This window comes from Serratia sp. 4542 (assembly GCF_016805595.1).
GTDB lineage: Bacteria > Pseudomonadota > Gammaproteobacteria > Enterobacterales > Enterobacteriaceae > Serratia > Serratia nevei.
The window spans coordinates 227,635-284,944 of record NZ_RXKV01000016.1 but is presented as its reverse complement, the minus strand read 5'-3'; the positions used below and the strand labels follow the sequence as shown (position 1 = coordinate 284,944).

The 57,310-nt window shown below is 59.2% G+C and carries 56 protein-coding genes (2 of these 56 running past the window's edge); 35 read left to right on the top strand and 21 right to left on the bottom strand.

The genetic code is table 11. The features are described from left to right. Both EKL15_RS22665 and mdtD read left to right on the top strand, forming a co-directional pair. Positions 1-9, top strand: partial view of a FadR/GntR family transcriptional regulator gene (locus tag EKL15_RS22665; RefSeq protein WP_033636503.1) — the final stretch only. It extends 681 nt beyond the left edge of the window; the window shows 9 of its 690 coding nt (coding positions 682-690); its start codon lies off the left edge, out of view; its stop codon occupies positions 7-9. Positions 10-76: 67 nt separating this feature from the next. Next, positions 77-1,492: a multidrug transporter subunit MdtD gene (gene mdtD / locus EKL15_RS22660; protein WP_015379462.1), complete on the top strand. Its 1,416-nt coding sequence runs from the start codon at positions 77-79 to the stop codon at positions 1,490-1,492. Here mdtD and rbsR read toward each other — a convergent pair. The 7 genes from rbsR to kup all read right to left on the bottom strand — a co-directional run bounded on the left by rbsR (position 1,489) and on the right by kup (position 9,342). Further along, complete coding sequence (rbsR, locus tag EKL15_RS22655) at positions 1,489-2,490, bottom strand: ribose operon transcriptional repressor RbsR (protein ID WP_016929629.1); 1,002 nt, start codon at positions 2,488-2,490, stop codon at positions 1,489-1,491. The two genes, mdtD and rbsR, sit on opposite strands and share 4 nt — an antisense overlap. A gap of 4 nt (positions 2,491-2,494) precedes the next feature. Beyond that, positions 2,495-3,421 carry a ribokinase gene (gene rbsK, locus EKL15_RS22650; protein WP_049200548.1) on the bottom strand — a complete coding sequence of 309 codons (927 nt, stop codon included), beginning with the start codon at positions 3,419-3,421 and terminating at the stop codon, positions 2,495-2,497. 61 nt (positions 3,422-3,482) lie between these two features. Further along, positions 3,483-4,370: a ribose ABC transporter substrate-binding protein RbsB gene (gene rbsB / locus EKL15_RS22645; protein WP_025160300.1), complete on the bottom strand. Its 888-nt coding sequence runs from the start codon at positions 4,368-4,370 to the stop codon at positions 3,483-3,485. 24 nt (positions 4,371-4,394) lie between these two features. Then, on the bottom strand, positions 4,395-5,363 hold the full coding sequence (gene rbsC / locus EKL15_RS22640; protein WP_019455467.1) for a ribose ABC transporter permease: 969 nt from the start codon (positions 5,361-5,363) through the stop codon (positions 4,395-4,397). A gap of 6 nt (positions 5,364-5,369) precedes the next feature. Continuing rightward, on the bottom strand, positions 5,370-6,875 hold the full coding sequence (rbsA, locus tag EKL15_RS22635) for a ribose ABC transporter ATP-binding protein RbsA (protein WP_060424387.1): 1,506 nt from the start codon (positions 6,873-6,875) through the stop codon (positions 5,370-5,372). A gap of 7 nt (positions 6,876-6,882) precedes the next feature. Next, positions 6,883-7,302: a D-ribose pyranase gene (gene rbsD / locus EKL15_RS22630; protein ID WP_060441271.1), complete on the bottom strand. Its 420-nt coding sequence runs from the start codon at positions 7,300-7,302 to the stop codon at positions 6,883-6,885. Between the two features lie 171 nt (positions 7,303-7,473). Next, on the bottom strand, positions 7,474-9,342 hold the full coding sequence (gene kup / locus EKL15_RS22625; RefSeq protein ID WP_049200553.1) for a low affinity potassium transporter Kup: 1,869 nt from the start codon (positions 9,340-9,342) through the stop codon (positions 7,474-7,476). A 283-nt stretch (positions 9,343-9,625) separates the two neighbouring features. Here kup and ravA point away from each other — a divergent pair, with 283 nt between their 5' ends. After that, positions 9,626-11,134 (top strand): ATPase RavA, encoded by a 1,509-nt coding sequence (gene ravA, locus EKL15_RS22620; protein ID WP_087762477.1) that lies wholly within the window; start codon positions 9,626-9,628, stop codon positions 11,132-11,134. A gap of 2 nt (positions 11,135-11,136) precedes the next feature. Further along, positions 11,137-12,600 (top strand): ATPase RavA stimulator ViaA, encoded by a 1,464-nt coding sequence (gene viaA / locus EKL15_RS22615; RefSeq protein WP_049200559.1) that lies wholly within the window; start codon positions 11,137-11,139, stop codon positions 12,598-12,600. Between the two features lie 6 nt (positions 12,601-12,606). Here the strand turns inward: viaA and asnA are convergent, their stop codons facing one another. After that, positions 12,607-13,599: an aspartate--ammonia ligase gene (gene asnA / locus EKL15_RS22610; RefSeq protein ID WP_041037361.1), complete on the bottom strand. Its 993-nt coding sequence runs from the start codon at positions 13,597-13,599 to the stop codon at positions 12,607-12,609. Positions 13,600-13,754: 155 nt separating this feature from the next. Here asnA and asnC point away from each other — a divergent pair, with 155 nt between their 5' ends. From asnC to EKL15_RS22495, 23 genes are all read left to right on the top strand, one after another. Further along, positions 13,755-14,216 (top strand): transcriptional regulator AsnC, encoded by a 462-nt coding sequence (gene asnC / locus EKL15_RS22605; protein ID WP_004933786.1) that lies wholly within the window; start codon positions 13,755-13,757, stop codon positions 14,214-14,216. A 100-nt stretch (positions 14,217-14,316) separates the two neighbouring features. Next, positions 14,317-14,757: an FMN-binding protein MioC gene (gene mioC, locus EKL15_RS22600; protein WP_016929621.1), complete on the top strand. Its 441-nt coding sequence runs from the start codon at positions 14,317-14,319 to the stop codon at positions 14,755-14,757. 381 nt (positions 14,758-15,138) lie between these two features. After that, entirely contained in the window at positions 15,139-17,028 is a 1,890-nt protein-coding gene (gene mnmG / locus EKL15_RS22595) for a tRNA uridine-5-carboxymethylaminomethyl(34) synthesis enzyme MnmG (protein ID WP_060424381.1), read from the top strand. 138 nt (positions 17,029-17,166) lie between these two features. Continuing rightward, positions 17,167-17,787: a 16S rRNA (guanine(527)-N(7))-methyltransferase RsmG gene (rsmG, locus tag EKL15_RS22590; RefSeq protein WP_047729585.1), complete on the top strand. Its 621-nt coding sequence runs from the start codon at positions 17,167-17,169 to the stop codon at positions 17,785-17,787. A gap of 639 nt (positions 17,788-18,426) precedes the next feature. Continuing rightward, positions 18,427-18,810, top strand: a complete 384-nt coding sequence (gene atpI, locus EKL15_RS22585; protein ID WP_004933796.1) for a F0F1 ATP synthase subunit I — start codon at positions 18,427-18,429, stop codon at positions 18,808-18,810. 22 nt (positions 18,811-18,832) lie between these two features. Further along, positions 18,833-19,612 (top strand): F0F1 ATP synthase subunit A, encoded by a 780-nt coding sequence (gene atpB, locus EKL15_RS22580; RefSeq protein ID WP_025160299.1) that lies wholly within the window; start codon positions 18,833-18,835, stop codon positions 19,610-19,612. 49 nt (positions 19,613-19,661) lie between these two features. Next, the gene (atpE, locus tag EKL15_RS22575; protein WP_004093904.1) at positions 19,662-19,901 is read left to right on the top strand and encodes a F0F1 ATP synthase subunit C; all 240 of its coding nucleotides are present in this window, start codon (positions 19,662-19,664) and stop codon (positions 19,899-19,901) included. Between the two features lie 57 nt (positions 19,902-19,958). Beyond that, positions 19,959-20,429, top strand: coding sequence for a F0F1 ATP synthase subunit B (gene atpF, locus EKL15_RS22570; RefSeq protein WP_004933804.1), 471 nt, complete (start codon positions 19,959-19,961; stop codon positions 20,427-20,429). A 14-nt stretch (positions 20,430-20,443) separates the two neighbouring features. After that, positions 20,444-20,977 carry a F0F1 ATP synthase subunit delta gene (gene atpH, locus EKL15_RS22565; RefSeq protein WP_025160298.1) on the top strand — a complete coding sequence of 178 codons (534 nt, stop codon included), beginning with the start codon at positions 20,444-20,446 and terminating at the stop codon, positions 20,975-20,977. Between the two features lie 12 nt (positions 20,978-20,989). Further along, positions 20,990-22,531, top strand: a complete 1,542-nt coding sequence (atpA, locus tag EKL15_RS22560; protein WP_004933808.1) for a F0F1 ATP synthase subunit alpha — start codon at positions 20,990-20,992, stop codon at positions 22,529-22,531. Between the two features lie 59 nt (positions 22,532-22,590). Continuing rightward, positions 22,591-23,454, top strand: a complete 864-nt coding sequence (gene atpG / locus EKL15_RS22555; RefSeq protein ID WP_004933811.1) for a F0F1 ATP synthase subunit gamma — start codon at positions 22,591-22,593, stop codon at positions 23,452-23,454. 32 nt (positions 23,455-23,486) lie between these two features. After that, positions 23,487-24,869 (top strand): F0F1 ATP synthase subunit beta, encoded by a 1,383-nt coding sequence (gene atpD / locus EKL15_RS22550; protein ID WP_004933813.1) that lies wholly within the window; start codon positions 23,487-23,489, stop codon positions 24,867-24,869. 20 nt (positions 24,870-24,889) lie between these two features. Next, positions 24,890-25,309 (top strand): F0F1 ATP synthase subunit epsilon, encoded by a 420-nt coding sequence (locus EKL15_RS22545; RefSeq protein ID WP_004933814.1) that lies wholly within the window; start codon positions 24,890-24,892, stop codon positions 25,307-25,309. Positions 25,310-25,599: 290 nt separating this feature from the next. Beyond that, positions 25,600-26,973 carry a bifunctional UDP-N-acetylglucosamine diphosphorylase/glucosamine-1-phosphate N-acetyltransferase GlmU gene (glmU, locus tag EKL15_RS22540; RefSeq protein ID WP_060441268.1) on the top strand — a complete coding sequence of 458 codons (1,374 nt, stop codon included), beginning with the start codon at positions 25,600-25,602 and terminating at the stop codon, positions 26,971-26,973. Between the two features lie 152 nt (positions 26,974-27,125). Further along, on the top strand, positions 27,126-28,955 hold the full coding sequence (gene glmS / locus EKL15_RS22535) for a glutamine--fructose-6-phosphate transaminase (isomerizing) (protein WP_049200563.1): 1,830 nt from the start codon (positions 27,126-27,128) through the stop codon (positions 28,953-28,955). A 336-nt stretch (positions 28,956-29,291) separates the two neighbouring features. Next, positions 29,292-30,332 carry a phosphate ABC transporter substrate-binding protein PstS gene (gene pstS, locus EKL15_RS22530; RefSeq protein WP_038876034.1) on the top strand — a complete coding sequence of 347 codons (1,041 nt, stop codon included), beginning with the start codon at positions 29,292-29,294 and terminating at the stop codon, positions 30,330-30,332. Positions 30,333-30,423: 91 nt separating this feature from the next. Beyond that, positions 30,424-31,380, top strand: a complete 957-nt coding sequence (gene pstC, locus EKL15_RS22525; protein ID WP_004933822.1) for a phosphate ABC transporter permease PstC — start codon at positions 30,424-30,426, stop codon at positions 31,378-31,380. A 1-nt stretch (position 31,381) separates the two neighbouring features. Beyond that, the gene (gene pstA / locus EKL15_RS22520; RefSeq protein ID WP_019455481.1) at positions 31,382-32,272 is read left to right on the top strand and encodes a phosphate ABC transporter permease PstA; all 891 of its coding nucleotides are present in this window, start codon (positions 31,382-31,384) and stop codon (positions 32,270-32,272) included. 54 nt (positions 32,273-32,326) lie between these two features. Then, entirely contained in the window at positions 32,327-33,097 is a 771-nt protein-coding gene (gene pstB / locus EKL15_RS22515; RefSeq protein ID WP_016929614.1) for a phosphate ABC transporter ATP-binding protein PstB, read from the top strand. Positions 33,098-33,108: 11 nt separating this feature from the next. Beyond that, on the top strand, positions 33,109-33,843 hold the full coding sequence (gene phoU / locus EKL15_RS22510) for a phosphate signaling complex protein PhoU (RefSeq protein WP_016929613.1): 735 nt from the start codon (positions 33,109-33,111) through the stop codon (positions 33,841-33,843). Between the two features lie 168 nt (positions 33,844-34,011). After that, positions 34,012-34,851: an ABC transporter substrate-binding protein gene (locus EKL15_RS22505; RefSeq protein WP_019455482.1), complete on the top strand. Its 840-nt coding sequence runs from the start codon at positions 34,012-34,014 to the stop codon at positions 34,849-34,851. 81 nt (positions 34,852-34,932) lie between these two features. Beyond that, entirely contained in the window at positions 34,933-35,646 is a 714-nt protein-coding gene (locus EKL15_RS22500) for an amino acid ABC transporter permease (RefSeq protein ID WP_025304748.1), read from the top strand. 1 nt (position 35,647) lies between these two features. Further along, positions 35,648-36,388 carry an amino acid ABC transporter permease gene (locus tag EKL15_RS22495; protein ID WP_197848338.1) on the top strand — a complete coding sequence of 247 codons (741 nt, stop codon included), beginning with the start codon at positions 35,648-35,650 and terminating at the stop codon, positions 36,386-36,388. Here EKL15_RS22495 and yieH read toward each other — a convergent pair. Together yieH and EKL15_RS22485 are read right to left on the bottom strand one after the other, a co-directional pair. Further along, entirely contained in the window at positions 36,385-37,053 is a 669-nt protein-coding gene (gene yieH / locus EKL15_RS22490) for a 6-phosphogluconate phosphatase (RefSeq protein WP_060424370.1), read from the bottom strand. The two genes, EKL15_RS22495 and yieH, sit on opposite strands and share 4 nt — an antisense overlap. Positions 37,054-37,099: 46 nt before the next feature. Continuing rightward, a complete protein-coding gene (locus EKL15_RS22485; protein WP_060424368.1) occupies positions 37,100-37,504 on the bottom strand; it encodes an NUDIX domain-containing protein in 405 nt (134 codons plus the stop codon). A 235-nt stretch (positions 37,505-37,739) separates the two neighbouring features. Here EKL15_RS22485 and EKL15_RS22480 point away from each other — a divergent pair, with 235 nt between their 5' ends. Further along, positions 37,740-39,077, top strand: a complete 1,338-nt coding sequence (locus EKL15_RS22480; RefSeq protein WP_028128066.1) for an NCS2 family permease — start codon at positions 37,740-37,742, stop codon at positions 39,075-39,077. Positions 39,078-39,112: 35 nt separating this feature from the next. On the opposite strand, the gene EKL15_RS22475 is transcribed toward EKL15_RS22480, so the two are convergent. The 9 genes from EKL15_RS22475 to rpmH all read right to left on the bottom strand — a co-directional run bounded on the left by EKL15_RS22475 (position 39,113) and on the right by rpmH (position 46,617). Beyond that, entirely contained in the window at positions 39,113-40,165 is a 1,053-nt protein-coding gene (locus tag EKL15_RS22475) for a hypothetical protein (protein WP_038876022.1), read from the bottom strand. 77 nt (positions 40,166-40,242) lie between these two features. Then, positions 40,243-40,809: an NADPH-dependent FMN reductase gene (locus tag EKL15_RS22470; protein ID WP_025304752.1), complete on the bottom strand. Its 567-nt coding sequence runs from the start codon at positions 40,807-40,809 to the stop codon at positions 40,243-40,245. 161 nt (positions 40,810-40,970) lie between these two features. Further along, entirely contained in the window at positions 40,971-41,696 is a 726-nt protein-coding gene (locus EKL15_RS22465) for a 4'-phosphopantetheinyl transferase superfamily protein (protein WP_100396619.1), read from the bottom strand. A gap of 133 nt (positions 41,697-41,829) precedes the next feature. Continuing rightward, positions 41,830-42,630, bottom strand: coding sequence for an MBL fold metallo-hydrolase (locus EKL15_RS22460; protein ID WP_100396618.1), 801 nt, complete (start codon positions 42,628-42,630; stop codon positions 41,830-41,832). A 147-nt stretch (positions 42,631-42,777) separates the two neighbouring features. Next, a complete protein-coding gene (gene mnmE, locus EKL15_RS22455; protein WP_038876016.1) occupies positions 42,778-44,142 on the bottom strand; it encodes a tRNA uridine-5-carboxymethylaminomethyl(34) synthesis GTPase MnmE in 1,365 nt (454 codons plus the stop codon). A 96-nt stretch (positions 44,143-44,238) separates the two neighbouring features. Further along, positions 44,239-45,876, bottom strand: a complete 1,638-nt coding sequence (yidC, locus tag EKL15_RS22450; RefSeq protein WP_049200579.1) for a membrane protein insertase YidC — start codon at positions 45,874-45,876, stop codon at positions 44,239-44,241. Between the two features lie 2 nt (positions 45,877-45,878). Then, complete coding sequence (gene yidD / locus EKL15_RS22445) at positions 45,879-46,136, bottom strand: membrane protein insertion efficiency factor YidD (protein WP_004933881.1); 258 nt, start codon at positions 46,134-46,136, stop codon at positions 45,879-45,881. Beyond that, positions 46,100-46,459: a ribonuclease P protein component gene (gene rnpA / locus EKL15_RS22440; RefSeq protein WP_004933883.1), complete on the bottom strand. Its 360-nt coding sequence runs from the start codon at positions 46,457-46,459 to the stop codon at positions 46,100-46,102. Before rnpA ends, yidD begins: the two co-directional genes overlap by 37 nt. A 17-nt stretch (positions 46,460-46,476) precedes the next feature. Further along, complete coding sequence (gene rpmH / locus EKL15_RS22435; protein WP_000831330.1) at positions 46,477-46,617, bottom strand: 50S ribosomal protein L34; 141 nt, start codon at positions 46,615-46,617, stop codon at positions 46,477-46,479. Positions 46,618-47,299: 682 nt separating this feature from the next. Here rpmH and dnaA point away from each other — a divergent pair. The 5 genes from dnaA to yidA all read left to right on the top strand — a co-directional run bounded on the left by dnaA (position 47,300) and on the right by yidA (position 54,303). After that, positions 47,300-48,694 (top strand): chromosomal replication initiator protein DnaA, encoded by a 1,395-nt coding sequence (dnaA, locus tag EKL15_RS22430; protein WP_004933889.1) that lies wholly within the window; start codon positions 47,300-47,302, stop codon positions 48,692-48,694. Between the two features lie 4 nt (positions 48,695-48,698). Further along, positions 48,699-49,799, top strand: a complete 1,101-nt coding sequence (gene dnaN, locus EKL15_RS22425; RefSeq protein WP_064290625.1) for a DNA polymerase III subunit beta — start codon at positions 48,699-48,701, stop codon at positions 49,797-49,799. Positions 49,800-49,844: 45 nt separating this feature from the next. Continuing rightward, positions 49,845-50,930: a DNA replication/repair protein RecF gene (gene recF / locus EKL15_RS22420; RefSeq protein WP_033636531.1), complete on the top strand. Its 1,086-nt coding sequence runs from the start codon at positions 49,845-49,847 to the stop codon at positions 50,928-50,930. Between the two features lie 18 nt (positions 50,931-50,948). Beyond that, positions 50,949-53,363 carry a DNA topoisomerase (ATP-hydrolyzing) subunit B gene (gene gyrB / locus EKL15_RS22415; RefSeq protein ID WP_060424357.1) on the top strand — a complete coding sequence of 805 codons (2,415 nt, stop codon included), beginning with the start codon at positions 50,949-50,951 and terminating at the stop codon, positions 53,361-53,363. Between the two features lie 124 nt (positions 53,364-53,487). Continuing rightward, entirely contained in the window at positions 53,488-54,303 is an 816-nt protein-coding gene (yidA, locus tag EKL15_RS22410; protein WP_100396616.1) for a sugar-phosphatase, read from the top strand. 25 nt (positions 54,304-54,328) lie between these two features. On the opposite strand, the gene EKL15_RS22405 is transcribed toward yidA, so the two are convergent. Together EKL15_RS22405 and EKL15_RS22400 are read right to left on the bottom strand one after the other, a co-directional pair. Then, positions 54,329-55,270 (bottom strand): ornithine cyclodeaminase family protein, encoded by a 942-nt coding sequence (locus EKL15_RS22405; RefSeq protein ID WP_100396615.1) that lies wholly within the window; start codon positions 55,268-55,270, stop codon positions 54,329-54,331. Next, the gene (locus tag EKL15_RS22400) at positions 55,257-56,225 is read right to left on the bottom strand and encodes a threonine/serine dehydratase (RefSeq protein WP_100396614.1); all 969 of its coding nucleotides are present in this window, start codon (positions 56,223-56,225) and stop codon (positions 55,257-55,259) included. The genes EKL15_RS22405 and EKL15_RS22400 overlap by 14 nt, the downstream gene beginning before the upstream one ends. A gap of 36 nt (positions 56,226-56,261) precedes the next feature. On the opposite strand from EKL15_RS22400, the gene EKL15_RS22395 reads away from it, so the two are divergent. Both EKL15_RS22395 and EKL15_RS22390 read left to right on the top strand, forming a co-directional pair. Next, positions 56,262-56,582, top strand: a complete 321-nt coding sequence (locus EKL15_RS22395; protein ID WP_060424348.1) for a hypothetical protein — start codon at positions 56,262-56,264, stop codon at positions 56,580-56,582. A gap of 132 nt (positions 56,583-56,714) precedes the next feature. Continuing rightward, on the top strand, positions 56,715-57,310 hold the beginning of the coding sequence (locus tag EKL15_RS22390; RefSeq protein ID WP_060441258.1) for a DUF3748 domain-containing protein. The gene runs 685 nt beyond the window's last position; only the first 596 of its 1,281 coding nucleotides appear in the window; it begins with the start codon at positions 56,715-56,717; its stop codon lies beyond the right edge, outside the window.

The following is a 57,310-nucleotide window of genomic DNA, read 5'->3' as shown; positions in this document are numbered from 1 at the left end:
AAAGACTAGACACGCTCCCCGCTTATATATAGAAGAAAGAGACGAGGGACAGACGACCATTTAACCAGGACCGACCATGACCCAATCCGCGCGCAGTATGGCAGGACTACCGTGGATCGCCGCAATGGCGTTCTTTATGCAGGCGCTGGACGCCACCATCCTTAACACCGCGCTGCCGGCGATCGCCCAAAGCCTAGGGCGTTCACCGCTGGCGATGCAATCAGCCGTCATCAGCTACACGCTGACGGTGGCGATGCTGATCCCGGTCAGCGGCTGGCTGGCGGACCGCTTCGGCACCCGCCGCGTGTTCATCTTCGCCGTGACGTTATTCACCCTCGGCTCGCTGCTGTGCGCCCTGTCCCCTACGTTAAGCGTGCTGGTCGCCTCTCGCGTGCTGCAAGGCATCGGCGGCGCGATGATGATGCCGGTCGCGCGGTTGGCGCTGCTGCGCGCCTATCCGCGCAGCGAACTGCTGCCGGTGCTGAACTTCGTCACCATGCCCGGCCTGGTCGGGCCGATTCTCGGGCCGCTGCTGGGCGGCTGGCTGGTCACCTACGCCACCTGGCACTGGATTTTCCTGATCAATATCCCTATCGGCCTGCTCGGCATCTTCTATGCGCGCAAGTACATGCCGGACTTCACCACGCCCAAGCGCCGCTTCGATTTCCTTGGCTTCATGCTGTTCGGCCTGAGCCTGGTGCTGATCTCTACCGGACTGGAGCTGTTTGGCGAGCGGGTGCTGGCGAGCTACGTTTCGCTGGGCATTCTGCTCAGCGGTTTCGTGATGCTGTTCGGCTATATCGCGCACGCACGCCGCCATCCTCAGCCGCTGATCGGTCTCGACCTGTTCAAAACCCGCACCTTCTCGGTCGGTATCGCCGGCAACGTCGCCTCCAGGCTGGGAACCGGCTGCGTGCCGTTTTTAATGCCGCTCATGCTGCAGGTGGGATTCGGTTATACGGCGATCGTCGCCGGCTGCATGATGGCGCCGACCGCCATCGGTTCGCTGATGGCGAAATCCACCGTCACTCAGGTGCTGCGCTGGTTCGGCTACCGTAAAACGCTGGTCGGCATCACCGTTATCATCGGGGTGCTGATCGCCCAGTTCGCCCTGCAAAGCCCGGGCATGCCGCTGTGGCTGATGATCCTGCCGCTGTTCGTGCTGGGCATGGCGATGTCCACCCAGTTCACCGCCATGAACACCATCAGCCTGGCGGATTTGAACGACGCCAACGCCAGCGCCGGCAACAGCGTCCTGGCGGTCACCCAGCAGCTGTCCATCAGCTTCGGTGTGGCAATCAGCGCGGCGGTGCTGCGTTTTTACGAATCCCTGTCGTTAGGCACCATGATCGACCACTTCCATTACACCTTTATCACCATGGGGATCGTCACCGTGGCGTCGGCGCTGGTGTTTATGTTGCTGAGAAGGAAGGATGGCCGCAATTTGATCAGCGGCCAGGAAAGCAAGAAAGAAGCGAAGGCGGCCAGTTAACGGCGGCCCACCGAGGCGCGTTCCACCAGCTCGGGCGTCAGCACCAGCACCTGGGGCGCACGCTCCGGGTTTTGCAGGCGATTGATCAGCGCATCGATCGCCAGTTCGCCCAACGAATCCTTCGGCTGATGAATGGTGCTCAGCGGCGGCGCCAGATAACGCGCCAACTCAATGTCATCGTAGCCCATCACCGCCATATCCTGCGGCACGGAAAGCCCGGCCTGATATAGCGCCTGATAAACGCCCACCGCCACCGCGTCGTTACCGGCGAACACCGCATGCGGCGGCTCGTCCAGCGCCAGCAGTTGGCGCATGGCGTTCACGCCGCCCTCAAACTCAAAGTCGCAATGCACTTCATACCCTGGCGGAACCGGCAATCCGGCGCGCCGCATCGCGTTGCGATAGCCTTCCAGTCGGTGACGGGCGGTGGTTTTATCCTGCGGGCCGGCGATGCAGGCGATCTTGCGGTAACCGCAGGCGATCAGATGATCGGTCGCCATCTCGCCGCCCAGCAGCGAGTTATCCTGAATAATGTCGTTGGCGCCCTCGAACGGCGCCCAGTCCATCATGACGATCGGCAGTGACGGGTAGCGGCTCAGGGCATCTTGCGATGGCCGGTGGTTTTCGGTGCACATCAGCAGCAAACCGTCGACGCGCTTTTGCAGCAGCGTCTCCATACTGCGGTTCATGCGCGCGGCGTCTTCTTCGGTGTTGCACAGGATCAGGCTGTAGCCGCGTTCATAGCAGCTGCGCTCCACGCCACGCACCACTTCGGCATAAAACGGGTTGTTACTGGCAGTCACCAGCATGCCGATGGTGCGCGTCTGATTGAGCTTCAGGCTGCGCGCCAGCGCGGAAGGCGCATAGTTCAGCTGTTCCACGGCCGCCATGACCTTGTCGCGCACGCTGTCGCTGACAAAGCGATTGTTGTTGACCACATGCGAAACGGTAGAGGTTGAAACGCCCGCCAGGCGGGCGACATCTTTCATGGTGGCCAAAGGATCACCCCTGCTGCTGCAAGAAGGCGTCGATCTCTTCACGCCACGGCACCGAAGGCTGCGCGCCAGGGCGGGTCACGGCGATCGCCGCCGCCGCATGGGCGAAACGCACCGCGTCGGCCATGATCTTGCCTTCCAACAGAGCTGTGACCAGCGCACCGTTAAAGGTATCGCCGGCGGCGATGGTATCCACCGCTTGCACCTTGAAGCCGGGCACCAGTTTGCCGTTGCCGTTTTCGCTCAGCCACACGCCGCGGCTGCCAAGGGTGATGATCACCGTCGCGATGCCCTTGTCGTGCAGTGCCTGCGCCGCGCGCGCCGCATCGGCGTCGTTGTCCACGGCGATGCCGGTCAGGCGCTGGGCTTCGGTTTCATTCGGAGTGATCATATCGATCATGCCCAGCAGCTCGTCCGGCAGCTCACGCGCAGGGGCCGGGTTGAGGATCACTTGCGTGTGATGCTGCTTCGCCAGGCGGGCGGCGGCGATCACCGTCTCCAGCGGCGACTCCAACTGCATCAGCAAAGCGTCGGCATCGATCACTTTTTGTTGGTAGCGCGCCAGGTAATCCGGCGTCACCGCGGCGTTGGCGCCGGCATCGATGCCGATCACGTTCTCGCCTTCGGCGTTGACGAAGATCAGCGCCACGCCGGTGGTGCTGTCGGCGATGGCTTCAATCGGTTGGGTATCAATGCGATCGCTCGCCAGCTGCCGGCGGACACGTTCGCCGATGTCGTCAGCGCCCACGCAGGCGATAAAGGCGATCTCCGCCCCGCTGCGCCCGGCCGCCACCGCCTGATTCGCGCCCTTGCCGCCAAACGCCACCTTATACTGTTTCCCGATCACCGTTTCGCCCGGGTGGGGGAACTGTTCAATATTGAGGATATGGTCGGCATTGATGCTGCCAAGAACCACCAGCTTACCTGTTTCCATCGCATTGATTCCTGAATTGCGCGCCATCGTAAACGCCCCGTTCCGATGGCGCTGGTATGACTTACTGAGTGACCAGTTTCAAATCGACCGGGATGGTCGCCGGCACTTTTTCGCCTTTCAGCACTTTATCGGCGGTTTCCACACCGATCACGCCGATCTGATCGGGACGCTGCGCCACGGTCGCCGCCAGCTTACCGCCTTCGACCGCTTTCACGCCGTCAGCGGTGCCGTCGAAGCCTACCACGATCACGTCGGTTTTACCGGCGGTTTGCAACGCGCGCAGCGCACCCAGCGCCATTTCATCGTTCTGAGCGAACACCGCCTGCACGTCCGGGTGCGCAGTCAGCAGGTTCTGCATCACGTTCAGGCCCTTGGTGCGATCGAAATCGGCCGGCTGGCTGGCCAACAGTTTGAATTTATTCTGATCCAGCGACTGTTTGAAGCCTTCACCGCGTTCACGCGCGGCGGAAGTGCCGGCGATGCCTTCCAGCTGAATCACCTTGGCATCGGCACCCACTTTCTTGGCGATGAAGTCGCCGGCCATTTTGCCGCCCACGCGGTTATCCGAAGCGATGTGGCTCACCACGTCACCCTTGCTCGCCACGCGGTCCAGCGTAATGACCGGGATCTTAGCCTGGTTGGCCATCTTGATGGCGTTGCCTACCGCGTCGGAGTCGGTCGGGTTGATCAGCAGCAGCTTGGGCGCGCGCACCATCAGATCCTGCACGTTGGCCAGCTCTTTCGCCGGGTTGTTCTGGGAATCCAGCACCACCAGGTTGTAGCCCAGCTTGTTGGCCTCTTGCTGCGCACCGTCCTTCATCGAGACGAAGAACGGGTTGTTGAGGGTGGACACCACCAGCGCGATGGTGTCTTTGGCCATGGCATTGGCGCTCAGGGTGGCGCTCAGCGCGATGGCGGAAGCTAAGGTTGCCAGTTTTTTCATTTTCATCATCGTGATTCCTGTAGGGGGAGGTTACTTGTTGCTTTTGTTATCTACCAGAACCGCCAGCAGTATCACCACTGCCTTCACGATCATTTGGTAGTAGGAAGAAACACCCAGTAAATTCAGGCCGTTGTTCAGGAAGCCGAGGATCAGCGCCCCGATCAGCGTGCCGACGATGCGGCCCTTGCCGCCGGCCAGGCTGGTGCCGCCCAGCACCACGGCGGCGATGGCGTCCAGCTCATAGCCGGTGCCGGCGGTCGGCTGCGCCGACGACAGGCGCGCCACTTCGATCACCCCGGCCAGCGCCGCCAGCAGGCCGCACAGCGAGTAGACGATAATCTTCACTTTATCGACGCTGATGCCGGAGAGGCGGGTCGCCGCTTCGTTGCCGCCCAGGGCATAAATATAGCGGCCCAGGCGCGTATGATGCAGCATATACCAGGCGGCGATGAACACGATCGCCATGATCCAGATCGGCGTAGGCACGCCCAGCGGGCGGCCGATGCCGAACCAGCCGAAGGTGTCGGCCACGTCGGTGAAACCGGTGTTGACCGGGCTGCCATTGGTGTACACCATGGTGACGCCGCGCAGCAGCAGCATCATCACCAGCGTGGCGATAAAGGCCTGCACTTTGCCTTTGGCGACGATCACCCCGGTGCAGGCGCCAACCGCGGCGCCCAGCGCCAGTGCCGCCGCCACCGCCACCAGCGCGTTGACCTCAAAGCCGACGATCGACGCCGCCACCGCGCCGGTCAGCGCCAGCAGCGATCCTACCGACAGATCGATGCCGGAGGTGAGGATCACCAGCGTCATCCCCACCGCCATGATGGCGTTCACCGAGGTCTGCTGCAGAATATTGAACAGGTTGTTCAGGGTGAAGAAGTTCGGGCTCATGGAAGAGACCACGGCGATCAGCACCAGCAGCGCAATCAACGACTTCTGCTCTAACAGCCACTCTTTACTGAACCAGCGCTTAGCTGCGATAGTCTGGGAACTCATATCTGATTACTCCTGCTTTACGCCGTATTGCTTGCCGACGGCTGCCGCCATCAACGCTTCCTGGGTGGCCTGTTCAATCGGGAACTCGCCGCTGAGATGCCCTTCGTGCATCACCAGAATGCGATCGCTCATGCCCATCACCTCCGGCATTTCCGAAGACACCAGAATGATGCTCAGCCCTTCCTGCTTGAACTGGTTGATTAACTGATAGATCTCTTTTTTGGCGCCAACGTCGACGCCGCGCGTCGGCTCATCGAGGATCAGTACCTTCGGCCGGGTCATCAGGCCGCGGGCGATCGCCACTTTTTGCTGATTGCCGCCGGAAAGCAGACCGATCGGCTGCTCCATCGACGGCGTTTTGATATTGAACAGCCGGATGAAATCCCCCACCGCCTGCCGCTCGTCGGCCTGTTTCAGGCTGCCGTCGGCGCGGCTGAAATAGCGCAGCGCGGTCAGCGACATGTTTTCCTTCACCGACATGCCCAGCACCAGGCCGTCGCGTTTGCGGTCTTCCGAGATATAGACGATGCCGTTCGCCAACCCGTCCTGCGGCGAATGGGTGACCACGTCGCGACCGTCCAGGCTGACGGAGCCGGCCTTGCGCGGGGCGGCGCCGTACAGGATTTTCATCAATTCGGTGCGCCCGGCGCCCATCAGCCCGGCCACGCCGAGGATCTCGCCGCGGTACAGCGTAAAGCTGACGTCTTCAACGCCGGGGCCGGAAAGGTGGCTGACGTCCAGCCGTTTTTCCCCGCGCGGCAAATCCAGGCGCGGGTACTGCTCTTCCAGCTTGCGGCCGACCATCATCTCAATCAGCGAATCTTCCTGCAGCTCGCTCACCGGCCGCTCGGTGATAAACTGCCCGTCGCGGAATACGGTCACGTCGTCGCAGATTTCAAAAATCTCTTTCAGGCGGTGCGAGATATACACGATGCCGCGCCCTTCGGCCTTCAGCTCGTTGATCACCTTGAACAGCGAGGCAGTTTCGGTGTCGGTCAGCGCATCGGTCGGTTCATCCATGATGATCACTTTCGATTCGAAGCTCAGCACCTTGGCGATCTCTACCATCTGCTGATCGCCGATCGACAGTTCGCCCACCAGTCGGTGGCTGCTGTAGCGCAGATTGAGACGCGCCAACAAGCGATCGGCCTCGGCGTACATGCGCTTCCAGTCAATGCGGCCGAAACGGTTGACGAACTCGCGGCCGAGGAAGATGTTTTCCGCAATCGTCAGCTGCGGGATCAGGTTCAGCTCCTGATGGATAATGCCGATGCCCGCTTCCTGCGAATCCTTAGGCCCGTTGAACGCCACCTCTTTACCGAGAAAATACTGGCTGCCGGCGTCTTTCTGGTAGATGCCGGTCAGCACTTTCATCATGGTGGACTTCCCGGCGCCGTTTTCTCCCACCAGCGCCATCACCTTGCCGGGATAGACGCTGAGGGCAGCGCCGGAAAGCGCCTTCACGCCGGGAAAGGCTTTATCAATCCCTTTCAGTTGCAGTAAAGGTTGCATACGCGCCTCAGAAAGTTACGCCGGCGCACAGGATCACGTTCGCATAAGGCGAACACTCCCCGCTGCGGATCACCGCCCGGCTGTGCCCGGTTTGCGCTTTAAACGCCTGATGGCTGATATAGCGCACGCTGATGGTATTGCCCTGGCGTTGACCCAATGCGGTCAGTTCAGCCAACAGTGCCTCGTGGAGCGACGGATTCTGTTTCACGATCTCTTCCGCCAGGATGGCGCTTTCTACCTGCATCTCTTGCGTGACCGCCGCGAACACCTGCATGAAGGTCGGCACGCCCTGCGTCAGCGCCAGATCGATGCGCTGCGTTTCCGTCGGTATCGGCAGGCCCGCATCGCACAGGGTGAGCTGGTCGGTATGCCCCAGCCGGGCAATCACGGCAGACACGTCGGAATTCAGTAATACGCCTTTTTTCATCTTCTCACTCCGCTAGCGAAACGTTTCGCTCTCTGGGGGAGTTTAAAAAAACGGCAGGGGAAGGCAACCGGGACAATGCAGAAGTGTGATCGCTATCGAAACGTTTCGTTCACGCACGGACAAAGCACAAACAAAAGGGGCTCAGCCATGCTGAGCCCCTTATCAGGCGGGTTAAATCTCGACCTGCGTGCCGAGCTCGATGACCCGGTTCGGCGGGATCTCAAACTGATCCGGCGCGCGCAGCGCGTTGCGGCTCAGGGCGACGAACAGTTTACCGCGCAAATAGAGGTACCACGGCCGCTTGGTGAGGATCAGCGACTCATGGGACATGAAGAACGAGGTCTCCGACATGCGGCACGGCAACCCTTCCAACCCGCAGCGGTGGAACACCTCCTCGACGTTCGGCGTTTCGCGCCAGCCGTAGCTGGCGACCACCCGCCAGAAGGTTGGCGACAGCTGTTCAATGGTCACCCGGCGCACGTTGTGCACGTAAGGCGCATCCTCGGTGCGCAGCGTCAGCAGCACCACGCGCTCATGCAGCACCTTGTTGTGCTTCAGGTTGTGCAGCAGCGCAAAAGGAATGACGTTGGTGGCGCGCGACATGAACACCGCGGTACCCGGCACCCGCACCGGCGGCGATTTCTCCAGCGAGGCAATCATCGCCTCCAGCGAGTTGCCGTGTTCATGCAGGCGGCGCAGCAGGCGGAAACGCTCGCTCTTCCAGGTGGTCATAATGAGGAACATCACCAGCGCCAAGGTCAGCGGCAACCAGCCGCCGGAGAACAGCTTCAGGGCGTTGGCGGAGAACATCGGCACGTCGATGATCAGCAAGATGGTCACGATGCCGATCGCCAGGAAGCGATTCCAGTGCCAGTTGTTGATCGCCACCGAGGTGACCAGAATGCTGGTCAGCACCATGGTGCCGGTGACGGCGATGCCGTACGCCGCCGCCAGATTGCTGGAGTGTTCGAAGCCGATGATCACCAGCACCACCGAGATGTACAGCGTCCAGTTGATCACCGGAATATAGATCTGGCCGGATTCCATTTCCGAGGTGTGAATGATACGCATCGGCGACAGATAGCCCAGACGCACCGCCTGGCGAGTCAGCGAGAAGACGCCGGAAATCACCGCCTGCGAGGCGATAACCGTTGCCAGGGTCGCCAGAATCAGCAGCGGGATCAGCGCCCAGTCGGGTGCCAGCAGGAAGAACGGGTTTTTGATCGCCTCCGGGTTTTTCAGCAGCAGCGCGCCCTGGCCGAAGTAGTTGAGCACCAGCGATGGCAACACCACGGTGAACCAGGCCAGGCGAATCGGGAACTTGCCGAAGTGCCCCATATCGGCATACAGCGCCTCGACGCCGGTGATCGACAGCACCACCGCCCCCAGCGCGAAGAACGATACCTTCTTATATTCCATGAAGAAGTTGAGCGCCCATTTGGGGTTCAGCGCCTGCAGCACTTCCGGGTTCGAAATGATGCTGCGCGCGCCCAGCACCGCCAACACGATGAACCACAGCAGCATCACCGGAGCGAACAGCTTGCCAACGCTGCCGGTGCCGTGCTTTTGAATGGCGAACAGCAGCGTCAGTACCAGAATGGAGAGCGGCACTATATAGGCGTCAAGCGCAGGCGCGGCGATTTCCAGCCCCTCGATCGCCGACATCACCGAGATAGCCGGGGTGATCACCACCTCGCCATAGAAGAAGCTGCCGCCGATCAGGCCCAGTATCACCAGCACCGCGGTAGTGCGCGCCGAGGTGTTGCGCCCGGCCAGCGACATCAGCGTCAGGATACCGCCCTCGCCGGCGTTGTCCGCGCGCATCACGTAGGTGAGATATTTGAGGGAAACGATCACGATCAGCATCCAGAAAATCAGCGACAGGAAGCCGAAAACCACGTCTGGACGAACATCGAAGCCGTAATGGCCGGAGAAACACTCTCTCAGCGTATAGAGAGGGCTGGTGCCGATATCACCGTAGACCACGCCGATAGCCGCCAGGGTTACCGCCGATAAGGACTGCTTATGCTCTGCGCTCATAATTCGTTTCTTTATCAGAACATCCGTTAGCGATGCATCCGCATCAGGCAAAATACGGGCTCAAAGATCCGTCACGCCCACCAGAAAGCCGCACAGTATGCACCATTTATACGCCTTGCCTACCCTTATATCAGAGCCGAAAAATAAACAAAATGTGAATCGGATATCCGGCACAACTTAGAAAAATATTACTAATCAATAAGCTATACCACTAAAAATAATGGTGGTTTATCATCGGATTATCGACCAAGATTGGCTAACTCTCGGACAATGCGACAATTATATGACGCCATCATCCCTTCTGGCAGAACGAATTTCCCGCCTCAGCAGCGCGCTGGAGAGCGGTCTTTATGAGCGGCAAGAAGCGATCCGCCTGTGCCTGCTCGCGGCGCTGAGCGGCGAAAGCGTATTCCTGCTCGGCCCGCCCGGCATCGCCAAGAGCCTGATCGCGCGCCGGCTGAAGTTTGCCTTCCGCAACGCCCGTTCCTTTGAATACCTGATGACGCGCTTTTCCACGCCGGAAGAGGTCTTCGGCCCGCTCTCTATTCAGGCGCTGAAAGATGAAGGGCGCTATCAGCGCCTGACAACCGGCTACCTGCCCGAAGCAGAGATCGTGTTTCTGGACGAAATCTGGAAGGCCGGCCCGGCGATCCTCAACACCCTGCTGACGGCGATCAACGAACGGCGCTTTCGCAACGGCAACAGCGAAGAACCGATCCCGCTGCGCCTGCTGGTCACCGCCTCCAACGAACTGCCCGAAGCAGACAACAGCCTCGAAGCCCTGTATGACCGCATGCTGATCCGCCTGTGGCTGGACAAGGTGCAGGATAAACAGAATTTCCGCTCGCTGCTGGTCAACCGCCAGAACGAGAGCCAAAACCCGGTGCCGGCGGCGCTGAGCGTCAGCGATGAAGAGTTTCTGCAGTGGCAACCGCAGATCGACAAGGTGGCGCTGCCGGAAGCCTGCTTTGAGCTGATTTTCCAGCTGCGCCAGCGGCTGGACGCGCTGGAACAGGCGCCGTACGTCTCCGACCGACGCTGGAAAAAGGCCCTGCGCCTGCTGCAGGCCTGCGCCTTCTTCAGCGGGCGCGACGCCATCGCCCCGCTCGACCTGATGCTGCTGAAAGACTGCCTGTGGCACGATCTCACCTCGCTGAAGCTGCTGCAACAGCAGATCGATCAGCTGCTGACCGAATCGGCCTATCAGCAGCAGTCGATGCTGATCCAGCTGCAACAAATCCACACCCGCTGGCTGCAGGATCAGCAACAACAAAGCGACCGGCAGGCCATCAGCCTGGTGAAAAAGGGCGGCATGTTCAGCCGCAAACCCCAATACGCGCCGGCCACGCCGTTCGCCGGCGGCACTCTCACTCTGCTGCTGCAAAAACCGCTGCAGCTGCATGACATTCAGGTCAACCATCTGAGCATCGAGAGCAGCGTGCTGGATAACTGGCTGCAAAAAGGCGGCGACGTGCGCGCCAAGCTGAACGGCATCGGCTTCGCGCAGCCGATCGATTTGGAGGTCGACGACCAACTGCACCTGACGGTGCTGGACGTCAGCCGCCAGCCTTCGCTGCTGGCGCTGCCGGGCAAACAGGCCACCGCCACGCCGCAGGCGCTGCTGGATGAAATGGACGCGTTGGCCCAGCGCCTGGCGGAGCAGCGCCGCGCCTTCAGCCAGCATCAGCCCTGTCTGTTCACCCCCGCCGCCGGCCTGGCCAAGATCGAAGCCAGTCTGCTGCAGGTGGCAGAGCAGGTTAAACAGCAACTGCAGCAAATGCGCGGCCAGTAACCATGCTCAGTCTGGAGACGCTCGATCTGCTGCTGGCGATCACCGAAGGCGAGATGATCGAGGAGATGATCGTCGGCATGCTGGCGGCGCCGCAGCTGTCGGTGTTCTTTAAAAAGTTTCCGGCCATTCGCCGGGCGCTGGATCGCGATCTGCCACGCTGGAAACTGCAGCTCAAGGAGCGTCTGCAGGAGGCCATGGTGCCGCCGGCGCTGGCGCAGGAATTTTACCGCTACCAACAGTGCCAACTGGAGAATAACACCCAGTTCTATCACAACCTCAACGACACGATGGAGCTGCTGCGCCAGCTGGTCTCGCCGTTTTATGAACAGGCGCGCGCGCTGGTGGACGCCGCCGATCTGCCCAATCATCCGCTGGACGACAGCTTCCAAACCCTATTCTTGCAGCGCTGGCGCATCAGCCTGACGCTGCAGGCCACCATGCTGCACCACCAGCTGCTGGAACAAGAGCGCGAGCAGCTGATGGCGGAACTGCAGGAGCGCCTGGCGCTGAGCGGCGCGCTGGAGCCGCTGCTGTCGGAGAACGACACCGCCGCCGGCAGGCTGTGGGACATGAGCAAAGGCCAGCTGCAGCGCGGTGATTACCAACGGCTGGTGGAGTACGGCAACTTTTTGCAGCAGCAGCCAGAGCTGAAAAAGTTGGCGCAGCAGCTGGGCCGCAGCTATCAGGCCAAGGCAGTGCAGCAACAGGACGCGCAGCCCGAACCGTTCAGGGTCATGGTACAGGTGCCGGCCACGCTGCCGGAAGAAGTGAGCGGCATTCATCAAAGCGATGACATCCTGCGCCTGCTGCCGCCGGAGCTGGCGACGTTGGGGATTGAAGAGCTGGAGTTCGAGTTTTATCGCCGCCTGCTGGAAAAGCGGCTGCTGAGCTACCGCCTGCAGGGCGACGTCTGGCAGGAACAGATCCTTATTCGCCAGGTCACCCACCAGCAGCAGGATCAACAGCCGCGCGGGCCGTTTATCGTCTGCGTGGACACCTCAGGATCGATGGGCGGCTTCAACGAACAGTGCGCCAAGGCGTTCTGCCTGGCGCTGCTGCGCATTGCGCTGGCGGACAACCGCCGCTGCTACATCATGCTGTTCGCCAACCAGATCGTGCATTACGAACTCACCGCCGCCAGCGGCATCGAACAGGCGGTGCGCTTTCTCGGCCAGCAGTTTCGCGGCGGCACCGATCTGGCGGCCTGCCTGAACGCCACCGTCACCAAAATGGCGGAAAGCGGCTGGTTCGACGCCGATGCGGTGATCATTTCCGATTTTATCGCCCAGCGATTGCCGGAGGAGGTAATAAAGAAGGTAAAACAGCAGCAGCAAAGCCACCAGCAGCGTTTCCATGCGGTGGCGATGTCCGCCTACGGCAAACCCGGCATCATGCGCATCTTCGATCATATCTGGCGCTTTGATACCGGGCTGAAAAGCCGTTTGATGCGCCGCTGGCGGCGCTAGGCAGGATCAGAGCAGGCCTTCGACCGCCCCGCGCACTTCCGGCGACCACACGCCGCACTGCACCTGGCCGATATGCGACAGTTGCAACAGCAGCATCACCAAACGCGACTGGCCGATACCGCCGCCGATGGTCTGTGGCATATCGCCGCGCAACAACGACTGGTGCCACTCCAGCTTCATGCGCTCTTCGTCACCGGTCAGCGCCAGCTGATGTTTCAGCGCGGCGGCGTCGACGCGGATGCCCATAGAGGACAGCTCGAAAGCGTCCTGCAGCACCGGGTTCCACACCACGATGTCGCCGTTCAGGCCCGCCAGGCCATCCGCCGCCGGCGTGGTCCAGTCATCATAATCCGGCGCCCGCACATCGTGCGATTTGCCGTGCGACAGCTTGCCGCCGATGCCGATCAGGAATACCGCGCCCAGCTCTTTGGCGATCGCCCGCTCGCGCCCTTTGGCGTCCAGATCCGGGTAGCGCTGCAGCAGGGTTTCGCTGTGCACAAAGTGGATCTGTTCCGGCAGGAACGGAGTCAGACCATGCTCGCGGCTGACTTCCGCCTCCGTCGCCTTGATGGCGGCGTAAATGCTGCGCACGGTGCTTTTCAGGTAGTCCAGGCTGCGCTCACCATCGCCCATTACCCGCTCCCAATCCCACTGATCGACGTACACCGAGTGGATAGGCGTCAGGCGATCTTCATCCGGGCGCAGCGCCTTCATATGGGTGTACAGGCCTTCGCCAGCGCCGAAATCGTAACTACCCAGGGTTTTGCGTTTCCATTTCGCCAGTGAATGCACCACTTCGAAGGTGGCGTCCGGCAGGGTTTTGACCTTAACCTGCACCGCTTTCTCGCTGCCGGAGAGGTTATCCTGCGTGCCATCGCCCAAACGGCTGAGGATCGGGGCCTGCACTTCGATCAGACCGAGCTGTTGCTCCAGCTGGCGGGAGAAGAAGGATTTGACCTGGCTGATTTGTTGTTGTTTTTGGATAAACTGTTTTTTCATTGCCGTATCTCTTGTAAACCTGTCTCTGTTGCCATCGATTAAGCAACAAAATGATACGCCAATTCAATATCCACTAATCAATATTGCCTTTTCACTTTTAATCGTTCATTTTTACCCGGACAGAATTCAACAATCGTTAATTAATGGGGGATTAAATGGCGGAAATTTATCAGATCGATAATCTCGATCGCGGCATCCTCAACGCACTGATGGACAACGCGCGCACACCGTACGCCGAACTGGCGAAAAACTTCGCCGTCAGCCCCGGCACCATTCATGTGCGGGTAGAGAAGATGAAACAGGCCGGGATCATCACCGGCGCGCGCATCGACGTCAGCCCCAAACAGCTGGGCTATGACGTGTGCTGCTTTATCGGCATCATATTAAAGAGCGCCAAAGACTATCCTTCGGCGCTGAAGAAGCTGGAAAGCCTGGAAGAAGTGGTGGAAGCCTATTACACCACCGGCCACTACAGCGTCTTTATCAAGGTGATGTGCCGATCGATCGACGCGCTGCAACAGGTACTTATCAACAAGATCCAGACCATCGACGAGATCCAGTCTACCGAAACGCTGATCTCGCTGCAGAACCCCATTATGCGCACCATTGTGCCGTAACCCGCCAAATTGCATACCCACATTATCCACAGGTAGATCCCAGCCGATTCACAGCGTACAATGCAGCCACTTTGAGTGAGAAGGTTGGGATCGTTGGTTCATGGCAGACATTACTCTGATCAGTGGCAGTACGCTTGGCAGCGCCGAATACGTGGCTGAACATTTGGCTGAAAAGCTGGAAGACGCGGGTTTCTCTACCGAGATGTTGCACGGCCCTGAACTGGATGAGCTGCCGTTGACCGGTCGCTGGCTGGTGGTCTCTTCCACGCACGGCGCCGGCGAACTGCCGGATAACCTTCAGCCGTTGCTGGAGCAGATCGCCGAACAACAGCCGGATCTTTCCGAGGTGCAGTTCGGCGCCGTCGGTTTGGGCAGTTCGGAATACGACACCTTCTGCGGTGCGATCAAACAGATCGACGATCTGTTGATCGCCAGAGGCGCGAAAAGGATCGGCGATCGTCTCGAGATCGACGTGACCGAACATGAAATTCCCGAGGATCCGGCCGAGGAATGGGTAAAAAACTGGATTAATTTACTCTAATTCGCCTAAAGATCGTGCGAACGATTGTGGATAACTATACTTAAAAGCAGGGTAAAAGCCGTAGTTATCCCAATAACAACCGTAGTGCGCTTTTTGTCCTGTGCATAACAAGCCTTTTAGATCCCAGCTTATCTGCGTCGGGATCACCGATCATTCACAGCAAACGATCCTCCTTAATCTGCTGATCTTCATCGTGAATAGTCACTTATCCACAGAGGATCGCGATCCTAATAAGAGATCTAATAAAGAGATCTTTAAATAAAAAAGATCTTCTTTTAATTACCGACGATCCTGACCACTTGGTCGATCGTCTAAACTTGAGTAGAATCCCCCACCCCAGGGCAAATAACGATCGTTCGCAATACGGCGAGGTGCAGTTCCATGTTTTATCCAGATCAATTTGACGTCATCATCATCGGTGGTGGCCATGCAGGGACCGAGGCCGCCATGGCCGCGGCACGCATGGGACGTCAGACTTTATTATTGACACACAATATCGATACGCTGGGACAGATGTCCTGCAACCCGGCGATTGGCGGTATTGGTAAAGGGCATCTGGTTAAGGAAATTGATGCACTCGGCGGCCTGATGGCCACGGCGATCGACCATGCCGGCATCCAGTTTAGGATACTAAACGCCAGCAAAGGCCCAGCCGTTCGCGCCACGCGCGCTCAGGCGGATCGCGTACTGTATCGCCAGGCGATCCGTACCGCGTTGGAGAACCAACCCAACCTGATGATCTTCCAACAACCCGTTGAGGATCTGATCGTCGAAAACGATCGCGTAGTGGGCGCCGTCACCCAAATGGGCCTGAAATTCCGCGCCAAGGCGGTGGTATTGACCGTCGGCACTTTCCTGGACGGTAAGATCCATATTGGCCTGGAGAATTACAGCGGCGGCCGCGCCGGGGATCCTCCTTCAATCTCGCTGTCGCAGCGCCTGCGAGAACTGCCGCTGCGCGTTAACCGCTTGAAAACCGGTACGCCGCCGCGCATCGACGCTCGCACTATCGATTTCAGCGTACTGGCGCCACAACACGGCGATACGCCGGTGCCGGTATTCTCGTTCTTGGGCGATGCTAGCCAGCACCCAGAACAAATGGCGTGCTACATCACCCATACCAATGAAAAAACCCATGACGTGATCCGCAATAACCTCGATCGCAGCCCGATGTATGCCGGGATCATCGAAGGGATCGGCCCACGTTACTGCCCGTCGATCGAAGACAAGGTCATGCGCTTTGCCGATCGCAACGCGCACCAGATCTTCCTCGAACCGGAAGGCCTGACCAGCAACGAGATTTACCCTAACGGGATCTCCACCAGCCTGCCGTTCGACGTGCAGATGCAGATCGTCCGTTCGATGGAAGGCATGCAGAACGCGCGTATTATTCGCCCTGGTTACGCCATCGAGTACGATTTCTTCGATCCGCGCGATTTGAAGCCGACGCTGGAAAGCAAATTCATTCAGGGGCTGTTCTTCGCCGGCCAGATCAACGGCACTACCGGGTATGAAGAAGCCGCTGCGCAGGGCCTGCTGGCCGGTTTGAACGCCGGGCGCTTCGCCGACGAACAGGAAGGCTGGGCGCCACGTCGCGATCAGGCTTATCTGGGCGTGCTGGTGGACGATCTCAGCACCCTCGGCACCAAAGAACCGTACCGGATGTTTACCTCACGCGCCGAGTATCGTCTGATGCTGCGCGAAGACAACGCCGATCTCCGCCTGACGGAAAAAGGCCGTGAACTGGGCCTGGTGGACGATGTGCGTTGGGCGCGTTACAGCGAGAAGCTGGAGCGAATCGAACGCGAACGTCAGCGCCTGCGCGACATCTGGATGCACCCGCACGCCGAGAACGTCGAACAGGTCAATGCGCTGCTGAAAGCGCCGTTGTCGCGCGAAGCGAACGGCGAAGAGCTGCTGCGCCGCCCTGAGATGGATTACGCGCAGTTGACCGGCACCGACGTCTTCGCGCCGCCGCTGGACGACGTACAAGCTGCCGAACAGGTCGAGATCCAGGTCAAATACGAAGGCTACATCGCTCGCCAGCAGGAAGAGATCGAAAAACAGCAGCGCAACGAGAATACCGTGCTGCCGTTGGATCTCGATTACCGTCAGGTTTCGGGGCTGTCGAACGAGGTGATCGCCAAGCTGAACGATCACAAACCGAACTCCATCGGCCAGGCTTCGCGTATCTCCGGCATTACGCCGGCGGCGATCTCGATTTTGCTGATCTGGCTGAAAAAGCAGGGACTGCTGCGCCGCAGCGCATAAATCTCGCATCCAGGCGGCCGTTTGTTCATCCCGTAGCCAAACGGCCGCTGACATCACTTGCGCCCTGAATTATCATAGTCGCCTCATTGCGCCAGCTAACCATCCGCTGGTCGTTCAGCGCCTGCCAGAGGATCCGTTGTGCAAAAAAAATTAGACTCGCTGCTTGCGGCAGCAGGCATTGAGCTGCCCGATCAGCAGAAACAGCAGCTGCTGGGCTATGTCGGCATGCTGGATAAATGGAACAAGGCTTATAACCTCACGTCGGTGCGCGATCCGCAGCAAATGCTGGTGCGCCACATCCTCGACAGCATCGTGGTCAACCCGCATCTGCAGGGCTCGCGTTTTATCGATGTCGGCACTGGCCCCGGGTTGCCGGGCATTCCGCTGGCGATCGTGCGCCCGGACGCGCATTTCACGCTGCTCGACAGCCTGGGCAAGCGCGTGCGTTTCCTGCGTCAGGTGCAGCATGAGCTGGGCCTGAACAATATCGAGCCGGTGCAGAGCCGCGTTGAGGAGTTTCCGGCCGAGCCACCGTTCGACGGCGTGATCAGCCGCGCGTTCGCTTCGCTGCAGGATATGCTGTCCTGGTGCCATCATCTGCCGGCGAAAGGGCAGGGGCGTTTTTACGCGTTGAAAGGCGTGCGCCCGGATGAAGAGCTGACGCAGCTGCCTGCAGGCGTTAGCCTGGAGTCTATCGTGCGGCTGCAGGTGCCTGAACTGGAAGGCGAACGCCATCTGGTGATTCTTAAGGCAAACTGAGTTTGCTTTTGATCAAACAAGCGTGAATTAAAGGCAGTACCAGGTAGAAAGATAAGCAGGCTAATTAGTTGGCCGCTTTTTTTAGTTAATTTACTTCCTATTAACACAAAAAACGCGGCTAATTAGCGACAATAGAGTAATTGCATTTGGAAATAGTCACGTTAGCAATCATGTGCGAAAGATTGGCGTTTGCTGCTAATGTTAATTGGCTGTTGGAATATTGCCCCGCTGCTTGTCAATAAAAGGTTTTCATCGGGTATACGGATTGTTTTTGAACAGTTAACTGATAATGTTTTGATTTATATAATCTTTTGATCGCTCAAATTGCTAAAGACGGTTTGGTTGACCATCGGCTATAAATCAGGAAGGGACATTACTGTGATCGGCTTCGCGTTTCTAAACGCAACGCTGGAATAATCAGACAATTAAATGCGCCCTATTATTCCGACCGTTTTCTTGTGAAAATAGGCTGGAATAGGGAAATTTAAATAATTGTTCACCTTTTCGCTACTTATCGATTGAATTCGTTGGTATGCCCCGTATAATTTGCTCGTTTTTTGCTGCTTGACTCAGGACAGCAAAAACAGTTGTATACGTCACTCAGCATACCCCCTCTGGGGTACGGAGAGAACAAACGTCATGTCTGTGTCCCTTTACAGCGGGAAAGTCGCACGCAAACTGCTGTTTTTGCAGTTAATGACTTTTGTTCTGATCAGCGTTGCTTTCTGGCTGAAAAGCCCGGAATGGAGCGCTTCGGCGCTGGCAGGCGGTCTCGCCGCCTGGTTGCCGAGTGCAATGTTTATGCTGTTTGCCTTGCGCCATCAGGCGCAAACGCCGGCGCCCGGTAGGGTTGCCTGGTCGTTCGCCATCGGCGAGGGGCTAAAGGTCGTGATCACCATCGTTTTGCTGATCGTGGCGCTGGGGGTGTTCAAGGCGGAGTTTATACCGCTTGGCCTGACCTATTTAGCGGTGTTAGTGGTGCAGATAGTGGCACCGGCCGTGATTAACAGTTACCGAACTTAACTAAATAAGGGTAAGAGGCATCATGTCTGCAGGAGAAGTCTTGACTCCACAGGAGTATATCGGTCACCACCTGACGCAGCTTCAGGTCGGGACTGGGTTTTGGTCGATTAACCTCGACTCGATGTTTTTCTCCGTCGTCCTCGGGGCGCTCTTCCTGGTGATCTTCCGCAAAGTGGCCAAAAACGCCACCAGCGGCGTGCCGGGTAAACTGCAAACCGCCGTGGAGCTGGTGGTCGGTTTCGTCGACAGCAGCGTGCGCGATATGTACCACGGCAAGAGCAAGGTCATTGCGCCGTTGGCACTGACCGTGTTCGTCTGGGTGTTCCTGATGAACCTGATGGACCTCATCCCGGTTGACTTCCTGCCTTATCTCGGCACCCACGTTCTCGGTCTGCCTGCGCTGCGCGTCGTGCCTACCGCCGACGTGAACGTCACGCTGTCTATGGCGCTGGGCGTGTTTATCCTGATTCTGTTCTATAGCATCAAAATGAAAGGCGTTGGCGGGTTCGTTAAAGAGTTGACCATGCAGCCGTTCAACCACCCTGTATTCATTCCTATCAACCTGATTCTTGAAGGTGTCAGCCTGCTGTCCAAACCTGTTTCACTGGGTCTGCGACTGTTCGGCAACATGTATGCGGGTGAGTTGATCTTCATCCTGATTGCCGGCCTGTTGCCGTGGTGGTCACAGTGGGTCCTGAGCTTGCCTTGGGCTATCTTCCACATCCTGATCATTACGCTTCAAGCCTTTATTTTCATGGTTCTGACGATCGTCTATCTGTCGATGGCGTCTGAAGAGCACTGATTTTCTTAAAACACTTGCACTTTTAAACTGAAACAAACTGGAGACTGTCATGGAAAACCTGAGTATGGATCTGCTGTACATGGCTGCCGCTGTGATGATGGGTTTAGCGGCAATCGGTGCTGCGATCGGTATCGGCATCCTGGGTGGTAAATTCTTGGAAGGCGCTGCTCGTCAGCCTGACCTGATTCCTCTGCTGCGTACACAGTTCTTTATCGTTATGGGTCTGGTCGACGCCATCCCGATGATCGCTGTAGGTCTGGGTCTGTACGTGATGTTCGCCGTCGCGTAAGTAGAGTAACCCTCTACGACGTAACCAAACTATTAACTTTTAAAGAGGCATTGTGCTGTGAATCTTAACGCAACAATCCTCGGCCAGGCCATCGCGTTCGTTCTGTTTGTCTGGTTCTGCATGAAGTACGTATGGCCGCCGATCATGGCTGCCATCGAGAAACGTCAGAAAGAAATTGCTGACGGCCTCGCTTCTGCAGAGCGTGCCAAAAAAGATCTGGACTTAGCGCAAGCCAATGCGACCGACCAGCTGAAAACTGCTAAAGCAGAAGCTCAGGTGATCATCGAGCAAGCGAACAAACGCAAAGCTCAGATCATGGATGAAGCGAAAGCCGAAGCCGAGCAGGAACGTAACAAAATCGTGGCGCAGGCTCAGGCTGAGATCGAAGCCGAACGTAAGCGCGCTCGTGAAGAGTTGCGTAAGCAAGTCGCGATGCTGGCAATTGCCGGCGCCGAGAAGATCATCGAACGTTCCGTGGATGAAGCTGCTAACAGCGACATCGTTGATAAACTGGTCGCTGAACTGTAAGGAGGGAGGGGCTGATGTCTGAATTTGTAACTGTAGCTCGCCCCTACGCCAAAGCAGCTTTTGACTTTGCCGTTGAGCACCAAAGCGTAGAGCGCTGGCAGGACATGCTGGCGTTTGCGGCTGAAGTCACTCGCAATGAACAGATTTCTGAACTGCTGTCTGGCGCGGTCGCGCCAGAAACGCTGTCCAAGACGTTCATCGCGGTTTGTGGCGATCGGCTCGACGAACATGGCCAGAACTTTATCCGTGTAATGGCCGAAAATGGACGTTTACTGGTTCTTCCTGCCGTGCTGCAGCAGTTCATCGAACTGCGCGCCTCGCTGGAATCCACCGTCGAAGTCGAAGTGCTCTCTGCGAGCGCGCTGAGCGACGAACAGCAGGCGAAAATCGCCGCTGCGATGGAAAAACGTCTGTCACGCAAAGTTAAGCTGAATTGCAAAATTGACAAGTCTGTACTGGCCGGCATCGTTGTTCGCGCCGGCGATATGGTGATTGATGGCAGCGTTCGCGGTCGTCTTGAACGCCTGACAGACGTCTTGCAGTCTTAAGGGGACTGGAGCATGCAACTGAATTCCACCGAAATCAGCGAACTGATCAAGCAGCGCATTGCTCAGTTCAATGTAGTGAGCGAAGCTCACAATGAAGGTACTATCGTTTCCGTCAGCGACGGGATCATCCGCGTACACGGCCTGGCCGAAGTTATGCAGGGCGAAATGATCGCGCTGCCTGGCAACCGTTACGCAATCGCATTGAACCTGGAGCGCGACTCCGTAGGTGCCGTGGTTATGGGTCCGTACGCGGATCTGGCCGAAGGCATGAAGGTTAAATGCACCGGCCGTATCCTGGAAGTTCCAGTCGGTCGTGGTCTGCTGGGCCGCGTAGTTAACACCCTGGGCGCACCAATCGACGGCAAAGGCCCGATTGAGAACGACGGCTTCTCTCCGGTAGAAGCTATCGCGCCAGGCGTTATCGAGCGTCAGTCCGTTGATCAGCCGGTTCAGACTGGCTACAAATCCGTTGACGCCATGATTCCAATCGGCCGTGGCCAGCGTGAGCTGGTGATCGGTGACCGTCAGACCGGTAAAACCGCGCTGGCGATCGATGCGATCATCAACCAACGCGACTCCGGCATCAAATGCGTTTACGTGGCTATCGGCCAGAAAGCGTCCACCATCGCTAACGTGGTGCGCAAACTGGAAGAGCACGGCGCACTGGCCAACACCATCGTGGTGGTGGCGACCGCTTCCGAATCCGCTGCACTGCAATACCTGGCGCCATACGCCGGTTGCGCAATGGGCGAATACTTCCGTGACCGCGGTGAAGATGCGCTGATCGTGTACGATGACCTGTCCAAACAGGCCGTTGCTTACCGCCAGATTTCCCTGCTGCTTCGTCGTCCGCCAGGTCGTGAAGCTTACCCAGGCGACGTATTCTACCTGCACTCCCGCTTGCTGGAGCGTGCAGCGCGCGTTAACGCCGAATACGTTGAAGCCTTCACCAAAGGTGAAGTTAAAGGCCAAACCGGTTCACTGACCGCTCTGCCGATCATTGAAACCCAGGCGGGTGACGTTTCCGCGTTCGTTCCGACCAACGTAATCTCGATTACCGATGGTCAGATCTTCCTGGAATCCAACCTGTTCAACTCCGGTATTCGTCCGGCAGTTAACCCGGGTATCTCCGTATCCCGTGTTGGTGGCGCCGCGCAGACCAAGATCATGAAGAAACTGTCCGGTGGTATCCGTACCGCGCTGGCGCAGTATCGTGAATTGGCTGCGTTCTCCCAGTTCGCCTCGGATCTGGACGACGCGACCCGCAAACAGCTGAGCCACGGTCAGAAAGTGACCGAGCTGCTGAAACAGAAACAGTATGCGCCGATGTCGGTTGCACAACAGTCTCTGGTGCTGTTTGCCGCAGAACGCGGTTACCTGAACGACGTCGAAGTCGCCAAAGTGGTGAGCTTCGAAGCCGCGCTGGTCGCCTATGCGGACCGCGAGCACGCCGAACTGCTGAACCACATCAACCAAACTGGCAACTTCAATGATGAGATCGAGGGCAAGTTGAAAGACATCCTCGAGACCTTCAAGAAAACCCAGTCCTGGTAACGCCGAACGGTCCTGCTGTTGAAAGACAGCAGGCCGTCTGGCACTGAGGAGAAGCAGAGATGGCCGGCGCAAAAGAGATACGTAGTAAGATCGCTAGCGTGCAAAACACGCAAAAGATCACTAAAGCGATGGAAATGGTCGCCGCCTCCAAAATGCGTAAATCGCAGGATCGCATGGCGGCCAGCCGTCCTTATGCAGAGACCATGCGCAAAGTGATTGGTCACCTTGCGTTAGGGAATCTGGAGTACAAGCACCCGTACCTGGATGAGCGTGACGTTAAGCGCGTCGGGTATCTGGTGGTGTCTACTGACCGTGGTCTCTGCGGCGGCTTGAACATCAACCTGTTCAAAAAGCTGCTGGCGGAGATGAAAGCCTGGTCCGAAAAAGGCGTCGAAACCGATTTGGCGCTGATTGGCTCTAAAGCGGCCTCTTTCTTTGGTTCCGTGGGCGGCAACGTGGTTGCCCAGGTGACCGGCATGGGGGACAAACCTTCCCTGTCGGATCTGATCGGGCCGGTGAAAGTGATGCTGCAGGCCTACGACGAAGGTCGTTTGGACAAGCTGTACATTGTCAGCAACAAATTTGTTAATACGATGTCCCAAGAGCCACAGGTGCTTCAGCTGCTGCCGTTACCGCCAGCCGATGACGAAGAGCTGAAGAAAACGCCTTGGGATTACCTGTATGAACCCGATCCAAAAGTGCTGCTTGATACCTTGCTGCGCCGCTATGTGGAGTCGCAGGTTTATCAGGGCGTCGTGGAAAACCTGGCCAGCGAGCAGGCCGCACGAATGGTCGCGATGAAAGCCGCAACCGATAACGGCGGTAGCCTGATCAAAGAGCTGCAGTTGGTATACAACAAGGCGCGTCAGGCCAGCATCACTCAGGAACTCACCGAGATCGTTTCGGGAGCCTCCGCGGTTTAAGCTAGGTTTACGAATTACGTAGAGGATTCAAGATGGCTACTGGAAAGATTATCCAGGTAATCGGCGCCGTGGTGGACGTCGAGTTCCCTCAGGATGCCGTACCAAAAGTGTACGATGCCCTTGAGGTAGAAAACGGCACCGAAAAACTGGTGTTGGAAGTTCAGCAACAGCTGGGCGGTGGCGTGGTTCGCTGTATCGCAATGGGGACCTCCGACGGTCTGCGTCGCGGTCTGAAAGTGAACAACCTGGACCACCCGATTGAAGTGCCGGTGGGTAAAGCTACCCTGGGCCGTATCATGAACGTATTGGGTCAACCAATCGACATGAAAGGCGACATCGGCGAAGAAGAGCGTTGGGCGATTCACCGCGCGGCGCCAAGCTACGAAGAGCTGTCCAGCTCCCAGGAACTGCTGGAAACCGGTATCAAGGTAATGGACCTGATTTGTCCATTCGCCAAGGGCGGTAAAGTCGGTCTGTTCGGCGGTGCGGGCGTGGGTAAAACCGTAAACATGATGGAGCTGATCCGTAACATCGCGATCGAGCACTCCGGTTATTCCGTGTTTGCGGGCGTGGGCGAGCGTACTCGTGAGGGTAACGACTTCTACCACGAAATGACCGACTCCAACGTTCTGGACAAAGTATCCCTGGTTTACGGCCAGATGAACGAGCCACCAGGTAACCGTCTGCGCGTTGCGCTGACCGGTCTGACCATGGCGGAGAAATTCCGTGACGAAGGCCGTGACGTTCTGCTGTTCGTTGACAACATCTACCGTTACACCCTGGCCGGTACCGAAGTGTCCGCACTTCTGGGCCGTATGCCATCTGCGGTAGGTTATCAGCCAACGCTGGCGGAAGAGATGGGCGTTCTGCAAGAACGTATCACCTCGACCAAGACCGGTTCCATCACTTCCGTACAGGCCGTTTACGTTCCTGCGGATGACTTGACTGACCCGTCACCAGCCACCACCTTTGCGCACTTGGACGCAACCGTGGTACTGAGCCGTAACATCGCTTCTCTGGGTATCTACCCGGCCGTTGACCCGCTGGATTCCACCAGCCGTCAGCTGGATCCGCTGGTTGTTGGCCAGGAGCACTACGACGTAGCGCGTGGCGTGCAGTCCATTCTGCAACGCTACCAGGAACTGAAAGATATCATCGCGATCCTGGGTATGGACGAGCTGTCTGAAGAAGACAAACTGGTCGTATCCCGTGCGCGTAAGATCCAACGCTTCCTGTCTCAGCCGTTCTTCGTGGCAGAAGTCTTCACCGGTTCTCCGGGCAAGTTCGTATCGCTGAAAGACACCATCCGTGGTTTCAAAGGCATTATGGACGGCGACTATGACCACCTGCCGGAGCAGGCGTTCTACATGGTTGGCACCATTGAAGAAGCAGTGGAAAAAGCCAAGAAACTGTAACGCCTTGAGAGGAGGGTGATATGGCTATGACTTACCATCTGGATGTAGTCAGCGCGGAAAAACAGATGTTTTCCGGCCTGGTGCAGAAGATCCAGGTGACAGGCAGCGAAGGTGAACTGGGGATCTTCCCTGGCCATGCGCCGCTGCTGACTGCCATCAAGCCTGGCATGGTGCGTATTGTTAAGCAGCACGGTGAAGAAGAGTTCATCTACCTGTCCGGCGGCATCCTAGAGGTGCAGCCGAGCGTGGTTACCGTGCTGGCGGACACTGCTATCCGTGGTACTGACCTCGACGAAGCGAGAGCGTTGGAAGCTAAGCGTAAAGCTGAAGAACACATTCGCAGCTCTCATGGCGATGTCGACTATGCTCAGGCATCCGCTGAACTGGCGAAAGCGATCGCAAAACTGCGCGTTATCGAGCTCACCAGAAAAGCGATGTAATGTTTGGGTGCCTGGCACCCAACTTTAAGAAAGCGGCCTATAGGGTCGCTTTTTTTTTACTTTAAAATAAGCATTGCAGCCCGGCGGACAGTGTGGTGTATAACCCCTGATATCGGGAAATAAACGTCGCCGATCGCCGACAGTTTTTTCGTCCCGACGCCGAATTGGCCGCGATAGCGGCAGGCCAAGGCCCACGCGGTCTGCACCGGGTTCGTGCAGAGAAATATGTAGTAATATCGTCGCTAAACGGTTTTACTTTCGTCTATCAAAATGGAGTTATCAGGTTGCTTATGTCGAACAGCGCAATGAGCGTGGTTATCCTCGCCGCGGGCAAGGGAACACGCATGTATTCCGATCTTCCCAAGGTCTTACATCCGTTGGCCGGCAAGCCGATGGTGCAACACGTCATTGATGCCGCGATGAAACTGGGCGCGCAACATGTCCACCTGGTATACGGCCACGGCGGCGATCTGTTGAAGAGTACGTTGACTGACGGCGCGCTGAACTGGGTGCTGCAGGCCGAGCAACTGGGTACCGGCCATGCGATGCAGCAGGCCGCGCCGCACTTTGCCGACGATGAAGACGTGCTGATGCTGTACGGTGACGTGCCGTTGATCTCCGTAGATACGCTGCAACGCCTGCTGGCGGCCAAGCCGCAGGGCGGTATCGGGCTGCTGACGGTCAAGCTGGACGATCCGAGCGGTTACGGCCGCATCGTGCGCGAGCAGGGCAACGTGGTGGGCATCGTCGAACACAAGGATGCCAGCGAGGCGCAGCGCCAGATTAACGAGATCAATACCGGCATCCTGGTGGCGAACGGGCGCGATCTGAAGCGCTGGCTGGGGATGTTGAATAACGACAACGCACAGGGTGAGTTCTACATCACCGATATCATTGCGTTGGCCCATGCCGACGGCAAGAAAATCGAAACCGTGCACCCGTTGCGCCTGAGTGAAGTGGAAGGCGTGAACAACCGCCTACAGCTGGCGACCTTGGAGCGCGTCTTCCAGTCGGAACAGTCTGAAAAGCTGCTGTTAGCCGGCGTGATGTTGCTGGATCCGGCGCGTTTCGATCTGCGCGGGGAACTTGTTCACGGCCGCGACATCACTATTGATGCGAATGTGATTATCGAAGGTCACGTCAAGCTGGGCGACCGGGTGAAAATCGGCGCCGGCTGCGTGCTGAAAAACTGCGTGATTGGCGATGACTGCGAGATCAGCCCTTACAGCGTGCTGGAGGACAGCGTGCTGGAAGCCGACTGCACCGTGGGGCCGTTCGCCCGCCTGCGCCCAGGCGCGGAGCTGGCGGCAGGGGCTCACGTCGGCAACTTCGTGGAAATGAAAAAGGCGCGTCTGGGTAAAGGCTCCAAGGCCGGCCACCTCAGCTATCTGGGCGATGCCGAAATCGGCGATGACGTGAATATCGGCGCCGGCACCATCACCTGCAACTACGATGGCGCCAACAAGCACAAGACGGTGATCGGCGACGGCGTATTCGTCGGTTCCGATACACAGCTGGTGGCGCCGGTGTCGGTCGGCAAAGGCTCCACCATCGCCGCCGGCACCACGGTGACGCGCGATATAGCCGAGAACGAACTGGTGCTGAGCCGCGTCAAGCAGGTGCACATTCAGGGCTGGCAACGTCCGGTGAAGAAGAAGTCATAGTGTGTTTTGCGTTGGGCTCCGTTCACGAGCCCAATACAAAACATAATAACCCCCACCATCTACAGGCTCGGGGGGCGCACGGTAAAAACCGGCAAAAATCAGGTCAAGGCATCGAAAGCGCCCATGAAGGGCGTTCATTAGGAATATAACTGATGTGTGGAATTGTAGGCGCAGTAGCGCAACGTGATATCGCAGAAATCCTGTTGGAAGGTTTACGTCGTCTTGAGTACCGCGGTTATGACTCCGCCGGTCTGGCAGTGGTCGACGAAAAAGGCAACGTCAGCCGCCTGCGCCGCGTAGGCAAGGTGCAAAAACTGGCCGAAGCGGCGGAGCAGACCGATCTGCACGGCGGTACCGGCATCGCTCACACCCGTTGGGCAACGCACGGTGAACCGACCGAGGCGAACGCGCACCCGCATGTTTCCGACTACATTACCGTGGTGCATAACGGCATCATCGAAAACCACGAACCGCTGCGCGAACTGCTGATCGAACGTGGTTATCGCTTCAGCTCCGAAACCGACACCGAAGTGATTGCGCACCTGGTGCACTGGGAACAACTGCAGGGCGGTACGCTGCTGGAAGTGGTTCAGCGCGTGATCCCACAGCTGCGCGGCGCCTACGGCACCGTGGTGATGGACAGCCGCGATCCGAGCGTATTGGTCGCGGCGCGCTCCGGCAGCCCGCTGGTTATCGGCCGCGGCGTCGGGGAAAACTTCATCGCTTCCGACCAGCTGGCGCTGCTGCCGGTCACCCGCCGCTTCATCTTCCTGGAAGAAGGCGACGTGGTGGAAGTGACTCGCCGCACCGTCAACATCTTCGACAAGCAGGGCAACGCCATCGAGCGCCCTGAGATCGAATCCCAGGTGCAGTATGACGCCGGCGACAAAGGCGCTTACCGCCACTACATGCAAAAAGAGATCTACGAACAGCCGCTGGCGCTGAAAAATACCCTGGAAGGGCGTTTCAGCCATGGCCAAATCAACCTGAGCGAGCTGGGCCCGCGCGCCGATGAGCTGTTGGCCAAGGTGCAGCACGTGCAGATCATCGCCTGTGGCACTTCTTACCACTCCGGTATGGTGGCGCGTTACTGGTTCGAAGCGCTGGCCGGCGTGCCGTGCGACGTCGAGATCGCCTCCGAGTTCCGTTACCGCAAATCGGCGGTGCGCCCGGGCAGCCTGATCATCACCCTGTCGCAGTCCGGCGAAACCGCCGACACCCTGGCGGCGCTGCGCCTGTCCAAAGAGCTGGGTTATCTCGGTTCGCTGGCCGTTTGTAACGTTGCGGGCTCTTCGCTGGTGCGCGAATCCGATCTGGCATTGATGACCAAGGCCGGCACGGAAATCGGCGTAGCCTCGACCAAAGCCTTCACCACGCAGCTCACCGTGCTGTTGATGCTGGTGGCGCGCTTGGGCCGCTTGAAAGGCATGGCGGAAAGCGTGGAGCAGGAGATCGTGCACGGCCTGCAGGCGCTGCCGGCGCGCATCGAGCAGATGCTGTCGATGGATAAAGAGATCGAAGCGCTGGCGGAAGGCTTCTCCGACAAGCACCATGCGTTGTTCCTCGGCCGCGGCGATCAGTATCCGATCGCCATGGAAGGGGCGCTGAAGCTGAAAGAGATCTCCTATATTCATGCCGAAGCTTATGCGGCGGGCGAGCTGAAACACGGCCCGCTGGCGCTGATCGACGCCGATATGCCGGTGATTGTGGTGGCGCCGAACAACGAACTGCTGGAAAAGCTGAAGTCCAACATTGAAGAAGTGCGCGCGCGCGGCGGCCAGCTGTATGTGTTCGCCGATCAGGACGCCGGCTTCGTCAGCAGCGAAGGCATGACCATCATTCCTCTGCCGCACGTCGAGGAAATCGTGGCGCCGATCTTCTACACCGTGCCGTTGCAGCTGCTGTCTTACCACGTGGCGCTGATCAAAGGCACCGACGTTGACCAGCCGCGCAACCTGGCGAAGTCTGTCACCGTAGAGTAATCTGCCGCAGATAAACTGCAAAAGCCGGCCTTAGCGCCGGCTTTTTTCATGAGTAACGCGAAAGATGACAGCGGCGCCGATTCAGGGATAAACGTTGTCATATTCAAGCGGATAGGGCGTGGCCAAACGGTTTTTTTATTGCTTGGCAATTGCGCTGCTTTTGATTTAACAAGTTGATTTTTATATAAATCATCACCCCTCAAATGCACTGTAATATAACTGTCATATTGCGTACATTTTTCTGTCACCAAACTGTCCTATTTTCCCTCCTGCAGCAATACTTACTCTGATTAAAACGACTCGAAGTCGATTTTAAATATCCCATTAGGAGGGATTATGAAACTGATGCGTACCACCGTCGCCAGTATTGTGGCAGCGACCTTCTCCCTGACCGCCGTGTCCGCGTTCGCTGCTGCCAGCCTGACCGGTGCAGGTGCGACATTCCCCGCTCCGGTTTACGCCAAGTGGGCAGATTCTTATCAGAAAGAAACCGGCAACAAAGTTAACTATCAGGGCATCGGCTCCTCTGGCGGCGTGAAGCAAATCGTGGCCAACACCGTTGACTTTGGCGCCTCCGACGCCCCGCTGTCTGACGACAAGCTGGCGGCCGACGGCCTGTTCCAGTTCCCGACCGTGATTGGCGGCGTGGTGCTGGCCGTGAATATCCCGGGCATTAAATCCGGCGAACTGACTCTGGACGGTAAAACCCTGGGCGATATCTACCTGGGCAACGTCAAAAAATGGAACGACCCGGCTATCACCAAGCTGAACCCAGGCGTGAAACTGCCTGACCAGAACATCGCCGTGGTGCGCCGCGCCGATGGTTCCGGCACCTCGTTTGTGTTCACCAGCTACCTGTCCAAGGCCAACGCGCAGTGGAAAGAAAAGATTGGCGCCGGTTCTACCGTTAACTGGCCGACCGGTCTGGGCGGCAAAGGCAACGACGGCATCGCCGCCTTCGTTCAGCGTCTGCCAGGCTCTATCGGCTACGTAGAATACGCTTACGCCAAGCAGAACAACCTGGCTTACACCAAGCTGGTTTCCGCCGACGGCAAACCGGTCAGCCCGACTGAAGAGAGCTTCAGCAACGCGGCCAAAGGCGTGGATTGGAGCAAGACCTTCGCTCAGGATCTGACTGACCAGAAAGGCGACAACGTGTGGCCAATCACCTCCACCACCTTCATCCTGGTGCACAAAGAGCAGAAAAACCCTGCTCAGGGCGCCGAAGTGCTGAAGTTCTTCGACTGGGCTTACAAAACCGGCGGCAAACAGGCTAACGAGCTGGATTACGCCACCCTGCCGAAAGAAGTAGTTGAGCAGGTGCGCGCGGCCTGGAAAACCAACGTAAAAGACAGTTCAGGTAAAGCGCTGTACTAACAACGCAGGGGCGCGGGCTCGCCGCGCCCCACACAGTTCTTCAGGCTCCGATCCCGGTTGGGGCTGCCAGGGTTCAAACAGAGAGTAATCTATGGCTGAGTACAAGCCGACCATCAAAGCACCGGGCAAAAACGGTGACATCATTTTCAGCGCGCTGGTGAGACTGGCTGCGCTGATTACCCTATTGTTGCTGGGCGGCATTATCGTTTCGCTGATCTTCGCCTCCTGGCCAAGCATGCAGAAATTCGGCTTCGCTTTCCTGTGGACCAAAGAGTGGGACGCGCCGGCGGAGCAGTTCGGCGCGCTGGTGCCGATCTACGGTACCGTGGTCACCTCGCTTATCGCGCTGATCATCGCCGTGCCGGTGAGCTTCGGCATCGCGTTGTTCCTGACCGAACTGGCGCCGAACTGGTTGAAGCGGCCGCTGGGCATCGCCATTGAGCTGCTGGCGGCCATCCCGAGCATCGTCTACGGCATGTGGGGCCTGTTCGTGTTCGCCCCGCTGTTCGCCGAATACTTCCAGACGCCGGTGGGCGAAGTGCTGTCGGGCATTCCGATCGTCGGCGAGCTGTTCTCCGGCCCGGCCTTCGGCATCGGCATTCTGGCCGCCGGGGTGATCCTGGCGATCATGATCATTCCTTACATCGCCGCGGTCATGCGCGACGTGTTCGAACAGACGCCGGTGATGATGAAAGAGTCGGCCTACGGCATCGGTTGCACCACCTGGGAAGTCATCTGGCGCATCGTGCTGCCGTTCACCAAAAACGGCGTCATCGGCGGCGTGATGTTGGGCCTGGGCCGCGCGCTGGGGGAAACCATGGCGGTGACCTTTATCATCGGTAACACCTACCAGCTCGACAGCGCTTCGCTGTACATGCCGGGCAACAGTATCACCTCGGCGCTGGCCAACGAATTCGCCGAAGCCGAGTCCGGCGTGCACACCGCCGCGTTGATGGAGCTGGGTCTGATTCTGTTTGTTATCACCTTTATCGTGCTGGCGCTGTCGAAACTGATGATCATGCGTCTGGCCAAGAATGAGGGGCGTTAACATGGCGACGATGGATATGCAAAACGCAGTCGTTCTGGCGGAAAGCCGCCGCAAAATGCAGGCCTGGCGCCGGCAGAAAAACCGCCTCGCGCTGTTCCTGTCGATGGCGACCATGGCGTTCGGGCTGTTCTGGTTGATCTGGATCCTGATCGCCACCGTCACCAAAGGCTTCGACGGTATGTCGCTGGCGCTGTTCACCGAAATGACCCCGCCGCCGAATACCGCGGGCGGCGGCCTGGCCAACGCCATCGCCGGCAGCGGCCTGTTGATCCTGTGGGCGACCATCTTCGGTACGCCGCTGGGCATCATGGCCGGCATCTACCTGGCGGAATACGGCCGTAAATCCTGGCTGGCGGAAGTGATCCGCTTTATCAACGATATCCTGCTGTCCGCACCGTCGATCGTGGTGGGCCTGTTCGTTTACACCATCGTGGTGGCGAAGATGGAACACTTCTCCGGCTGGGCCGGCATCGTGGCGCTGGCGCTGCTGCAGGTGCCGATCGTCATTCGCACCACCGAAAACATGCTGAAGCTGGTACCGGATACGCTGCGCGAGGCCGCGTACGCCCTGGGTACGCCGAAATGGCGCATGATTTCCGCCATCACGCTGAAGGCGTCGGTGTCCGGTATCATCACCGGCGTGCTGCTGGCGATTGCGCGCATCGCGGGGGAAACCGCACCGCTGCTGTTCACCTCGCTGTCGAACCAGTTCTGGAGCACCGACCTGATGCAGCCGATCGCCAACCTGCCGGTGACCATCTTCAAATTCGCCATGAGCCCGTTCGCCGAATGGCAACAGCTGGCCTGGGCCGGGGTGCTGTTGATCACCCTGTGCGTACTGTTACTGAATATCCTGGCGCGCGTGATTTTCGCCAAGAAAAAGCATTCATAAAATTTTGAGCGCCGCTTTGGCGGCGCTGATGAAAAGAGAGAAGTCTTGATGAGTATGGTTACTGACGCTTCCAGCAGCAAAATTCAGGTACGCGATCTGAACTTCTACTACGGCAAATTCCATGCGCTGAAGAACATCACGCTGGATATCGCCAAGAACAAGGTCACCGCGTTTATCGGCCCGTCCGGCTGCGGCAAATCCACCCTGCTGCGCACCTTCAACAAGATGTATCAGCTGTACCCGGAACAGCGTGCGGAAGGCGGCATCCTGCTGGACGGCCAGAACATCCTGACCGACAACTCGGATATCGCGCTGCTGCGTGCCAAGGTCGGCATGGTGTTCCAGAAGCCGACGCCGTTCCCGATGTCGATTTACGACAACATCGCCTTCGGCGTTCGCCTGTTTGAAAAGCTGTCGCGCGCCGATATGGACGAGCGCGTGCAGTGGGCGCTGACCAAGGCGGCGCTGTGGAACGAAACCAAGGACAAGCTGCACCAGAGCGGCTACAGCCTCTCCGGCGGCCAGCAGCAGCGTCTGTGCATCGCCCGCGGCATCGCCATTCGTCCGGAAGTGCTGTTGCTGGATGAGCCTTGCTCGGCGCTGGATCCGATCTCCACCGGTAAGATTGAAGAGCTGATCAGCGAGCTGAAGGCCGACTACACCGTGGTGATCGTGACGCACAACATGCAGCAGGCGGCGCGCTGCTCCGACTCTACCGCATTTATGTATCTGGGCGAGCTGATCGAGTTCAGTGATACTGATAACCTGTTCACTGCGCCGCAGAAAAAGCAGACTGAAGACTACATCACTGGCCGTTATGGTTGATAGGAAGCATCATGGATAACCTGAATTTAAATAAACACATTTCCGGCCAGTTCAACGCAGAGCTTGAGCATATCCGCACCCAGGTGCTGACCATGGGCGGGCTGGTGGAGCAGCAGCTGACTGACGCTATCACCGCGATGCACAATCAGGATGGCGAGCTGGCCAAGCGCGTGATCGAAGGCGACGCCAAGGTCAACATGATGGAAGTGGCGATCGACGAAGCCTGCGTGCGCATCATCGCCAAGCGCCAGCCAACCGCCAGCGATCTGCGCCTGGTGATGGCGATCATCAAAACCATTTCCGAGCTGGAGCGCATCGGCGACGTGGCGGACAAAATTTGCCGCACCGCGCTGGAAAAGTTCTCGCACCAGCACCAGCCGCTGTTGGTCAGCCTGGAATCGCTGGGGCGCCACACCGTGCAGATGCTGCACGACGTGCTGGACGCCTTCGCGCGCATGGATCTGGACGAGGCGATCCGTATCTACCGTGAAGATAAAAAGGTCGACCAGGAGTATGAAGGCATCGTGCGTCAGCTGATGACCTACATGATGGAAGACTCACGCACCATTCCCAGTGTGTTGACCGCGCTGTTCTGCGCCCGTTCTATCGAGCGCATCGGCGACCGCTGCCAGAACATCTGCGAATTTATCTTCTATTTCGTCAAAGGGCAGGACTTCCGTCATTTGGGTGGTGATGCCCTGGAAAAGCTACTCTCTCCGGGCGGTAAAGACGAAAAGGCCGACTAACCCTTTCCGGGTAATATCCTTCAAAGGCGCGGTTTCCCGCGCCTTTATTCCATCTTAAGCGCGTAAAGATAAAAAGGTTATAAATATAGCTTTTTATATTATTTCCTGACCTATGTGGCGCTTGCTAGCTTATCCGCCAGCAGGACATCAACCACTTAGGAGCTTTCTATGAAACATCGCGCTTTGGCCTTAACGTTGTTAGCCAGTCTGACCGGCCTCGCCGCCGGCGCCGCGCACGCGGACAAACTTGACGATATCAAGCAAGCCGGCGTGGTGCGTATCGCGGTGTTCGATAGCAACCCGCCGTTCGGCTACATCGACCCGCAGAGCAAGAAGCTGGTGGGCTACGATGTGGACGTCGCCGATGCGATCGGTAAAGCGCTGGGCGTGAAAGTGGAGCTGCGCGCCACCAACCCGGCCAACCGCATTCCGTTGCTGGTGTCGAAGAAGGTTGACCTGATCGCCGCCAACTTCACCATTACCGACGAGCGCGCCAAGGAAGTGAACTTCAGCGTGCCATATTTCGCTACCGGCCAGAAATTCATCGCCCGCAAAGGCGTGCTGAAAACCCCGGAAGACATCAAGAAGCTGCGCATCGGCGCGGATAAGGGCACGGTGCAGGAAATCACCCTGCGCGAGCGTTTCCCGACGGCGAAAGTGATCTCTTACGATGACACCCCGCTGGCGTTTGTGGCGCTGCGTAACGGCAACGTGCAGGCGATCACTCAGGACGACGCCAAGCTGGTCGGCCTGCTCGGCAACCTGCCGGCGGCGCAGAAGGCGGAGTTTGAAATTTCACCGTTCAGCCTGACCAAAGAGTACCAGGGCGTCGGCATTCCCAAGGGCGAAGATCGCCTGACCGCCGCGGTGAACGAGACGTTGATCAAGCTGGAAAAAGACGGCGAAGCGGTTAAGATTTACGATCGCTGGTTCGGGCCGGAAACCCAATCCGCCCAACCGCGCGGTGATTTCAAAATCGCGCCTTTGGATCAGCAACCGAAAGCCTGATTTAACCGCTCGCGGTGAGATCGGCACGGAGGGGCGCAGCTTGCTGCGCCCCTGATGCATTCTGCAAGACAAGGATTGAACATGAACCTGGACTGGCTGCTGGCGCCGCAATACCTGAGCTGGCTGTGGCACGGCTTTCTGCTGACGCTGTGGCTTTCCGCCTGCGCGGGCCTGGCGGCCACGCTGCTGGGCTTTGTGCTGGCGGCGATGCGCGACAGCAGCCTGCGGCCGTTGCGCTGGCTGGCGATGGGGTACAGCTCGCTGTTTCGCAATACGCCGCTGCTGGTGCAGCTGTTCTTCTGGTATTTCGCCGCCGGGCAGATCCTGCCGTCCGCCGCCATGCAGTGGCTGAACAGCTCGCATCAGGTCGGCCCGCTTGAGTGGCCGTCGTTCGAGTTTCTCGCCGGTTTCTTCGGCCTGACGCTCTACTCTACCGCCTTTATCGCCGAAGAGATCCGTTCCGGTATTCGCGGCGTCGCCGGCGGGCAGAAATATGCCGCCCAGGCGCTGGGGCTGACCGGCTGGCAGGCGATGCGCTACGTGGTGCTGCCGCAGGCACTGAAAATCGCGCTGCCGCCGCTGCTCGGGCAATACATGAACGTGATCAAGAACTCGTCGCTGACCATGGCGATCGGCGTTGCCGAACTCTCTTACGCCTCGCGTCAGGTCGAAACCGAAACGTTGCGTACCTTCCAGGCGTTCGGCGTGGCGACGGTGCTGTATATCGCCATCATCGCGCTGCTGGAAGGCTGGGGCATGTGGCGCCAACAGCGTAAACCGCTGGGAGGGCATTGAGATGGATTTCAGCGTAATTCACGATAACCTGGGCTACCTGCTGTGGGGCACCTGGCCGGACGGACCGCTGGGCGGCGCGGCGCTGACGTTGGCGATCAGCCTGATGGCCGGCGTGGCTTCGGCGGTGCTCGGCACGTTATTCGGCGTGGCGCTGGCGATGTCACGCGGCGTCGTTGCCGGATTGCTGGCGGCGGTGCTGGGCTTTTTCCGCGCCATTCCGGTCATCATGCTGATCTTCTGGACCTATTTCCTGCTGCCGATGGTGTTTGGCGTCGAGATCCCGGAAATCACTACCGTGGTGTGCGCGCTGGCGCTGATCGCTTCGGCCTATTTGGCCCATGCGGTGAAGGCCGGCATCGCCGCGATCGGCCCCGGCCAGTGGCAGGCCGGGCTTTCTCTGGGGCTGACCCGTTGGCAGACGCTGCGCATGATCGTGCTGCCGCAGGCGCTGCGCATGATGGTGCCGTCGTTCATTAACCAGTGGATCTCCCTGATCAAAGACACCTCGCTGGCTTATATCGTCGGCGTTGGTGAACTGACCTTCCTGGCGACCCAGGTCAACAACCGCAGCATGGTTTACCCGATGGAAGTGTTCCTGTTCGTGGCGCTGGTCTATTTCGTGTTCTGCCTGGCGCTCGATCTGCTGGCCAACGTGGTTAACCGCCGCTTCGGCGCGCAAACCCGCGCGCTGAAACGGTCCTGGCGCTGGTGGCGCAACAAGCCGCCGTTGCCGGCCAGTTAATCGGCCGTGAGCCGCCAGCCGCGTTCGCGCCACAGCGCGGGCAGCTGGGCCAGGTCGTCGAACGTCGTCACCAGCGGGTGGTCGATCGGCGGGTTATGCGGATCGGCGCAGAAGTAAAAGACCGGGATGCCGGCGTTGATGCCGGCCTGGGCGCCGGCGGGCGAGTCGTCCACCAGGATGCAGCGCGCCACCGGTACCTGCATCCGTTCGGCGGCGTGAAACACGATCGCCGGATCCGGCTTCCAGCGCTGAATGTCATAGCCGCTGAACAACCGGTCATCAAAATAAGGCAGCATGCCGGTCAGGCCGAGCGAGTGCTGCATCTTGCTGACCGGCCCGTTGGAGACGGTGCAGACAGGCACCGTCACCTGCGCCAGCAGCTCGCGGGCGCCGGCAATCTGCTGTAATTCGCTGTCGAACAGCCGCGCCACCTCCTGCCGATACAGCGGTTCCAGCGCCTCTTTTGCCAGGTTAGTGCCCTGCTCGGCGTTGACCCGATCGATGATCTCGTACAGCTTCACCCCTTTGTATTTCTTGAACACCTCTTCCAGCGACAGGTGAATGCCGTAGCGGGCGAACATGTGCACATAGGCTTTGCTGCACAGCACTTCGCTGTCCACCAGCGTGCCGTCGCAGTCGAACAAAATGCAGTCAATCTGATTCATGCGGGACAGGTTCCTTCGGGTTAACGCCGCTGAGGCCGCTCAGCGATCACTTGATCAGGTTACGCGCCTTAAGATCGTGCAAAATCAGCGCGGCGACGTGTGAGCAGTGCGGTAAATCGCGGCTGTCGCACCACCTGAGTTCGGCGATTTCGGCGGCCGGCTGCAGCTGCCCGGTAAAGTCGGCCTGATAGCAGCGAATGCGCACCTGGGTGCCGTCCTGCTTGCCGTCCGCCGGGCCGGTGAACTCGCCGTAAAACGCGATGGAGCTCGGCAGCAGCGCAACGGTCAGCTCTTCGTCGATTTCGCGGCACAGCGCCTGTTCGTCGGTTTCACCCGCTTCGCGTTTTCCGCCTGGGACATAAAACAGCGTCTTATTGTGTGAACGCACCAGCGCCACTTTGTCATCTTTCAGCGTAATTAACGCGAGCTTATCGATAAAGGTCGAAGACATGCGGATTCCTGTTTTTTTAGCGGGTAGGGTAAGAGATGCGATAGGCCATTTTATCGGCCGTGCCGGCAAACGGCAACGCAGCGGGCGGGAACGGGGAATGAAAGCCTGTAAATACAAGCCGTTGACGCGTTTAGCCGTAAAGACGGCGAAAAAAACCTGTGACCGGCGTCAAAAGCCCCACTTTTTGTTATAGGATAGCCGGCGACTGTCCATTCCCATTTTCGGAATTCTGATAATGACCAAACCAGTATCTGGCCTTGACGCTGAGCAAGGCTTGCTTGGGCGCGTGTTTAAACTCAAGCAACATGGCACGACGGCGCGTACGGAAACGATTGCCGGTATCACCACCTTCCTCACCATGGTGTATATCGTGTTCGTTAACCCTCAAATTTTGGGCGCGGCGGGCATGGATACCCAGGCGGTATTTGTCACTACCTGTTTGATCGCCGCCTTCGGCAGCATCTTTATGGGCCTGCTGGCGAACCTGCCGGTGGCGCTGGCGCCGGCGATGGGCCTGAACGCCTTCTTCGCCTTCGTGGTGGTCGGGGCGATGGGCATCTCCTGGCAGGTGGGCATGGGCGCCATCTTCTGGGGAGCGGTCGGCCTGCTGCTGCTGACCATTTTCCGCATCCGCTACTGGATGATCGCCAACATTCCGGTCAGCCTGCGGGTCGGCATCACCAGTGGCATCGGTCTGTTCATCGGCATGATGGGGCTGAAAAACGCCGGCATCGTGGTGGCCAACCCGGACACGCTGGTGACCATCGGCAGCCTGACCTCGCACAACGTGCTGCTGGGCGCGCTCGGCTTCTTCATCATCGCCGTGCTCTCTTCGCGTAACTTCCACGCGGCGGTGCTGGTGTCGATCGTGGTCACCACCCTTATCGGCTGGATGCTGGGCGACGTGAAATACGGCGGCCTGTTCTCCCTGCCGCCGAGCATCACCTCGGTGGTGGGCCAGGTCGACGTGGCCGGCGCGCTGAACATCGGGCTGGCCGGGGTTATTTTCTCGTTTATGCTGGTGAACCTGTTCGACTCTTCGGGCACCCTGATCGGCGTTACCGATAAAGCCGGCCTGACCGACAGCCAGGGCAAGTTCCCGCGCATGAAGCAGGCGCTGTACGTCGACAGCATCAGCTCGGTGGCCGGTTCGCTGGCGGGCACCTCTTCCGTGACCGCTTACATCGAAAGCTCTTCCGGCGTCGCCGTCGGCGGCCGCACCGGTTTGACGGCGGTGGTCACCGGCCTGCTGTTCCTGCTGGTGATCTTCCTGTCGCCGCTGGCGGGCATGGTGCCGGCTTACGCCGCCGCCGGCGCGCTGATCTACGTCGGCGTGCTGATGACCTCCAGCCTGGCGCGGGTGAAGTGGGACGATCTGACCGAAGCGGTACCGGCGTTTGTTACCGCGGTGATGATGCCGTTCAGCTTCTCGATCACCGAAGGTATCGCGCTCGGCTTTATCTCCTACTGCGTGATGAAGCTCGGCACCGGCCGCTGGCGTGAAATCAGCCCGTGTGTGGTGGTGGTGGCGCTGCTGTTCGTGCTGAAGATCGTCTTCGTCGACGGCCATTGACCGCCAAAGGGCCGGCGCCTGCCGGCCCTGAACCCCTAGACGCCCGGCGTCGCATCCGGCGCCCGATCCAACACCCACTGCAACGGCCGCCTGAAGCGCGCCTGCCAACTGCCGGCGGCATCCTCTCCTTGGGCGAAGTGCAGCGTCTGCACCTGATTATCCTCCCCGAACAGATTGGCGAAGTGCAATGCCAGCGCCTGCTCGCTGAAGTTCTGCCGATCGTAATACGCCATCACGATTTTCTTTTGCGCCGCCAGCGACTGCTGGGCCGGCTTGATCTCCCCGTTGGGGGCGATCAGGAGTGCACCGGCGTAAAACTGCGGGTACTTCGCGATCAGGTTGGCGGCGTGCAGTGCGCCCTGGCCGCGGGCGCTGAGGTAAATCCGTTGGGTATTCAGCTTTAGCTGGGGAGCCAGCTGTTGCAGCGTACGCTGAATGGCGGTGTGGGTGCTCTCGTCGCTGTAATTCGACCAGCGGAAGCTGTTTTCCGACAGCATCTGCGTGCCGTTGATCTCGATGTACGCCACGCCCATTTCGCCGAACAGCAGCCGTTCTTCGGGGCTGATGGCGGCGGCTTTGCCGTAGGTATGCAGGAAGATCACCGTTGGCCAGCCTTCGGGCGGCGCTTCGCCGTCCGGCATCGCGTAGCTGGCCTTGCCTTCATAGTGACGGGCGTGCTGCAGATAGCGCGCTTTGGTGGCGGCCAAGATCGATTGGTAGGTGGCGGAGTGCTGGATGCTGTTGAAGGCGTCGTCCTCCAGCAGGTTGTAGTAGTACCACAGGCCGCGGTCGGCGCTCAGCTGCAGGTAGCGCTCCGCCAGCTCGGTTTGGCCTTTCTCCGCCGACGATACCGCCAACTGGTAGGGCGCCCAGACGTTGCGGCCGTCTTCGCGCATCAGCGTCAGGTACAGCGACATGGCGCCCAGCTTTTTGTCTTCCTGGTTTTGCGCGGATCGCGACAGCTGGGCGTTGAGCGCGCTGTGTGCCGGCAGCTCCAGCGGCTCTTCACCGGCGGGATAACGCATGTCTGCGGCGAAAGCGGGACTGGTGATGGAAACAAAAAATAACGCTAAAATGAAAAAATACATGATGCTATGGCTTTAATTTTCAATGAATTGACGGACTTCATGTCCTGTTGCGGCGCCCCGCGGGCGCCGCGAGACGGTCACTCCACGCGGCGAATAAAATCGCTGAACGCGGACAGCTGGCCGGTCAGGAAATCCAGCGTTCCCTGATCGCTCAGTTCACCGGCCTGTTCATCGACCTTGCTCTGGATCACACCGCCCATAAACTCAGGCTTGTTCATTACCATCGCATCGAGGAACACCAGGATCTGGCGCAGATGATATTGGCAGCGCGCGCCGCCGATCGGCCCCATCGAGCTGGTTTGAATGGCGACCGGCTTGCCGGCCAGCGGCTGATTCGGCAAGCGAGACAGCCAGTCGATGGCGTTCTTCAACCCGCCGGGCACGGAATAGTTATATTCAGGGGTGACGATGATCACGCCGTCGGCCTGGCGGATCTGTTCGGCGATCGCCTCGACAGCGGCAGGGAAGCCTTCACCCTGTTGCATGTCGGCGTCGTACAGCGGGATATCGCGGATGGAAGGCAGCGCTTCAATGGTGACGCCCTGTGGGGCCAGCCCAGGCAGGGCGCGGGCCACCATGGCGTTGTAGGAGCCTTTGCGCAGGCTGCCGAGCAGAGTGACGATTTTCAAGGCTTGGTCTGACATGGTGATTCTCCCTTTCGAATGAGCAGATTCAGCGTACAACATGGGCGAATAGTAGGCTAAAGCGCGGGTCGAGAATAGGCGATTGCTCAACATTTAGCTGTCTTTACAATTTAATCCAGCAACTTGTGCGGTAAAGACAGCGTTATCCGCTTTGCGCTGCGTTAACCGGGCGTCTTCAGGCCCGTCAGTTTAACGAAGCGCGAGGATGCCGCCGGGCTGCGCGGCGAGATTTCCCCGTCTTTGTGCAGGCCGCGGCGCTCTTCGTAGCGCCAGCACAGCAGGCGGTCCAGGCCGGGGCTGCCGGCGCAGGCCCAGCTCAGGTATTCGTCGGCGTCGCTCATCACCTGAACGTCCGGCGTGGCGCTGGAGCGCAGGTGGCCGGAGAAGGGATGCAGACGCAGCGTAGCCTGGCCGCTGTTGCCGAGGCCGGAAATTTTCAGCACGCTTTGCCGGATGCTCCACAGCTGAGTCTCTGCCTCCAGCCGATCGTCCTGCGCGCCGATCCAGGCACTTTCTGCCGGCGTCTGATGCGCGTGTTGCAGCGCGCTTTGCCGGGTGCCGCGCGCGCGCATCACTTCGATATCCAGTCCGACTTTGCCCTCGTCGCTGAGCAGCACGCCCACGATGTTGCTGGCGTAAGCGAGGCTGAAATCGGGCAACTGATGATCGGCGAAACAGGGGCGGCCGGTCGGCGTGGTGGCGATGGGGGGCAGCGTCGGCAGGCCGTACAGATAGAACATCATTTCGGCGAGCAGAATGCGCCCTTGCAGGTAGCGCGTGCGGCGTTTAACGGAAAAGGTGCGGGTGGCGGCTATCACTTCGTCGGAGAGTCTTTGGGTATCCAGGACAGCGGAGGCCGGGGTCCAGCGGGCAAAATGACACGCCATTGTTCACTCCATGACAGAGGGTCGCTAAGAACGCAGGGGTGTTAGATTAAGACTAAGTTGAGGATTTATCATCAAAAAACACTATGCGTTTTATCCGATTTGTTGCCGATTTCAATGATGAGCGGCGCAGGCGTTATTCCAGGATCCAGCTATCGCCGGTGGCCGGCGAGATCCCTGCCGGCAACCAGAGCCGGCCCCAGGCGCCGGTGCAGTGGCAGCCCATGATCTTTTCCGGCTGATGCTGCCGCAAAAAACGGCGGACGTGCCAGAGCGTGCGCGGGGAAGCGCAGCGCAGATGAAAACCGCCGATCAGGGCGTGGATCCTTTCGATTCCGGTGATTTTCTGGCAATGGCGCACGATATTGACGATCCCGCGGTGCCCGCAGCCGGTCACGATCACCAGGCCGCGATCCGATTTGTAAATCAGCACCCCTTCGTCGATCACGTAATCCACCGCCGCGTTTTCCCCGGCGATCACCCCGTAGGCGCGCGGGGCGGGCACCGCGATCTCGCCTGACCACATAAAGCGATCGCCGATCGCCAGCGGTTCACGGCTGTAGTGCATGCGGTGGCGCGAGTAGTCGATATCCAAAGAGAGCTTTTTGATTTTGCGGGTGTGGCCTAGCACCTTCAGCGCCGCATAGCGTTCATCGCCGACCTGCGGGTGGCAGATGATGCGGCTGTTGTCCGGCAGCCAGGCGACGCCGCCGCAGTGGTCATAGTGGCCGTGGGAGAGCACCGTTGCGGTAATACGGGAGAGATCGACGCCCATCAGCGCCGCATTGCGCAGAAAGCTGTCGTCGGGGCCGGTATCGAACAGTATGGACGTCGTCTCATCCTCAATCAGCAGGCTTAGCCCGGCCTTGGCCTGCAATAATGGGTCGGCGCCGGCGGCGCGGCGGTTTTCCAGCAGTACCTTGAGGGTCAATGCCATGTTGACTCGTTCCTGAGAGAGATTCCTGACTTTTCAGTATAGCGTGGAGGGCGGTAGCGGCTCTGTGAGCCGGCGCGCAGAGCGAGCGCGGGAAAGAAAAACGGCCGGAACAAGGGTTTGTCCCGGCCGTGAAGGCGTCTGGCGGCGTTATTTACCGATACAGAAGCTGGAGAAGATGCGGCCCAGCAGGTCGTCGGAGGTGAATTCGCCGGTGATTTCACTCAAGGCCAGCTGCGCCTGACGCAGCTCCTCGGCCAATAGCTCGCCCGCGTAAGCGCTCACTAACTGTTCTTTACCTTGCACCAGGTGCTGTGCCGCCAGCTCCAGCGCCTGCAGGTGGCGACGGCGCGCCAGGAAACCGCCTTCCATGTTGCTGGTGAAGCCCATGCTCTGTTTCAGATGATCGCGCAGCACATCGACGCCTTCGCCGGTGCGGGCCGACAGGCGAATAAGTGAGTGGTTGTTCACTTCCGTCAGACCCAGCGTTTCACCGGTGATGTCGGCCTTGTTGCGCACCACGGTGATCGGCAGCGTGCCCGGCAGGCGCGCCATAAACTCCGGCCAGATCTCCGCCGGCTCGGTGGCGGCGGTGGTGGTGCCGTCAACCATAAACAGCACTCTGTCGGCCTGTTCGATCTCGTTCCACGCACGTTCGATGCCGATACGCTCAACCTCGTCGCTGGCGTCGCGCAGGCCGGCGGTGTCGATGATGTGCAGCGGCATGCCGTCGATATGGATATGTTCGCGCAGGACGTCGCGGGTGGTGCCGGCGATATCGGTGACGATCGCCGCCTCACGCCCGGCTAACGCATTGAGCAGGCTGGATTTACCGGCGTTGGGGCGCCCGGCGATCACCACCTTCATCCCTTCGCGCAGCAGGCTGCCCTGGCGCGCTTCGCCGCGCACGCTGTCCAGATCCGCCATCACGTCGTTGAGCTGCGCCTCGATTTTACCGTCGGACAGGAAGTCGATTTCCTCGTCGGGGAAGTCGATCGCCGCTTCCACGTAGATTCGCAGGTGAGTGAGCGCTTCCACGAGCTGGTGGATGCGGGTGGAGAAGGCGCCCTGCAGCGAGTTCATCGCCGAACGTGCCGCCTGCTCGGAGCTGGCGTCGATCAGATCGGCAATCGCTTCGGCCTGCGCCAAATCGAGTTTGTCATTGAGGAACGCGCGTTCGGAGAATTCGCCGGGCCGTGCGATGCGCACATCGGGCAGCGCCAGCACGCGCTTGAGCAACAGATCGAGGATCACCGGCCCGCCGTGGCCCTGCAGTTCCAGCACGTCTTCGCCGGTAAAGGAGTTCGGCCCCGGGAACCACAGCGCGATACCCTGATCGAGGGTGGCGCCCGTGGCGTCGCGGAACGGCAGATAGTCAGCGTAGCGCGGCTTCGGCAGCTTGCCGAGCAACGCCTGGGCGACGTCTTTGGCCTGGCTTCCGGAAATGCGCAGAATGCCGACGCCGCCGCGTCCCGGCGGGGTGGCTTGGGCTACGATGGTATCGGTGGTGCTCATAACGGTTCTCTCTGACGATTAAGATGCAAAAAGGCGGTCTAATGACCGCCTTTGGGGTGACTGCAAGGGTCGGCGCGCCGAACCCCTACAATACGCTTAGCTTTTTTTCTTGTCGCGGCTGTGCAGACCGCGTTTTTCCAGACCACGGTAAATCAGCTGCTGCTGCAGGATGGTCACCAGGTTACTGACGATGTAGTACAGTACCAGACCGGACGGGAACCACAGGAAGAACACTGTGAAGATCACCGGCATGAAGGTCATGATTTTCTGCTGCATCGGGTCAGTCACGGTGGTCGGCGACATCTTCTGAATGAAGAACATCGTCACGCCCATCAGGATTGGCAGGATGTAGTACGGGTCTTGCGCCGACAGGTCATGGATCCACAGGGCGAACGGCGCGTGGCGCAGCTCGACCGAACCCATCAGCATGTAGTACAGCGCCAGGAAGATCGGCATCTGAATGATCAGCGGCAGGCAGCCGCCGAGCGGGTTCACTTTCTCCGCCTTGTACAGCGCCATCATCTCTTGGCTCATGCGCTGTTTGTCATCGCCGATGCGCTCGCGCATCGCCTGCAGCTTCGGCTGCAGCATGCGCATTTTCGCCATCGAGGTGTACTGCGCCTTGGTCAGCGGGTACATGATGCCGCGCACGATGAAGGTGATGATGATGATGGAGAAGCCCCAGTTACCGATAAAGCCGTGGATGAACTTCAGCAGTTTGAACAGCGGCTGGGAGATGAACCACAGCCAACCGTAATCCACGGTCAGGTCCAGGTGCGGCGCCAGCTGGGCCATCTGGTCCTGCAGCTCCGGGCCGACCCACAGGGTCGCGTTCAGCTGCTGCTGAGCGCCCGGCTGCACCACGACCGGCGTAGATTTGAAGCCGATGGTGGACAGGTTGTCGCCTGGTTTGGCGGTGTAGAAGGTGTTGTCACCCTTGGTCGCCGGTACCCACGCGGTGGCGAAGTACTGTTGCAGCATGGCGACCCAACCGTCTTTGGTGGTGACGCTCAGGTTTTCGTCTTTGTCGAATGCGTATTTCTGGTACTTGTCATCGCTGGACGAGTACGCCGCGCCGCGGAAGGTGTGCAGCGCGAAGTTGCTGCTGCCGGTATCGCGGTGCTTAGGCAATTCGGTGGTCTGCTTCAGCTGGCCGAACAGGGTCAGCTCCAGCGGCGTCGCGCCTTTGTTGTCGATGCTGTAATCCACGCCGACCGCATAGTGATCGCGTTTGAGCACGAAGGTCTTGGTGTAGACCGCGCCGTCTTTATCGGTGTAGGTCAGCGGGATGCGCAGCTCGTCCTGGCCTTCCGGCAGGGTGTAGCTGTCCTGCGCCGCCTGATACAGCGGGCGTTCGCCGTTGGCCGGGTTGTCCGGGCCGTTTTTACCGGTCAGGCCGCTTTGCGCCTGATAGACGAATGACGGAGTGGTTTCCAGCAGTTGGAACGGAGTCGATGAACCCAGAGTATCCGGGTAGGCCAACAGTTTAGCCTGCTCGATATCGCCACCACGGGTGTTGATGGTCAGTGACAGCACGTCGGTGTTCACGGTAATCAGCTTACCCTGACCACTGGCTGGCACGGCCTGGCTGGCGGCATCACCGGCTACTGCGTTCGAAGTCTGTTGCGTGGTCTGTGCGGCCGGCTGCGGAGCGTTGTCCGTTTGCCATGCCTGCCAGATCATGAAAGACACGAACAGCAGAGCGATGAGGAGAAGATTGCGTTGCGAATCCATCGTTAGTGTTCTCTGTTATCGTCGGTTTTTGGCGGCACCGGATCATCGCCACCTGGGTTCAAAGGGTGGCATTTTAATACGCGTTTCAATGCTAACCAACTGCCTTTTATCATGCCAAACCTGCTTAATGCCTCAATTGCGTAATGAGAGCATGTCGGCTGGAAGCGACAACGAGGCCCTAGCAGCGGACTGATGACGAGCTGATAGGCCCGCACCAGCCCGATCAGGATGCGGGAGCCTGGCGACAGTGGCGACGCCATAATTTATCCAAAGCTTCCGTCAGCGCGCGGTTATCCAAATCCGCTATCCCCTTTTTGGCCACCACGACAAAATCCATCGCCGGTAATTCGTGCTGACGCAGGCGGAAGCTTTCGCGGGTTAGGCGTTTGATCCGATTACGCTCGTGCGCGCGTTTGACGTGTTTTTTGGCGACGGTAAGACCGATGCGGGGATGCCCCAGCTGGTTCAGGCGGCCGAGGATGGTGATTTGCGGCGTGCCAGCCCGTTGTGGCTGCTGGAAGACGAAAGTGAAATGAGTGGGAGTTAACAAACGTAACTCCCTGGGAAAAGCGAGCTTAACCACTCAGCGGGTTAGCTTTATTACTTAGAAACAGTCAGACGAGCACGGCCTTTCGCACGACGGCGGGCCAGAACTTGACGACCATTTTTGGTGGCCATACGAGCACGGAAACCGTGGCTACGGTTGCGCTTCAATACGGACGGTTGGAAAGTGCGTTTCATAGCGATTTCTACCTAAACTTAAAATAATTACTGATCAGTAAACGCGTTTGGCTACTCGGCGTGAAGATGACCGACGCCTCAATCGCAATACATAAAGAAGCGGGATTGTAATAATTGTACAGTCCTGAGTCAATTCGCATCGCGCCAGCCTACCTGGTTGTCTGCCAATAACGGAACAAAATCCGGTCTTGGCCCGTGGTCACCGCAGAATCCTGTCTGGCTAATGACGCACCATAAGGAACCAGGTATCACACGTAGGGCGAAGATTATACGGACTCGGGGTGAAATCGCAAGGATCCCCGTGAGATCCTTTGCGCGCGATCTCAGGATCCGGCGTGGATAACAGGGTATAACCGGTTGACAATGTAAAAAACGCGGCGCAGCGGCCGGGATCTGCGCGGCCATTCGGCGCCAGCGGCGAAAAGATCGCCGCCGGCCGCGGCCTGTGGATAAAATGGATCTAATCTGTGAGGAAGGGGAGGATCTCTTGCGCGGATTGCGCTATGATCCGTCATTCCGATCGCGATCCCTCATACCGGGATCGTGAGGGACACAAACCGTGAAAGGCGGTTCGCATCCCCCACAGGCAAACAGCCGATGCCGGGTATGTGTCAAAAATCATGAGTTATAAAAAAGTTGCCCGTTTCTTTTCTTTATTGATCTTGTTCGAGTGGAGTCCGCCGTGTCACTTTCGCTTTGGCAGCAGTGTCTTGCCCGATTGCAGGATGAGTTACCTGCCACAGAATTTAGTATGTGGATTCGCCCATTGCAGGCGGAACTGAGTGACAACACCCTGGCGCTGTACGCGCCTAACCGTTTTGTGCTGGATTGGGTTCGCGATAAATACTTAAACAACATCAATGGTCTGCTGAATGATTTCTGCGGCACGGATGCGCCTTTGCTGCGTTTTGAAGTCGGCAGCAAGCCGATCACGCAGGTGATCAGCCAGACCGTGACCGCCAGCGTCAGCAGCGCCCCCGCAGCCCCGGCGGCGCGCACGGCCGCGCCTTCGCGCCCGAGCTGGGACAACGCGGCGGCGCAACCCGAGCTCTCTTACCGCTCCAACGTCAACCCCAAGCACACCTTCGACAACTTCGTCGAGGGTAAGTCCAACCAGCTGGCGCGCGCGGCGGCTCGCCAGGTGGCGGACAACCCGGGCGGCGCCTACAACCCGCTGTTCCTGTATGGCGGCACCGGCCTGGGTAAAACTCACCTGCTGCACGCGGTCGGCAACGGCATCATGGCGCGCAAAGCCAACGCCAAAGTGGTCTACATGCACTCGGAACGCTTCGTGCAGGACATGGTCAAAGCGTTGCAGAACAATGCTATCGAAGAGTTTAAGCGCTACTACCGTTCGGTCGACGCCTTGCTGATCGATGACATCCAATTCTTCGCCAACAAGGAGCGTTCGCAGGAAGAGTTCTTCCATACCTTTAACGCCCTGTTGGAAGGCAATCAGCAGATCATCCTGACCTCGGATCGCTACCCTAAAGAGATCAACGGGGTGGAAGATCGTTTGAAGTCCCGCTTCGGCTGGGGGCTGACGGTGGCGATCGAGCCGCCGGAGCTGGAAACCCGCGTGGCGATCCTGATGAAAAAGGCCGACGAGAACGACATTCGCCTGCCGGGCGAAGTGGCGTTCTTCATCGCCAAGCGCCTGCGTTCCAACGTGCGTGAGCTCGAAGGGGCGCTGAACCGCGTGATCGCCAACGCCAACTTTACCGGCCGGGCCATCACCATCGATTTCGTGCGCGAAGCGCTGCGCGATCTGCTGGCGCTGCAGGAAAAGCTGGTCACCATCGACAATATTCAAAAGACGGTGGCGGAGTATTACAAGATTAAAGTCGCGGATTTGCTGTCCAAGCGGCGTTCGCGATCCGTTGCCCGCCCGCGCCAGATGGCGATGGCGCTGGCGAAGGAACTCACCAACCACAGCCTGCCGGAAATCGGCGATGCGTTTGGTGGCCGCGACCATACCACGGTGTTGCACGCCTGCCGGAAGATCGAGCAGCTGCGTGAGGAAAGTCACGACATCAAAGAAGATTTCTCCAATTTAATCAGAACATTATCTTCATAGCGCTATGAAATTTATCGTTGAACGTGAGCATCTGCTAAAACCGCTGCAACAGGTGAGCAGCCCGCTGGGCGGCCGCCCGACCTTGCCGATCCTGGGCAACCTGCTGCTGCAGGTGACGGAAGGCTCCCTGCTGCTGACCGGCACCGATCTGGAGATGGAGATGGTGGCGCGCGTCGCCCTGTCCCAACCGCACGAGGCGGGCGCGACCACCGTGCCCGCGCGTAAATTCTTTGATATCTGCCGTGGCCTGCCGGAAGGGGCGGAGATCGCCGTCACGCTGGAGAGCGAGCGCATGCTGGTGCGGTCCGGCCGCAGCCGCTTCTCGCTGTCCACGCTGCCGGCGGCGGACTTCCCGAACCTGGACGACTGGCAGAGCGAGGTGGAGTTCACCTTGCCGCAGGCGACGCTGAAGCGCCTGATCGAAGCCACCCAGTTCTCGATGGCCCATCAGGACGTGCGTTACTACCTGAACGGCATGCTGTTTGAAACCGAAGGCGAGGAGCTGCGCACCGTCGCGACCGACGGCCACCGCCTGGCGGTGTGTTCGATGCCGATCGGCCAACAGCTGCCGTCGCATTCGGTGATCGTGCCGCGTAAAGGGGTGATGGAGCTGGTGCGTCTGCTGGACGGCGGCGATTCGCTGCTGCAGCTGCAGATCGGCAGCAACAACATTCGCGCCCACGTCGGCGATTTCATCTTCACCTCCAAGCTGGTTGACGGCCGTTTCCCGGACTATCGCCGCGTCTTGCCGAAGAACCCGGATAAAACGCTGGAAGCCGGCTGCGATCTGCTCAAGCAGGCGTTTGCGCGCGCGGCCATTCTCTCGAACGAGAAATTCCGCGGCGTGCGGCTGTACGTCAGCCAGAACCAGCTGAAGATCACCGCCAACAACCCGGAGCAGGAAGAGGCGGAAGAGATCCTCGACGTCAGCTACGACGGCGCGGAGATGGAGATCGGCTTCAACGTCAGCTACGTGCTGGACGTGTTGAACGCGCTCAAGTGTGAAGACGTGCGCCTGCTGTTGACCGACTCGGTCTCCAGCGTGCAGATCGAAGACGGCGCCAGCCAGGCGGCGGCCTACGTTGTCATGCCAATGCGGTTGTAGTCTCGTTACCTTGAATTACAGCACCGTCATCGGTAAAGAGATTGCATGGCTCTGACGCGTTTATTGATTAAAGATTTCCGCAATATCGAGGCGGCGGATTTGGCGCTGGCGCCGGGATTCAACTTCCTGGTCGGCGCCAACGGCAGCGGCAAGACCAGCGTGCTGGAAGCGGTATATACGCTCGGGCACGGCCGCGCCTTTCGCAGCCTGCAGGCCGGTCGGGTGATCCGTCACGACCAGCCGGAGTTCGTGCTGCACGGCCGCATAGAAGGTACGGAGCGCGAGCTGTCGGTAGGATTGAGCAAGAGCCGTCAGGGTGACAGCAAAGTACGCATCGATGGCAGCGACGGCCACAAGGTGGCCGAGCTGGCGCAGCTGCTGCCCATGCAGCTGATCACCCCCGAAGGTTTTACCCTGCTGAACGGCGGGCCGAAATTCCGGCGCGCCTTCCTTGACTGGGGCTGTTTTCATAACGAACCCGGTTTTTTCACCGCCTGGAGCAACCTGAAACGGTTACTGAAGCAGCGCAATGCCGCGCTGCGCCAGGTGAGTCGCTATGCGCAGATCCGCGCCTGGGATCAGGAACTGATCCCGCTCGCGGAGCGCATCAGCGAATGGCGGGCGGAATACAGCGACGCGATCGCCGCGGATATCACCGCGACCTGCGCGCAGTTTCTGCCTGAATTCGCCCTGAGCTTCTCCTTCCAGCGCGGCTGGGACAAAGAGAGCGACTACGGCGAGCTGCTGGAGCGCCAGTTCGAGCGCGACAGGGCGTTGACCTATACCGCGGTGGGGCCGCATAAAGCGGACTTCCGCATTCGTGCCGACGGCACGCCGGTAGAGGATTTGTTATCGCGCGGTCAGCTTAAGCTGCTGATGTGCGCGTTGCGCTTGGCGCAGGGTGAGTTTCTCACCCGGCAGAGCGGGCGGCGTTGCCTGTATCTGATTGATGATTTTGCCTCCGAGCTGGACACCGGCCGTCGCCGGTTGCTGGCCGATCGCCTGAAAGCCACCCAGGCCCAGGTTTTTGTCAGCGCGGTCAGCGCTGAACAAGTGACCGACATGGCCGGTGAAAAGGGCAAGATGTTCCGCGTGGAACAGGGTAAAATAGAGGTTCAACCACAGGACTAAAATGAGCGAGAAACGTTGATGTCGAATTCTTATGACTCCTCAAGTATCAAGGTATTAAAAGGGCTGGATGCGGTGCGCAAGCGCCCGGGCATGTATATCGGCGATACCGATGACGGCACCGGTCTGCACCACATGGTATTCGAGGTTGTGGACAACGCTATCGACGAAGCGCTCGCGGGCCACTGTAGTGACATTCAGGTCACCATCCATGCCGACAACTCGGTATCTGTACAGGATGACGGCCGCGGCATTCCGACCGGCATTCACCCGGAAGAAGGGGTTTCAGCCGCAGAGGTCATCATGACCGTGCTGCACGCCGGCGGTAAATTCGACGACAACTCCTATAAAGTTTCCGGCGGCCTGCACGGCGTGGGCGTCTCGGTGGTTAACGCCCTGTCGGAGAAACTGGAGCTGGTGATCCGCCGCGAAGGCAAAGTACACGAACAGACTTACAGCCACGGCGAGCCGCAGGCGCCGCTGACCGTGGTGGGCGAAACCGAACAGACCGGCACCATGGTGCGCTTCTGGCCGAGCCACCAGACCTTCACCAATGTGACCGATTTTGAGTACGACATTCTGGCCAAGCGTCTGCGCGAGCTGTCCTTCCTCAACTCCGGCGTGTCTATCCGCCTGAAGGACAAGCGCACCGACCGTGAAGACCACTTCCATTACGAAGGCGGCATCAAGGCGTTTGTCGAGTATCTGAACAAGAACAAAACCCCGATCCACCCGAACGTGTTCTACTTCTCGACCGTGAAAGACGATATCGGCGTGGAAGTGGCGCTGCAGTGGAACGACGGTTTCCAGGAAAACATCTACTGCTTCACCAACAACATTCCGCAGCGCGACGGCGGCACGCACCTGGTCGGTTTCCGTACCGCGATGACCCGTACGCTGAATAGCTACATGGAAAAGGAAGGCTACAGCAAGAAGGCCAAGGTCAGCGCCACCGGCGATGACGCGCGTGAAGGCCTGATTGCCGTGGTGTCGGTGAAGGTGCCGGATCCGAAGTTCTCTTCTCAGACCAAGGACAAGCTGGTCTCCTCCGAGGTGAAAACCGCGGTTGAAACGCTGATGAACGAGAAGCTGGTGGATTACCTGATGGAAAATCCAGGCGACGCGAAAATCGTGGTCGGCAAAATCATCGACGCGGCGCGCGCGCGCGAAGCGGCGCGTAAAGCGCGTGAGATGACCCGCCGCAAAGGCGCACTGGATCTGGCCGGCCTGCCGGGCAAACTGGCGGACTGCCAGGAACGCGATCCGGCGCTGTCCGAACTGTACCTGGTGGAAGGGGACTCCGCGGGCGGCTCTGCCAAGCAGGGGCGCAACCGCAAGAACCAGGCTATCTTGCCGCTGAAGGGGAAAATCCTCAACGTCGAGAAAGCGCGTTTCGACAAAATGCTTTCCTCGCAGGAAGTGGCGACGCTGATCACCGCGCTGGGTTGCGGCATTGGCCGCGACGAGTACAGCCCAGACAAGCTGCGTTACCACAGCATCATCATCATGACCGATGCCGACGTCGACGGTTCGCACATCCGTACGCTGCTGTTGACCTTCTTCTACCGCCAGATGCCGGAAATCATCGAGCGTGGCCACGTGTTCATCGCGCAGCCGCCGCTGTACAAGGTGAAGAAAGGCAAGCAAGAGCAGTACATCAAAGATGACGAGGCGATGGATCAGTACCAGATCGCCATCGCGATGGACGGCGCTACGCTGCACACCAATGCCAGCGCACCGGCGCTCGGCGGTGAGCAGCTGGAAAAACTGGTGGCCGAACACTACGGCGTGCAGAAGCTGATTGGCCGCATGGAGCGCCGCTACCCGCGCGCGCTGCTGAACAGCCTGATCTACCAGCCGACGCTGAACGAAGGCGATCTCAGCGATGAAGCCAAGGTGAAAACCTGGATCGCTTCGCTGGTGCAGGCGCTGAACGACAAAGAGCAGCACGGCAGCAGCTATGACTTCGTGATCTTCGAGAACCGTGAGCGCCAGATGTTCGAGCCGGCGCTGCGCATCCGCACCCACGGCGTGGATACCGACTATAAGCTGGACTTCGACTTCATCCACGGCGGCGAATATCGCAAGATCTGCCAGCTGGGCGAGAAGCTGCGCGGGCTGATCGAAGACGGTGCGTTCATCGAGCGTGGCGAACGTCGTCAGCCGGTAGACAGCTTCGAGCAGGCGCTGGAGTGGCTGGTGAAAGAGTCGCGCCGCGGCCTGTCGGTGCAGCGTTATAAAGGTCTGGGCGAGATGAACCCGGAGCAGCTGTGGGAAACCACCATGGATCCGGAAAGCCGCCGCATGCTGCGCGTGACCGTCAAGGACGCCATCGCTGCCGATCAGCTGTTCACCACGCTGATGGGCGATGCGGTTGAACCGCGCCGCGCCTTTATCGAAGAAAACGCCCTGAAAGCGGCGAACATCGATATCTGATGCGTTAATGGCTGTGAAAATCCGCGCCGGGTGACCCGCGCGGATTTTTTTACGCCTTTTTTGGCGCTGACAGCCGAGGCTGAAACGCGTTAGCATGAGAAAAAACCACTGGGAGAAGCGTTGAATGGCTATTGAACTGATTGCGATCGACATGGACGGCACGTTGCTGGATCCGCAGCACCAAATCACGCCGGCGGTAAAGCAGGCTATCGCGGCAGCGCGGCGCAAAGGGGTGCACGTGGTGCTGGCCACCGGGCGGCCTTATGTCGGCGTGCAGGATCATCTGCGCCAGTTGGACATTCAGGGCCCCGGCGATTTCTGTATAACCTATAACGGCGCACTGGTGCTGCGTGCGGTCGACGGCGCCTGCATCCTGCAGGAAACGCTGGGCTTTGAGGACTATCTGCACTTCGAGCAGATGGCGCGCGAGTTCGGCGTTCACTACCAGGCGTTTGATTTCGACACCCTGTATACCCCGAATAAAGACATTGGCAAATACACCATACACGAGGCGGCAATGACCGGTATTCCGCTGAAATACCGCAGCGTGGAGGAGATGGATCGCCAGATGCGTTTCCCTAAAGTGATGATGATCGACGAGCCGGAGCTGCTGGATAGCGCCATTGCGCGCATCCCGGCGGAAACGCGCGAGCGTTACACCATTCTGAAAAGCGCGCCTTACTTCCTCGAAATCCTGCATAAGAACGTCGATAAGGGCGCCGGGGTGAGAATGCTGGCCGAGCACCTCGGCGTGGCGCGGGAAAACATCATGACGCTGGGGGATCAGGCCAACGATACGGCGATGATTGAGTATGCCGGCGTCGGCGTGGCGATGGGCAATGCCATTCCCGAGCTGAAAGCGGTGGCGCAGTTTGTCACCAGCGCCAATACCGAAGACGGCGTGGCGCGCGCCATCGAGAAGTTCGTGCTCAACGGCTGATAAAATGGGGCGCTGCGGCGCCCCTTTATATTGCCGCCAACACCCCTTTGGCGATCTGCAGATCCTGAATCGCCAGCCCGGTAAGATCGGCGATGGTGATGTGCTGCGGCTCGCTTCGCAACCGCCCGCCCTGCGCCAAGAGGGCGCCCATTTCGACGATTGGCGTTGAAGTGAGCCTGTTTTGCCGATAAGCCGTCGCGATCTCGCCATAGTCAGCACATTGCGCCAGCGCATCGACCAGCAGCGCGTCCGCATTGGCCACCAGATCGGTCGCCAGCTCCTGCTTGCCTGGCGCGTCGGCGCCCACGGCGGTGATGTGCGTGCCGGGCCGGATATCCGCCGCCTGCAAGATCGGTTCGCGGCTGGGCGTGGTGGTCACGATCAGCTGACAGTGCGCCGCCAGCTCCGCCGCGTCCTGCGTGGTCAGCACCCGAAAACCTTCTGCCTCGGCATCGCGCCGATACGCCGCCAGCGCCTGTTCGTTGCGGCCCCACACCCACACCTTGCGGCAATCGGTCACCGGTTTCAGGCATTGCAGCTGTAGCCGCGCCTGCAGGCCGGTGCCGACCATGCCGATCGCCTGAATATGCGGCGGCGCGCACAGCTCGGCGGCGATGCGGCCGGCCAGTGCGGTGCGCAGCGCGGTCAGCCAGCCCTCATCCTGCAGCAGCGCCCGGGGTTCGCCGGTCTGGGCGGAGAACGCCATCACCAATCCCTGATTGCTGGCCAGGCCGCGTTCGGCGTTGCGATAGAAACCGGCGGACACCTTGACCACGAACAGCTCGTCGCCTTCCAGCCAGGCGGATTTGATGCAGCAATCGCCGGCGGCCTGTTCGAACAGGAAATGCTGCACCGGCGGCTGTTGCACCTGCCGCTGCGAATAGGCGATAAACCCCTGCTTCAGCAGCGCGGTTATGGCCTCGGCGTCGAACGCGGCGAGGATTTGCTGCTGATTAAGGATGCGCATCGGCGATGGCCTTAAGGTATTTCTCCAGCACGATATTTTTGCCGCACAGCACCACCGCCACTTTTTTCCCCTGATATTCCGGCGCCAGTTTGATCGCCGCCGCCAGCGCCACGCCGGCCGCGCCTTCGATAATCCACCGATCGCTGGCGGCGATCCGGCGCATCGCGTGTTTGATCTCTGCCTCGCTGACCAGCACTTTACGGTCGATCAGCTGTTGGCACAGGGGAAAGGTCACGGCACCCGGCTCGACGCCGCCGGCGGTGCCGTCGGACAGCGTTTCTTGCTCTTCCACCGGGAAGATATGGCCCGCTTCCAGCGCGCTGTACATGCTGGTGGCGTTTTCCGGCCAGCAGGCGATAAGCTGCGTGTTCGGCGACAATTGCCGCAAAACGGTGCCGATACCGGCGATATAGCCACCACCGCCCACCGCCACGAACACGGCGTCCAGACCGGTGAGCTGTTCAATCAGCTCCATGCCGCAGGTGCCCTGGCCGGCGATCACCTGCTCGTCGTTATACGGCGAAATATAGGTTTTTCCCTGTTCGCGGGCGGCCTGTTCCCCGGCCAGTTCGGCGTTCAGCGCATCGCCCGGCACCAATTCCACGGTGCCGCCCAGCGCGCGGATGGTGTCTAGCTTGATGCTCGCGGCCGTCTCTGGCGCATAAACCGTGACGCCAACGCCCATCAGCTGCCCCGCCAGGGCGACCGCCTGGCCGTGGTTGCCGGTTGAGGCGGCAATCACGCCGCGCCGGCGTTGCTCGCTATCCAGCAACCGCAGCTTGTTGCTGGCGCCGCGAAATTTAAAGGAGCCGGTGTGCTGCAGATGGTCGCATTTCAGATACAGCTCGCAGCCGAGCTGCTGCGAAAGCAGCACGCTGCGCTCCAGGGGCGTGACCCGTACCTGAGGGCGCAGTTGCTGATGGGCAGAAACAATGGCATCGAAGAGGGGATTCATACCGGCTCCGTAATATTTTGGACTTAAAAATCCAGTTTGTACTTTTTTGTATTGATTGTAAACCCCGTCGCCCGACCGCCGGGCAACCCGGCCCGCCAGCGGCAACGGCCGGGGAAGAGCATCGCGTTGGCGTTGAAAATAATCATTAACCTGTCGTTTAGCGACACGATTTTTTATTTATTTGCGTTAAGGAAGGTGCTGCCGCTGACTTATTTTGATGAAGGAAATGAGAATGAAAAAAATAGCGCTCGCGGCATCCGCCTATACGGCATGGGCGCCGTTGAGTTTCGCCGCCAGGAATGCGAACGCCTAATCGGCCGCTTATTTCCTGCCGACGCCGTCGTTTGGCTTAAATGATAAGACGCTGAAAAATAATTGCGTCATTTCGAACCGAAAAATCCTCCCGCCTTACCCGCGCAGGCCATGTGAAACGCAGTCGCCGATCCGGTAAGATGGCGACTCAGTGCCGGCATGCGCAGGAGAACCGCCATGAGCCATCGGGAAAAACAACTGACTTTCGACCCTCGCGGGCATCAGTTAACCAATATCAACGTCTGGACGCCGGACAGCCAATGGCTGGCTTATGACGTGCGCCCGCGCGGCGCCTCTTTCACCGGTCTGAGCATCGAGCGGGTCAACGTCGCCAGCGGCGCGGTGGAGGTGGTTTATCGCGCCCAGCACGGTGCCCACGTCGGCGTGGTCACGGTCAGTCCCGATGCGCCGGCGCGCTATGCCTTTATCCACGGTCCGGAGCACCCGGACAGCGCCTGGCAGTATGATTTTCACCACCGCCGCGGGGTGATCGTCAGCGAACCGGATCGCGAGTTGGCCATCACCCTCGACGCGCTGGATATCACCGCTCCCTACACGCCCGGCGCGCTGCGCGGCGGAAGCCATGTGCACGTTTTCAGTCCGGACGGCAGCCGCCTCAGCTTTACCTACAACGACCACGTCATGCACGAACGCGATCCGGCGCGCGACCTGCGCAACGTCGGGGTGGCCGTGCCGCTGCACGGGGTCAATCCGCCGAAACAGCACCCGCGCGAGTATGACGGTAGCCACTATTGCGTGCTGGTCAGCGAGAC

Bases quoted from the DNA above. Each gene is read 5' to 3' on its own strand.
- mdtD (WP_015379462.1), top strand. From the start codon at position 77: ATGACCCAATCCGCGCGCAGTATGGCAGGACTACCGTGGATCGCCGCA.
- rbsK (WP_049200548.1), bottom strand. From the start codon at position 3,421: ATGGAAACAGGTAAGCTGGTGGTTCTTGGCAGCATCAATGCCGACCAT.
- rbsB (WP_025160300.1), bottom strand. From the start codon at position 4,370: ATGAAAATGAAAAAACTGGCAACCTTAGCTTCCGCCATCGCGCTGAGC.
- rbsC (WP_019455467.1), bottom strand. From the start codon at position 5,363: ATGAGTTCCCAGACTATCGCAGCTAAGCGCTGGTTCAGTAAAGAGTGG.
- rbsA (WP_060424387.1), bottom strand. From the start codon at position 6,875: ATGCAACCTTTACTGCAACTGAAAGGGATTGATAAAGCCTTTCCCGGC.
- rbsD (WP_060441271.1), bottom strand. From the start codon at position 7,302: ATGAAAAAAGGCGTATTACTGAATTCCGACGTGTCTGCCGTGATTGCC.
- kup (WP_049200553.1), bottom strand. From the start codon at position 9,342: ATGAGCGCAGAGCATAAGCAGTCCTTATCGGCGGTAACCCTGGCGGCT.
- ravA (WP_087762477.1), top strand. From the start codon at position 9,626: ATGACGCCATCATCCCTTCTGGCAGAACGAATTTCCCGCCTCAGCAGC.
- viaA (WP_049200559.1), top strand. From the start codon at position 11,137: ATGCTCAGTCTGGAGACGCTCGATCTGCTGCTGGCGATCACCGAAGGC.
- asnA (WP_041037361.1), bottom strand. From the start codon at position 13,599: ATGAAAAAACAGTTTATCCAAAAACAACAACAAATCAGCCAGGTCAAA.
- asnC (WP_004933786.1), top strand. From the start codon at position 13,755: ATGGCGGAAATTTATCAGATCGATAATCTCGATCGCGGCATCCTCAAC.
- mioC (WP_016929621.1), top strand. From the start codon at position 14,317: ATGGCAGACATTACTCTGATCAGTGGCAGTACGCTTGGCAGCGCCGAA.
- mnmG (WP_060424381.1), top strand. From the start codon at position 15,139: ATGTTTTATCCAGATCAATTTGACGTCATCATCATCGGTGGTGGCCAT.
- atpI (WP_004933796.1), top strand. From the start codon at position 18,427: ATGTCTGTGTCCCTTTACAGCGGGAAAGTCGCACGCAAACTGCTGTTT.
- atpB (WP_025160299.1), top strand. From the start codon at position 18,833: ATGTCTGCAGGAGAAGTCTTGACTCCACAGGAGTATATCGGTCACCAC.
- atpE (WP_004093904.1), top strand. From the start codon at position 19,662: ATGGAAAACCTGAGTATGGATCTGCTGTACATGGCTGCCGCTGTGATG.
- atpH (WP_025160298.1), top strand. From the start codon at position 20,444: ATGTCTGAATTTGTAACTGTAGCTCGCCCCTACGCCAAAGCAGCTTTT.
- atpA (WP_004933808.1), top strand. From the start codon at position 20,990: ATGCAACTGAATTCCACCGAAATCAGCGAACTGATCAAGCAGCGCATT.
- atpG (WP_004933811.1), top strand. From the start codon at position 22,591: ATGGCCGGCGCAAAAGAGATACGTAGTAAGATCGCTAGCGTGCAAAAC.
- atpD (WP_004933813.1), top strand. From the start codon at position 23,487: ATGGCTACTGGAAAGATTATCCAGGTAATCGGCGCCGTGGTGGACGTC.
- EKL15_RS22545 (WP_004933814.1), top strand. From the start codon at position 24,890: ATGGCTATGACTTACCATCTGGATGTAGTCAGCGCGGAAAAACAGATG.
- glmU (WP_060441268.1), top strand. From the start codon at position 25,600: ATGTCGAACAGCGCAATGAGCGTGGTTATCCTCGCCGCGGGCAAGGGA.
- glmS (WP_049200563.1), top strand. From the start codon at position 27,126: ATGTGTGGAATTGTAGGCGCAGTAGCGCAACGTGATATCGCAGAAATC.
- pstS (WP_038876034.1), top strand. From the start codon at position 29,292: ATGAAACTGATGCGTACCACCGTCGCCAGTATTGTGGCAGCGACCTTC.
- pstC (WP_004933822.1), top strand. From the start codon at position 30,424: ATGGCTGAGTACAAGCCGACCATCAAAGCACCGGGCAAAAACGGTGAC.
- pstA (WP_019455481.1), top strand. From the start codon at position 31,382: ATGGCGACGATGGATATGCAAAACGCAGTCGTTCTGGCGGAAAGCCGC.
- pstB (WP_016929614.1), top strand. From the start codon at position 32,327: ATGGTTACTGACGCTTCCAGCAGCAAAATTCAGGTACGCGATCTGAAC.
- phoU (WP_016929613.1), top strand. From the start codon at position 33,109: ATGGATAACCTGAATTTAAATAAACACATTTCCGGCCAGTTCAACGCA.
- EKL15_RS22505 (WP_019455482.1), top strand. From the start codon at position 34,012: ATGAAACATCGCGCTTTGGCCTTAACGTTGTTAGCCAGTCTGACCGGC.
- EKL15_RS22500 (WP_025304748.1), top strand. From the start codon at position 34,933: ATGAACCTGGACTGGCTGCTGGCGCCGCAATACCTGAGCTGGCTGTGG.
- EKL15_RS22495 (WP_197848338.1), top strand. From the start codon at position 35,648: ATGGATTTCAGCGTAATTCACGATAACCTGGGCTACCTGCTGTGGGGC.
- yieH (WP_060424370.1), bottom strand. From the start codon at position 37,053: ATGAATCAGATTGACTGCATTTTGTTCGACTGCGACGGCACGCTGGTG.
- EKL15_RS22485 (WP_060424368.1), bottom strand. From the start codon at position 37,504: ATGTCTTCGACCTTTATCGATAAGCTCGCGTTAATTACGCTGAAAGAT.
- EKL15_RS22480 (WP_028128066.1), top strand. From the start codon at position 37,740: ATGACCAAACCAGTATCTGGCCTTGACGCTGAGCAAGGCTTGCTTGGG.
- EKL15_RS22475 (WP_038876022.1), bottom strand. From the start codon at position 40,165: ATGTATTTTTTCATTTTAGCGTTATTTTTTGTTTCCATCACCAGTCCC.
- EKL15_RS22470 (WP_025304752.1), bottom strand. From the start codon at position 40,809: ATGTCAGACCAAGCCTTGAAAATCGTCACTCTGCTCGGCAGCCTGCGC.
- EKL15_RS22465 (WP_100396619.1), bottom strand. From the start codon at position 41,696: ATGGCGTGTCATTTTGCCCGCTGGACCCCGGCCTCCGCTGTCCTGGAT.
- EKL15_RS22460 (WP_100396618.1), bottom strand. From the start codon at position 42,630: ATGGCATTGACCCTCAAGGTACTGCTGGAAAACCGCCGCGCCGCCGGC.
- mnmE (WP_038876016.1), bottom strand. From the start codon at position 44,142: ATGAGCACCACCGATACCATCGTAGCCCAAGCCACCCCGCCGGGACGC.
- yidC (WP_049200579.1), bottom strand. From the start codon at position 45,876: ATGGATTCGCAACGCAATCTTCTCCTCATCGCTCTGCTGTTCGTGTCT.
- yidD (WP_004933881.1), bottom strand. From the start codon at position 46,136: ATGGCGTCGCCACTGTCGCCAGGCTCCCGCATCCTGATCGGGCTGGTG.
- rpmH (WP_000831330.1), bottom strand. From the start codon at position 46,617: ATGAAACGCACTTTCCAACCGTCCGTATTGAAGCGCAACCGTAGCCAC.
- dnaN (WP_064290625.1), top strand. From the start codon at position 48,699: ATGAAATTTATCGTTGAACGTGAGCATCTGCTAAAACCGCTGCAACAG.
- recF (WP_033636531.1), top strand. From the start codon at position 49,845: ATGGCTCTGACGCGTTTATTGATTAAAGATTTCCGCAATATCGAGGCG.
- gyrB (WP_060424357.1), top strand. From the start codon at position 50,949: ATGTCGAATTCTTATGACTCCTCAAGTATCAAGGTATTAAAAGGGCTG.
- yidA (WP_100396616.1), top strand. From the start codon at position 53,488: ATGGCTATTGAACTGATTGCGATCGACATGGACGGCACGTTGCTGGAT.
- EKL15_RS22405 (WP_100396615.1), bottom strand. From the start codon at position 55,270: ATGCGCATCCTTAATCAGCAGCAAATCCTCGCCGCGTTCGACGCCGAG.
- EKL15_RS22400 (WP_100396614.1), bottom strand. From the start codon at position 56,225: ATGAATCCCCTCTTCGATGCCATTGTTTCTGCCCATCAGCAACTGCGC.